This is a genomic window from Segatella copri (genome assembly GCF_024330485.1).
In the GTDB taxonomy this organism is placed as follows: Bacteria; Bacteroidota; Bacteroidia; order Bacteroidales; family Bacteroidaceae; genus Prevotella; species Prevotella copri_L.
In genome coordinates this window covers 54,130-111,800 of record NZ_JANDWX010000006.1, presented here as the reverse complement: position 1 = coordinate 111,800, position 57,671 = coordinate 54,130, and the positions used below count along the sequence as shown (strand labels likewise).

The 57,671-nt window shown below is 37.5% G+C and carries 60 protein-coding genes (2 of these 60 only partly in view); 32 read left to right on the top strand and 28 right to left on the bottom strand.

Annotated elements, in window-relative coordinates; genetic code table 11:
- From NNC77_RS05785 to NNC77_RS05655, 27 genes are all read right to left on the bottom strand, one after another.
- Positions 1 to 42 carry the 5' end (the start) of a hypothetical protein gene (locus NNC77_RS05785; protein ID WP_254969986.1) on the bottom strand. 1,785 nt of this gene lie to the left of the window's left edge, so the window shows 42 of its 1,827 coding nt (coding positions 1-42); its start codon is at positions 40 to 42; its stop codon lies off the left edge, out of view.
- Positions 43 to 48: 6 nt separating this feature from the next.
- Positions 49 to 552: a hypothetical protein gene (locus tag NNC77_RS05780; protein WP_254969987.1), complete on the bottom strand. Its 504-nt coding sequence runs from the start codon at positions 550 to 552 to the stop codon at positions 49 to 51.
- Positions 553 to 559: 7 nt separating this feature from the next.
- On the bottom strand, positions 560 to 1,456 hold the full coding sequence (locus NNC77_RS05775; protein WP_254969988.1) for a hypothetical protein: 897 nt from the start codon (positions 1,454 to 1,456) through the stop codon (positions 560 to 562).
- On the bottom strand, positions 1,453 to 2,391 hold the full coding sequence (locus NNC77_RS05770; RefSeq protein ID WP_254969989.1) for a hypothetical protein: 939 nt from the start codon (positions 2,389 to 2,391) through the stop codon (positions 1,453 to 1,455). The genes NNC77_RS05775 and NNC77_RS05770 overlap by 4 nt, the downstream gene beginning before the upstream one ends.
- Complete coding sequence (locus NNC77_RS05765) at positions 2,378 to 3,055, bottom strand: hypothetical protein (RefSeq protein ID WP_254969990.1); 678 nt, start codon at positions 3,053 to 3,055, stop codon at positions 2,378 to 2,380. Before NNC77_RS05765 ends, NNC77_RS05770 begins: the two co-directional genes overlap by 14 nt.
- 13 nt (positions 3,056 to 3,068) lie before the next feature.
- Complete coding sequence (locus NNC77_RS05760) at positions 3,069 to 6,410, bottom strand: hypothetical protein (protein ID WP_254969991.1); 3,342 nt, start codon at positions 6,408 to 6,410, stop codon at positions 3,069 to 3,071.
- A gap of 48 nt (positions 6,411 to 6,458) precedes the next feature.
- Positions 6,459 to 6,830, bottom strand: coding sequence for a hypothetical protein (locus NNC77_RS05755; protein WP_254969993.1), 372 nt, complete (start codon positions 6,828 to 6,830; stop codon positions 6,459 to 6,461).
- 20 nt (positions 6,831 to 6,850) lie between these two features.
- Positions 6,851 to 8,017, bottom strand: coding sequence for an RNA-directed DNA polymerase (locus NNC77_RS05750; RefSeq protein WP_254969994.1), 1,167 nt, complete (start codon positions 8,015 to 8,017; stop codon positions 6,851 to 6,853).
- A gap of 468 nt (positions 8,018 to 8,485) precedes the next feature.
- On the bottom strand, positions 8,486 to 9,757 hold the full coding sequence (locus NNC77_RS05745) for a hypothetical protein (RefSeq protein ID WP_254969995.1): 1,272 nt from the start codon (positions 9,755 to 9,757) through the stop codon (positions 8,486 to 8,488).
- A gap of 6 nt (positions 9,758 to 9,763) precedes the next feature.
- Positions 9,764 to 10,810, bottom strand: coding sequence for a hypothetical protein (locus tag NNC77_RS05740; RefSeq protein ID WP_254969996.1), 1,047 nt, complete (start codon positions 10,808 to 10,810; stop codon positions 9,764 to 9,766).
- Between the two features lie 3 nt (positions 10,811 to 10,813).
- Positions 10,814 to 11,854, bottom strand: coding sequence for a hypothetical protein (locus NNC77_RS05735; RefSeq protein WP_254969998.1), 1,041 nt, complete (start codon positions 11,852 to 11,854; stop codon positions 10,814 to 10,816).
- Between the two features lie 7 nt (positions 11,855 to 11,861).
- On the bottom strand, positions 11,862 to 14,168 hold the full coding sequence (locus NNC77_RS05730) for a hypothetical protein (protein ID WP_254969999.1): 2,307 nt from the start codon (positions 14,166 to 14,168) through the stop codon (positions 11,862 to 11,864).
- Positions 14,168 to 15,886 (bottom strand): hypothetical protein, encoded by a 1,719-nt coding sequence (locus NNC77_RS05725; protein ID WP_254970000.1) that lies wholly within the window; start codon positions 15,884 to 15,886, stop codon positions 14,168 to 14,170. Before NNC77_RS05725 ends, NNC77_RS05730 begins: the two co-directional genes overlap by 1 nt.
- The gene (locus NNC77_RS05720; protein ID WP_254970001.1) at positions 15,886 to 16,803 is read right to left on the bottom strand and encodes a hypothetical protein; all 918 of its coding nucleotides are present in this window, start codon (positions 16,801 to 16,803) and stop codon (positions 15,886 to 15,888) included. The genes NNC77_RS05725 and NNC77_RS05720 overlap by 1 nt, the downstream gene beginning before the upstream one ends.
- A 2-nt stretch (positions 16,804 to 16,805) precedes the next feature.
- Positions 16,806 to 18,254, bottom strand: a complete 1,449-nt coding sequence (locus NNC77_RS05715; RefSeq protein WP_254970002.1) for a hypothetical protein — start codon at positions 18,252 to 18,254, stop codon at positions 16,806 to 16,808.
- A 2-nt stretch (positions 18,255 to 18,256) separates the two neighbouring features.
- The gene (locus NNC77_RS05710; RefSeq protein WP_254970004.1) at positions 18,257 to 19,288 is read right to left on the bottom strand and encodes a DUF6046 domain-containing protein; all 1,032 of its coding nucleotides are present in this window, start codon (positions 19,286 to 19,288) and stop codon (positions 18,257 to 18,259) included.
- 2 nt (positions 19,289 to 19,290) lie between these two features.
- Positions 19,291 to 23,178, bottom strand: a complete 3,888-nt coding sequence (locus NNC77_RS05705) for a phage tail tape measure protein (RefSeq protein ID WP_254970006.1) — start codon at positions 23,176 to 23,178, stop codon at positions 19,291 to 19,293.
- 279 nt (positions 23,179 to 23,457) lie between these two features.
- Positions 23,458 to 23,847, bottom strand: coding sequence for a hypothetical protein (locus NNC77_RS05700; protein WP_254970008.1), 390 nt, complete (start codon positions 23,845 to 23,847; stop codon positions 23,458 to 23,460).
- Between the two features lie 112 nt (positions 23,848 to 23,959).
- Positions 23,960 to 24,421 carry a hypothetical protein gene (locus NNC77_RS05695; protein ID WP_254970010.1) on the bottom strand — a complete coding sequence of 154 codons (462 nt, stop codon included), beginning with the start codon at positions 24,419 to 24,421 and terminating at the stop codon, positions 23,960 to 23,962.
- Between the two features lie 7 nt (positions 24,422 to 24,428).
- Complete coding sequence (locus NNC77_RS05690; RefSeq protein WP_254970012.1) at positions 24,429 to 25,745, bottom strand: DUF2586 family protein; 1,317 nt, start codon at positions 25,743 to 25,745, stop codon at positions 24,429 to 24,431.
- Between the two features lie 18 nt (positions 25,746 to 25,763).
- Complete coding sequence (locus NNC77_RS05685; protein WP_254970013.1) at positions 25,764 to 26,156, bottom strand: hypothetical protein; 393 nt, start codon at positions 26,154 to 26,156, stop codon at positions 25,764 to 25,766.
- A gap of 80 nt (positions 26,157 to 26,236) precedes the next feature.
- On the bottom strand, positions 26,237 to 27,304 hold the full coding sequence (locus NNC77_RS05680) for a hypothetical protein (protein WP_254970014.1): 1,068 nt from the start codon (positions 27,302 to 27,304) through the stop codon (positions 26,237 to 26,239).
- 19 nt (positions 27,305 to 27,323) lie between these two features.
- Positions 27,324 to 28,601: a Clp protease ClpP gene (locus NNC77_RS05675; RefSeq protein ID WP_254970015.1), complete on the bottom strand. Its 1,278-nt coding sequence runs from the start codon at positions 28,599 to 28,601 to the stop codon at positions 27,324 to 27,326.
- A 46-nt stretch (positions 28,602 to 28,647) separates the two neighbouring features.
- Positions 28,648 to 29,445, bottom strand: coding sequence for a hypothetical protein (locus tag NNC77_RS05670; protein WP_254970016.1), 798 nt, complete (start codon positions 29,443 to 29,445; stop codon positions 28,648 to 28,650).
- Positions 29,442 to 29,939: a hypothetical protein gene (locus tag NNC77_RS05665; RefSeq protein ID WP_254970017.1), complete on the bottom strand. Its 498-nt coding sequence runs from the start codon at positions 29,937 to 29,939 to the stop codon at positions 29,442 to 29,444. The genes NNC77_RS05670 and NNC77_RS05665 overlap by 4 nt, the downstream gene beginning before the upstream one ends.
- Complete coding sequence (locus tag NNC77_RS05660; protein ID WP_254970018.1) at positions 29,924 to 30,727, bottom strand: phage head morphogenesis protein; 804 nt, start codon at positions 30,725 to 30,727, stop codon at positions 29,924 to 29,926. Before NNC77_RS05660 ends, NNC77_RS05665 begins: the two co-directional genes overlap by 16 nt.
- Before the next feature lie 38 nt (positions 30,728 to 30,765).
- Entirely contained in the window at positions 30,766 to 32,100 is a 1,335-nt protein-coding gene (locus NNC77_RS05655) for a phage portal protein family protein (protein ID WP_254970019.1), read from the bottom strand.
- Positions 32,101 to 32,344: 244 nt separating this feature from the next.
- Here NNC77_RS05655 and NNC77_RS05650 point away from each other — a divergent pair, with 244 nt between their 5' ends.
- The 12 genes from NNC77_RS05650 to NNC77_RS05595 all read left to right on the top strand — a co-directional run bounded on the left by NNC77_RS05650 (position 32,345) and on the right by NNC77_RS05595 (position 42,370).
- Positions 32,345 to 32,878, top strand: coding sequence for a DUF4494 family protein (locus NNC77_RS05650; protein ID WP_254970020.1), 534 nt, complete (start codon positions 32,345 to 32,347; stop codon positions 32,876 to 32,878).
- Positions 32,878 to 33,327: a hypothetical protein gene (locus NNC77_RS05645; RefSeq protein WP_254970021.1), complete on the top strand. Its 450-nt coding sequence runs from the start codon at positions 32,878 to 32,880 to the stop codon at positions 33,325 to 33,327. Before NNC77_RS05650 ends, NNC77_RS05645 begins: the two co-directional genes overlap by 1 nt.
- A complete protein-coding gene (locus NNC77_RS05640; protein WP_254970022.1) occupies positions 33,320 to 33,691 on the top strand; it encodes a hypothetical protein in 372 nt (123 codons plus the stop codon). Before NNC77_RS05645 ends, NNC77_RS05640 begins: the two co-directional genes overlap by 8 nt.
- Positions 33,645 to 34,109: a dUTP diphosphatase gene (gene dut, locus NNC77_RS05635; protein ID WP_254970023.1), complete on the top strand. Its 465-nt coding sequence runs from the start codon at positions 33,645 to 33,647 to the stop codon at positions 34,107 to 34,109. Before NNC77_RS05640 ends, dut begins: the two co-directional genes overlap by 47 nt.
- A 48-nt stretch (positions 34,110 to 34,157) precedes the next feature.
- Entirely contained in the window at positions 34,158 to 35,330 is a 1,173-nt protein-coding gene (locus tag NNC77_RS05630) for an antA/AntB antirepressor family protein (RefSeq protein ID WP_254970024.1), read from the top strand.
- Position 35,331: 1 nt separating this feature from the next.
- A complete protein-coding gene (locus tag NNC77_RS05625; RefSeq protein WP_254970025.1) occupies positions 35,332 to 37,296 on the top strand; it encodes a BRCT domain-containing protein in 1,965 nt (654 codons plus the stop codon).
- Positions 37,297 to 37,417: 121 nt separating this feature from the next.
- Positions 37,418 to 38,005: a tyrosine-type recombinase/integrase gene (locus NNC77_RS05620; RefSeq protein ID WP_254970026.1), complete on the top strand. Its 588-nt coding sequence runs from the start codon at positions 37,418 to 37,420 to the stop codon at positions 38,003 to 38,005.
- 85 nt (positions 38,006 to 38,090) lie between these two features.
- Positions 38,091 to 38,693, top strand: coding sequence for a hypothetical protein (locus NNC77_RS05615; RefSeq protein ID WP_254970028.1), 603 nt, complete (start codon positions 38,091 to 38,093; stop codon positions 38,691 to 38,693).
- Positions 38,687 to 39,016 (top strand): hypothetical protein, encoded by a 330-nt coding sequence (locus NNC77_RS05610; RefSeq protein WP_254970029.1) that lies wholly within the window; start codon positions 38,687 to 38,689, stop codon positions 39,014 to 39,016. Before NNC77_RS05615 ends, NNC77_RS05610 begins: the two co-directional genes overlap by 7 nt.
- Before the next feature lie 2 nt (positions 39,017 to 39,018).
- On the top strand, positions 39,019 to 39,792 hold the full coding sequence (locus NNC77_RS05605) for a DUF2400 family protein (RefSeq protein WP_254970030.1): 774 nt from the start codon (positions 39,019 to 39,021) through the stop codon (positions 39,790 to 39,792).
- Positions 39,793 to 39,951: 159 nt separating this feature from the next.
- Complete coding sequence (locus tag NNC77_RS05600) at positions 39,952 to 40,197, top strand: hypothetical protein (protein ID WP_254970031.1); 246 nt, start codon at positions 39,952 to 39,954, stop codon at positions 40,195 to 40,197.
- 178 nt (positions 40,198 to 40,375) lie between these two features.
- On the top strand, positions 40,376 to 42,370 hold the full coding sequence (locus tag NNC77_RS05595) for a hypothetical protein (protein WP_254970033.1): 1,995 nt from the start codon (positions 40,376 to 40,378) through the stop codon (positions 42,368 to 42,370).
- A 39-nt stretch (positions 42,371 to 42,409) separates the two neighbouring features.
- Here NNC77_RS05595 and NNC77_RS05590 read toward each other — a convergent pair whose 3' ends face one another.
- The gene (locus NNC77_RS05590) at positions 42,410 to 43,315 is read right to left on the bottom strand and encodes a hypothetical protein (protein ID WP_254970034.1); all 906 of its coding nucleotides are present in this window, start codon (positions 43,313 to 43,315) and stop codon (positions 42,410 to 42,412) included.
- Positions 43,316 to 45,581: 2,266 nt separating this feature from the next.
- On the opposite strand from NNC77_RS05590, the gene NNC77_RS05585 reads away from it, so the two are divergent.
- The 20 genes from NNC77_RS05585 to NNC77_RS05490 all read left to right on the top strand — a co-directional run.
- Positions 45,582 to 46,364, top strand: a complete 783-nt coding sequence (locus tag NNC77_RS05585; RefSeq protein ID WP_254970036.1) for a J domain-containing protein — start codon at positions 45,582 to 45,584, stop codon at positions 46,362 to 46,364.
- Positions 46,365 to 46,567: 203 nt separating this feature from the next.
- Positions 46,568 to 46,987, top strand: coding sequence for a hypothetical protein (locus tag NNC77_RS05580; RefSeq protein WP_254970037.1), 420 nt, complete (start codon positions 46,568 to 46,570; stop codon positions 46,985 to 46,987).
- A 2-nt stretch (positions 46,988 to 46,989) separates the two neighbouring features.
- A complete protein-coding gene (locus NNC77_RS05575; protein ID WP_254970039.1) occupies positions 46,990 to 47,532 on the top strand; it encodes a hypothetical protein in 543 nt (180 codons plus the stop codon).
- A gap of 222 nt (positions 47,533 to 47,754) precedes the next feature.
- Positions 47,755 to 48,027 carry a hypothetical protein gene (locus NNC77_RS05570; RefSeq protein ID WP_254970040.1) on the top strand — a complete coding sequence of 91 codons (273 nt, stop codon included), beginning with the start codon at positions 47,755 to 47,757 and terminating at the stop codon, positions 48,025 to 48,027.
- Positions 48,028 to 48,192: 165 nt separating this feature from the next.
- The gene (locus tag NNC77_RS05565; RefSeq protein ID WP_254970041.1) at positions 48,193 to 48,519 is read left to right on the top strand and encodes a hypothetical protein; all 327 of its coding nucleotides are present in this window, start codon (positions 48,193 to 48,195) and stop codon (positions 48,517 to 48,519) included.
- 23 nt (positions 48,520 to 48,542) lie between these two features.
- The gene (locus tag NNC77_RS05560; protein WP_254970042.1) at positions 48,543 to 48,842 is read left to right on the top strand and encodes a DUF4120 family protein; all 300 of its coding nucleotides are present in this window, start codon (positions 48,543 to 48,545) and stop codon (positions 48,840 to 48,842) included.
- Positions 48,843 to 48,853: 11 nt separating this feature from the next.
- Positions 48,854 to 49,099 (top strand): hypothetical protein, encoded by a 246-nt coding sequence (locus NNC77_RS05555; protein ID WP_254970043.1) that lies wholly within the window; start codon positions 48,854 to 48,856, stop codon positions 49,097 to 49,099.
- A 238-nt stretch (positions 49,100 to 49,337) separates the two neighbouring features.
- Positions 49,338 to 49,874 carry a hypothetical protein gene (locus NNC77_RS05550; protein WP_254970044.1) on the top strand — a complete coding sequence of 179 codons (537 nt, stop codon included), beginning with the start codon at positions 49,338 to 49,340 and terminating at the stop codon, positions 49,872 to 49,874.
- 179 nt (positions 49,875 to 50,053) lie between these two features.
- Positions 50,054 to 50,287 (top strand): hypothetical protein, encoded by a 234-nt coding sequence (locus NNC77_RS05545; protein ID WP_254970045.1) that lies wholly within the window; start codon positions 50,054 to 50,056, stop codon positions 50,285 to 50,287.
- 26 nt (positions 50,288 to 50,313) lie between these two features.
- The gene (locus NNC77_RS05540) at positions 50,314 to 51,999 is read left to right on the top strand and encodes a hypothetical protein (protein ID WP_254970046.1); all 1,686 of its coding nucleotides are present in this window, start codon (positions 50,314 to 50,316) and stop codon (positions 51,997 to 51,999) included.
- A 180-nt stretch (positions 52,000 to 52,179) separates the two neighbouring features.
- Positions 52,180 to 53,226 carry a hypothetical protein gene (locus NNC77_RS05535; RefSeq protein WP_254970047.1) on the top strand — a complete coding sequence of 349 codons (1,047 nt, stop codon included), beginning with the start codon at positions 52,180 to 52,182 and terminating at the stop codon, positions 53,224 to 53,226.
- Between the two features lie 27 nt (positions 53,227 to 53,253).
- On the top strand, positions 53,254 to 53,745 hold the full coding sequence (locus tag NNC77_RS05530; RefSeq protein WP_254970048.1) for a hypothetical protein: 492 nt from the start codon (positions 53,254 to 53,256) through the stop codon (positions 53,743 to 53,745).
- Positions 53,746 to 53,790: 45 nt separating this feature from the next.
- On the top strand, positions 53,791 to 54,027 hold the full coding sequence (locus tag NNC77_RS05525) for a hypothetical protein (protein ID WP_254970049.1): 237 nt from the start codon (positions 53,791 to 53,793) through the stop codon (positions 54,025 to 54,027).
- A gap of 3 nt (positions 54,028 to 54,030) precedes the next feature.
- Positions 54,031 to 54,807, top strand: a complete 777-nt coding sequence (locus tag NNC77_RS05520; protein WP_254970050.1) for a hypothetical protein — start codon at positions 54,031 to 54,033, stop codon at positions 54,805 to 54,807.
- 23 nt (positions 54,808 to 54,830) lie between these two features.
- A complete protein-coding gene (locus tag NNC77_RS05515) occupies positions 54,831 to 55,526 on the top strand; it encodes a hypothetical protein (protein WP_254970051.1) in 696 nt (231 codons plus the stop codon).
- Positions 55,523 to 55,843 carry a hypothetical protein gene (locus NNC77_RS05510; protein ID WP_254970052.1) on the top strand — a complete coding sequence of 107 codons (321 nt, stop codon included), beginning with the start codon at positions 55,523 to 55,525 and terminating at the stop codon, positions 55,841 to 55,843. The genes NNC77_RS05515 and NNC77_RS05510 overlap by 4 nt, the downstream gene beginning before the upstream one ends.
- A 2-nt stretch (positions 55,844 to 55,845) precedes the next feature.
- A complete protein-coding gene (locus tag NNC77_RS05505; RefSeq protein WP_254970053.1) occupies positions 55,846 to 56,754 on the top strand; it encodes a hypothetical protein in 909 nt (302 codons plus the stop codon).
- Between the two features lies 1 nt (position 56,755).
- On the top strand, positions 56,756 to 57,001 hold the full coding sequence (locus NNC77_RS05500) for a hypothetical protein (RefSeq protein WP_254970054.1): 246 nt from the start codon (positions 56,756 to 56,758) through the stop codon (positions 56,999 to 57,001).
- A 19-nt stretch (positions 57,002 to 57,020) separates the two neighbouring features.
- Positions 57,021 to 57,359 carry a hypothetical protein gene (locus NNC77_RS05495; RefSeq protein ID WP_254970055.1) on the top strand — a complete coding sequence of 113 codons (339 nt, stop codon included), beginning with the start codon at positions 57,021 to 57,023 and terminating at the stop codon, positions 57,357 to 57,359.
- Positions 57,360 to 57,367: 8 nt separating this feature from the next.
- A protein-coding gene (locus NNC77_RS05490; protein ID WP_254970056.1) for a hypothetical protein crosses the window boundary here: on the top strand, positions 57,368 to 57,671 show its 5' end (the start). It continues 326 nt past the right edge of the window; 304 of the gene's 630 nt are visible here — the first part of the coding sequence; its start codon is at positions 57,368 to 57,370; the stop codon falls past the right edge of the window.

Here is a 57,671-nt window from a genome sequence, read left to right as displayed (position 1 = left end):
ATAGGTATGTCTTCCACCTTTTTGACTAGTAAATTCTTTCATGTATTATTAATTAAATTCTATTCTATATGATTTACCTGCAACCTTATATTTATCAATTACATACGAGATCATTCCAGTCAATTCTTTTTCTGTGATGATGTTAGTGTTTACATAAGGACAAAAGACAATAAAGCTAACGTCATTGCTGCTAGACTTTTCATTCTGCCATTGGAAAGGCTGCTTTTTGCCGTTTTCATTCTCATTATACAACACAAATTTAGATATATTTTCCCCAGCACTTTGAAAATATATTGGAACTCCTGGAACCGTACCGTCTGATATGATGATACATTTGTCTTGGTCTTTGAAATACTTCTTGAATTTCTTGTTCAAATAGTACTCCATCAATATAACCTGGGAAGTAAGACTAGCTTCTACTTTCTTCTCTTGAACCCATTCAACCCATCTGTCATTTGCTGTTTGAAGGGGTTTTAAACATGATTGAAGAAAAAGGATCAGCCTACGCCCACCTAAATAGTGAGGCACAAGCTGATTAACCAATCTATCCACATTTATTTTATGACTCCTCATCAGATTCCAACTTTAAATTAATAGCCTCTCTGAAGGTAGGAATATCTTTTTCTTCGCCCTTCTTTGTGCTTTGTTTTGTATATCCGCTTGTTGTATATATCTTTCGATCTATTTTCTTCAGTTCGCCAAGCTTGTTATTATCGTCATATTGGGCGATAAATATGCCCTGCTCTACCGTTGCACCAGAATTTACATGAACATCTACAACATGGTCAACAGACATGATGACATCAATTACCCTATGTGCATATACCGCTGAATCGAAATCCATATTTGACATAAAGTTAATCAGTGCGGAATCTATGTTCTTATAAAGTTCTTCCTTACTGATTGCTCCATCATAATAAACATCGACACGAGGAACCAATATGTCTCCGTTTCTGGAAACAACATTACACTTCACACCAGCAAACTTGATTTTACTTAAATATGACCTAGCAGAAATCAATTCATCATCAGAAAGTCTGGAAAGAGAGTCTTTTGCTCCCTTTGCAACCTTTAAGATAAGAATATCATCTCTATAATCAGAGCTATACGCTATTTGATAGGAAACTTTTGTAATCAGCCGTTTGGCTTCATCTACTGAAGGGTATGAAAACTGTGTTCCATCTTCATTTAGAATTAAATCGTCTCCATATTGCCATTTAAGCATTGCATTTGCATAATATGCTGGAGTGCCATTAATTCTTGCGCTGAATATCTTGGCAATATCAGTTGTAAACACGTCCATAAGTGTTTCAAAAGAATATATTGCTGTAGCTACAACCCATGTAAAGGAATTGATTATAGACATCTTTGAATCATTTGTCAATTCGGTCAATTCCAAATACTTGTTTCTTGTATTTACGGCTTCATTGTATATTTCTGTTAATGTACGACTCATGCTATATCTTGATTCTCATATTTATATGTTTTACCATTTATATCAAACACCCAAGCTCCAGCTTCATTCCAAGCAACCTCGTGTGTTATCACATATATAGCCTCCATTCCTGTCTCTATAACATAGTTACCGTTGGAATTTCTTTTCGGCTCCTTATATTCACCAGATGGCATCTTGTCCAGAACAACATGACAATTTCTTCTTTGGTTGTTGTTCTGTGCAATATATATCAAATAATCATCAATACATTTTTCATCTCCATATTCATTGTCTTTCAAAACCAACGACTGGAGACTCATATCACGAATGCTGTTTAAATTCTTGATATACATCTGTGACAATGACGCCATGTATGTTCCTTTGAATAGGAATAGACCTGTTAAATTCATATTGTTCTTATTGCAAACAAATTCATCAACAGTTATCGGTGCTACAGGAAGCAAACTTCCATTTATCTTAGAAGCATCAAATCTTTTAACATTAAAGTTACCATATAGCTTGACAGTTCTTTTATCTGATTCATTGTCAAAGAAATGAAAGTATTCTGTTTCATTTTTATTCAAATGAATTGTCTCCAGGTCCGTATTATCACCCCAATCAACTATCATGTCGTTGTCTCCAGACATAGTAAATAAGATTTGTGATTCATCTGCTGGAACTTTTATAACAATACGTATAGGCAAAGAGCACTCTTTATAATAAACATGACGTTCACCATTTGCTGGAACTATATTGTTTTCTTTCAGATGATTGACAATACTATCGTGTACTATAAAGTCTTCATCCCAAAGCAATTCGTCACCAACACTTACTCCATTTTCAAATGACAGTTCTGGGTTGTTGACAAATAAGTCAAATATCCCCTCTACAGATCCATGAAGCATTACAGCAATATCAAATATATTCTGTCCTGTTTGAACTTTATACGTCTGCATCTACTTTCGAAAAATCTAAATCTAAATCAAGATTACCTGTATCTGAATCAAACGATGCGTTTAACACCTTTACATTCTCAGCTTCAAATTCGGACTGAAGAACATCTGCCAAATCAGTGTTCGAAATATTCGCATGAAGGTATCTTATCAAACCAACACCAGATATAGGGTATCTATATGAGTTTGATGGCAAACACTTCAAAAGCAAATTACGATTCTGGATATTGGCATTTATATTTTTTGCATCTGATGTCTTGCTAGACCATAACAGCAGTTTGTTTCCTACTAACTGTAAAATGTAATTTTCTTCATCTATCAATATCAATTCAGAAGCTTTCAGTGCTTTCTCGTCCAAATTATACAATTTTGAATGAACATCAAAGTATTCAGAATTATCACTTGTATTTATGAACGTTCTTGTATTACCATCGCCATAATCCTGGACGAATTTTAGCTTAATGGTCTTATACATTGGAATATATGGAATATTTATTTTTACTCCATATTCCAAATTACTTCTTTCAAAATAGGCAGGAAGCGTTACACATCCATAAATGTTGCTGTCACGCTCATACAGCCATTCAAATGGGTAGGTGCTTACAGAATTACTATCCGTAAGCACCATATCTCCTATTTGTGTATTTACTTGTATATCTCTACGCATTTATATATAATATTTACGAATCTCGACTACATTCAGAATACCATGAAGTTCCATCAAATATGAAATGTACATGTTCATATTGTGAAGTACATGCCCATTCTCCACTGCTGCCATTTGCAGCATGATATGAACCGCCAGCAGCACATTTAAATGTCACTTTTCGTGGTCCTTTCTTTATAGCTGTAAATATGTCTCCTTGTTTCGCACCATTTGATGCTGTAGGAAGAATTATTGTCATATCGCTATAGCTGTTACACATTAAAACCATTCCAGAACAATAATATTGTGGCGCATCATTTAAATTTAAAGAAACACCTAAAGTATAGACTGGGCGACGAAATCCAATAAAGCATCCTTTTTCCACAGTAATTGCTGGATATTGATTGTTGTCCGAGTCACTGCCCACATCAATATACATTCCGGCAATTGGTGGAGCATTTCTGGAAAGTGTGCCATGATGTTCTAAGGAAAAGGCATAATTGTATTGGTCCCAAGATACATTTTGCGCATCTAAAATAACCTTTCTTGTCATTGTATCAGTAGATTGACCAATGACAAGGCGTGCCTTTTCACAAATCAAATTATTATTATTAATAACAAAACCACCAACACTTCCGCTCGTAGCATTTATTTCACCTGTTACAGAAATACTACCTGTATTTGTCCAGCTAATATTGCCCTTAGCTAAAAAGCCAGAGCCATCTTTCTTTAATGTCCAATAATCACCATTTGATATAGAACCATCACTATCCAAAGAAACGGTTCCTTTTGAAATAGAATTTTTGTTAATACTCCATCCACCAATTGTACCTTTATCAAATGTTAATTCGAGACCATTAATATAAGAAGTGTTAATGATATTTGTCTTAATACTATTAACATCTAACTCTTTCGATGTAATGCTACCAGCTTTTATTTTGTCAGCAGTAATACTACCAGCAGCTATTTTATCTGCCGTAACGCTTCCAGCAGCCAACTTTCCAGCAGTAATGCTACCAGCCCCAATACGGTCCGCATCAATTGTTCCAGCAACAATTTGATTGGCATTAATTGTTGATGTATATATACCATCAGCATCAATGGTTGTCGTGTATCGCTCTGAAGATGTTATATCAAACACCGTAGCATACGCCAAATACCATTTAACAGGACTGGAAGATGTACCAGCATTGCCAGTGATATTAAAGAAGTTTGTCGTACTAAAGTTACTACTTGACCCTGTACCACATTTAACCTTTCCAACATATTCTGCCCAATTTCCAGTTCCAGCAGTACTTGTCAGCCAAGTCATTGTGCCACCGTTTCCAATAGCGTTAGTTTGAAACTCTATATATCTACCAACAGGAATCCAGGCAATGATTCTAATAACAAATATCTTTCTATAGCCAGCTTGATCTTGAAAACTAAAACCACCGAGGCCTGGTGATGCAGTTCCTTTATTGACTATTTCAATATAAGTTTTATTATCATTTGGAATAGTAATGTCATTTTTATTTACAACACGATTTATAGTAACTGTTCCGTTGCCAGAATTGTTATATAACTTTATATCATTTATACCATTAACAAATGTTGGATCTCTATGCAGCATTTTACCAAAAGCCATAGCCGAAGCAAATTCCTTTGCAGCAGCTCCTTGTGCATTGGCATTATCATTCGCTGCATTTGCAGCTTTCTGAGCCTTATCAGCAGATGACTGTGCATTGTCAGCCTTCCCTATCGCTGTATCAGCTGCGCTCTGAGCTGACCCAGCAGCATTGTTTGCACTATTTGCACTTTGTTGGGCAGTCTGGGCATTCGTCAATGCGGTATTTGCAGTGCCTTGTGCGGTATTTGCAGCATCTTTAGCTTCTTTTATTCCACTGCTCCAATTCAATACCACATTTGCACCAAATGTAATATTTCCCTTATCGTCCCACTTTATATTTCCACCTGCAATGGCACCACTTCCAGCAGTATCAAATCGCCATTTATAACCACGAATACCATTTGGTCCAATTGTGATACTTTTATTAGTTGAAGTAAATCCACCACTTGTATCATTCTTTGTTCCTATATATAAAGAATCTGAATCAAAGTTCCATGATCCAATAGATCCGCTTTTTTCATTAAATTGGATATATCCACTGGAAAACTTAGCTGTACCATTCGTGTTGATGTACCATGCCTTACTTCTCAATCCATTGGTTCCAATAGTAAGGCTTTTATCATCGTTTGTATATTGGTCTGCATTGTTATTCTTTGTGCCAATATACAAAGAGTTTTCATCAAAATTCCAACCAGCTATATAATTAGTTGTACCAGCCTGGAACACTAATTTATTTTCTTTGTATGCAAATATACCGTAGTCAGCAGAAGTTGAGTAAAACATTGCAACACCGCCAACATTCTTAACCTTTGCCAATTGACCATCACCAGACTTTAAATCATCTGTAGTATTAGCTATTGCAATAAACCGTTTATCTGCATTAAGAGATATTCCAAGATTATACAGACTATTGGCATCTATAGTCCAGTTTCCAATTTTTCCAGAAGTAGCTGTAATTTTTCCTTCAAACGAAGCATTTCCAACTGCATCCATAGAAACCTTTCCATTCGCAAAAGACGCACTACCGTCCTTGTTTAATGCCCAGTGTGTTTTACCATCCGACTGAGAGCTAATAGAGCCTTCAGACTTAATAGTAAGCGTTCCATCCTCACATTGAATGGAATCTGGAGTAATATCCCAGCCTCCAATTTTGGCACCATAGTTATTGATATAAAATACAACCTTACTATCACGATAACCATATATACCTTCTTCTGGATCTGAAAGCGTAAATGGGAACACTTCACCTATAAAGCCCTTTAATTTTCCCAAATAAACTCCAGTAATCTTTCCTTCATTCGTCTTATGTCCAGCAAACAACTTAGGTGTAATTACATAATTCTCACCAATTTGGCTGTGAGTTCCATCCCATTCTTCAATCCAATCTACACCTACAGTATTCTTGACAACAGAAAAACTGAACCTTATTGACGATTCGTATTTGCCATCTTTTGTACGTATATGTATCTCCAAATATCCAGAAGTTATGCTGGAATCTAACCCTATGATAGCTACATTCCAAGCACATTCTCCAGCATTTTTATATGTATATTTAATACCATCAGAACTTGGCATAACATTTACAACATCAAAAGCAACAGCATCGTTTCCATGAGACAATGTAACCGTTGTTTCAGCATGCTCCAAATCTGGGTTTGAACCATCGTGATTGGCAGGTATAGACACAGAAGCAGCTGTAAGTGACAATGAATAACCATCACTTACAGCTGCTATCGTAATATATCCTCTTGCTAATAACTCTGTCATAATTATAATTTTTAGTTAAGAATAGACAGAGCTTGTTAATGTCGTTTCTTATTTAACAACTTTTGCAAGTTCTTCCATAACATTTGTGGCCACTTTTCGGGCCTCCTCACGCCATGCTACAAAAGCATTGTATTCATCTGCATCGCCACGTCCCTCCGTGTGGTTACAGATAATAGCTTCCACGTCATCCTGGCTATACTTGCTACGAACAATGCCAGAGATAATCTTACGGTATTCTGGCTCTACATCAACATGCCATGCTGTATGCTCAGTAACAGTCTTTGTATCGCCACTGTCATCCATCAAGGGAACAGTAACCTTTGCCGACTCTCTGTTGAAATATACCTTAATCAAGTTATCTCCAAGTTTAGAATAAACTGGGGCTGGAGTTTCACCCTTGTAAAGTTCTACTGGATTCATAATATATATTTAAATACGTATTAAACTGCGTCTGTATAATATTTTCTCCTAGCTTCATTGTAGTTATCAATCATAATCTGCTCACATTCATCAAGCCTTCTAAAATACCGCCTACGATTTCTGATAGTCCTCATAGATTCGCCTGCCTTTGGTTTATTGTCAGTTTTCTTTTTAGGCTCCTTTGGTTTCTGGCTCGGCAAGATATAAGTATTCAAACCTGTTTGTAGTTTCCATAGTCTTCTACAATTTCCATGCTCACACCAGCCTTTGTATGAAGCTAGAATATCTTGTAATCTCTGTTCTGTTTTCACATTCTTCATAGATTTACAGAAATTCTTCTTTATAGACTTTCTCAATAATCTGTGTTCGTGAAAGAATCTATAGCCTAAGAAATCAATTCCTATCTTCTCAACTTCAAATATCTGTTCAGTATTCTTTATCTCCAAACCTAAATGCTCTGACACAAATTTCTTAATCTCACGTAAAATCCACTTAAGATAGCCTTTATGCGAAGACAGTACAACTATATCATCGCAATATCTAAAGTAAAATTTTACACCAAGTTTATCTTTGATATAATGATCAAGTGGAGACATGTACACATTACTCATTAATTGGCTTGTCAAAGATCCAATAGGCAATCCACTATCAACACTAAATATAATATCATCCATAATTGTTAGGAATTTTTCATCCTTATACAATCTATGAAATTCTCTACTCATAATTTCTGGATGCACAGATGGGAAGAATTTACGTATATCTATTTTCAAGCAATACTTTGTTTCTTCCTGGTTATGTCTCAATGCAGCTTGTAGTCTATTGGTTCCATCCATAAGACCTCTACCCTTGATACAACAAAACGTGTCTCGAATAAAGCTACGGACACGTTTATATTCAATTACATTAACGATTGCGTGATGAGCAATACGATCTGGATAATAAGGCAATTTGAAAATTTCTCTTATCTTTCCTTGATCTGCTTTAATTGTAAATCTCTGATACTCACTTGTTCGATATGTAAGATTATCAAACATGTCACGCAATTCAAGCATATTCTGTCTTCTACTCTTATTGAATTTTACAACACCGTACTTGCGTTTCTTACCAAGTTGAGACTTATGTGTGGCCTTTTTAATATTCTTCCAAGACCTAACTCTATCCATCACATATCCTTCTCGTTTCAAATTAACACTTTCATTATTTAAGAGTTTGTAATTTAGATATTTTGAATCAACTTTTGCTTGTTGCCTTCAAGCCTGTGCGTGGCTACTCTCGAATGTTACTCTGAACCTCGGTGTACTATTTACAACGAAAATCCAGCACCTACTATACCCACATTTGCACTCTACGACATCTTCTCCGAGTAAGTATTTCGTTACTAAGAAATGGCCTGGGGTTCCTTCAAACTATAAATATCTTTGTTTTACCAATTTGAAAGGTTAGCTGAGGCACGATGTTCCAATTCGAATTACCGAAACCGTTATTCGCATTAACGTAACCAGGCGCACAATTAGAGCCGTTGTTAGCGTTACCACCACCGTGCAGAGGGTTTGGAGGAACCCCACCGCCACGTGAACTGAATCACATTTAAATATAGATTATTTGGTTTATGTCAAGTTTTACCAAAACCGTTATTTTAACACTTATTTAGATTACTTTGACATCGCAACCAAATCTTTTCCGTTAATAAACTTCAACTTACCATAGAAGGCAAGCCGAGGCACGACGAGCCAAATCGAATTACCGAAACCGCTATCCGCAAGAACGAAACCAGGCGCACAACCAGAGCCGAGGCTAGCGAGACCACCACCGCGCAGAATTTCACCAGCACCGTTTAAGTACCAAGAAGCACCGTAATTCAAGGTATCATTTCTGGAATTTTGCCAATCAATAGGAAGCATATCGCACTTTTCACCAAATGCAACCTTCTTGATTCCAGCCCAATTATCAAGCTTCTTGTTATTGAAGTAAGCAACACGATAATCTACACCAGCAGGTGGATTTCCATTCACTACCTTATTGTCATCCCAGATATAGATTGTATTACCATTGTGGATATTGCCAGCTATAAACTGCCATTTAAATCCCCATGCTGCTTCTTTTCCAAACAAAGAAATCTGGGAGAAGACTTCAGATGTGTTAGGAGCAGTAACGTTAAGTTTGCCAGTTGTATTACCAAGAGAAAGTGTTGTACCTGTACGTATTGTATAAGCAACACCATTAGCACTTCCAGCATTTGTACCGCCAATAACTCCAGAACCAAGAGTTCCACGTACATTTCTGTTCTTGCAAAAATCATTAGCAAGCAACCAGTCAGCATTCCACATGGTCCAGTTCGTCAATCCCCAGTCTGTACCATAATTCTGGGCAAGATCCCATGCAGCCTTCATTGTAATACTATCCTTTGGAGTAGCATTGGCAATACTCATAAGGCAATTCTTGCCACCAACTGTAGCCTGGGAGCCTAAGAATGCACCTTCAGCAAACTCATCGTACAAAAGAACAAAACCTTGCATAGGAACAGGGCTTTTATATACACGTCTTACTGTAGAAGATACGTTTACAACCTTACCCCAAAGAGGTGGTCGATAAGCCATTGTCTGGCCGTATGTTCCATCGTGCAATGCAGCCGTACCGTCCGCAAAATAAGCACTATTTTTATCTGAGAGGCGAGCAGCATATCCTTGCTTGTTTACGATAATTCGTCCACACAAATCGAAATATGTCTGACGAACTTCCATATTACCACCTACAGCAAGAACAGTATTATTGTTACCTTCATCGTAATCAACATACCAATACATCATATTACCTCTAAGCTCTGCTATATCATTTGTATTCTGGTCGATTGCTGCGCCAAGAGCATTAAGCTCAGACGCAGAAAAAGTATCACCAGTCTTCTTATTTAATTTTAACAAACCCATAATCTTTTATAATAACTTTAGTGGGAGTTTGTATGTAAAGGTATTATTCTTCTCCTTTACCTCACACATAAATGTAGATAACTTATCTATATCAGTTTTTGTCAACTCAATTGCACGAGCAGCTGGATTTCTCCAGGTTGTAACCTCTTGTCCTGTCAACTTACTGTATTTCTTCCACTGAAATATAAATTTCTTCTCAGCTTCCTCATCTGGAATTTGTACATCGCTTCTATACAAATGCGCTTCACATGGAATAACGCCAGCACCATTCTTCATCTTATCTCCATTTTTCATTTCAATTTTAATGATATATTGGTCAACTTGCTTGAAGAATGTGACAAACTCTGTATATGTTGCCTTATTGTACTCTATCTCGCATTTAAATGAAGTCTGGTCTGTGATATAGTCTGAACAAACTGTCAATGTATTGGTTCCTTGACCTTGTACATAGCTGTTGTCAACTAATTCAACATAATTCCCATTCTCCATGCAAAACCACTTTCTTTTTGTACTTAATGTTAATTCCTCAGAACCAAGCATTAACTTACAAGTGGCAGTCAATTTATCAAATATCTCATTCTTAAAGAAATTACCATCTGGTGTCTCCAATATCATGGTTGGTGTCAAGGTGTCTGTCTCTTGCTTTGTAAAACATGTCAAACCAGAAATTTTGACATTCAACCCTGTATCTGGGTCCTTCACCATTCCGCTGAATTCAATCTTTAATTGAGCGGTATCTATCAAGTTCTTGTTAATAGTTAAAGTATATGGCAAGGAACTTGAAACGACTCCAGAATACTCTATTGGTTTTTTGCCATTAATTGTCCATTCTGGAGATGATATATTGGATATTTGATTATCAGTTGCTCCAGAAAACAACAACTCTGGAGTTACGACTATTGGGTCAACAACATAGTTAGGTGAAAAGCTGTGATCTAATCTAGAGAAATACTGTACATGATGATGGTTACACAAAAGGTTAAGTTGCATCGACTTTCCATCGTGCAACTTAACAATTGTATATTGACCTCTACCTATCGGTTTCTCTGCCATAAATTACTTACTAAAAAGTTCACAAACAAACGTAGCCTTTTGCGAAATTTCAGATGCGTTAACTGTAATTGATGAACCAGTTTTAGCAAATGCAGTGTCTTGAACGCCAGAAGAAGAGAATTTCTTCCACTTAAACGTAAATTTACTGTTTGCGTCACTGTCCTCAAAACATTCACCTGCTTGCCATACCTTTGCTGAAAGTGTCGTTGAACCTTGACCATTCATCAACTTATCGCCAGTTGTAGAATAAATCTCAACATAATAAGGGTCTGACTGGTCGAAGAAGGTAATGACATCAGAAACCTTAGTATTATATGTACCAGAAGAAGCGTCTGTATCTGTAATTTCACACTTAAACGCATCAAAATTCAATACTGCCGATGCTGGGATTGTAAGCTCATTGGTGTTGTAACCAGTACAGCCATACGCCCTCTTTTCCGTCAGTGCTTCCCAGGCACCATCGGTATTCATCTTATACCACTGATATGATACGTCTGTGTTATCAATACTTGAACCACGCCACATATCACAATGTGCTGTCAAAGTTGAAGTCTGATCATTCTTGAACACATTACCCTTTGGCGTATAACCAATGGCACAAATGGTTGCTCCAGCATTTGTAGTTTTAGTAAACTGAATCTCAGCCTTAACAGGAGTCTCAAAAGAAGCAATGTTAGGGTCTGTATAAACAGCTGAAATTTGTACACGTAACTGAGAGCAATTAACCATATTTTTGTTAATGGTCAATGCGTATGGTGCTCTATCTGCAACCGTTGCACCATAATCAGCAAGATTCGTGCTACCATTGATTGTATAAACAGGCTTTGTCTTTACCTGTCCCATTTGATCAGCTGTTGTGCCAGAAACAAACAACTCTGGTGTAATCACAAGGAATGGACTTGCTGACCAGTCTGGCACAAAGCTGTTATTATCACTATTGAATATCTGAGTCGTAGGTTGGCTACTTCTCAAATACATATTAAGGGATTTCGCATCATTTAAGTCAATAATGGAAATTTGACCTCTTGCAATAATTTCTGCCATCTAAAATCTATATATTGTTAATTCTTACCTTACAATCAAACTGCGCCATATTCCAAACATCTTTTGTTGATATTTCAAGAACATGACCATAACCTACATGAGCCAAATTAAACAGCTCATCCGTATCTGGATTATCACTTGTCTTTATCCAATCAAAATCTTTATTTTGCAATTGTTCCGTTATCTCTGTACCGCCTCTATATACATGTGCGGTTAAAGTCGTTTGGCCAACGCCATTCTTAAAGGTGTTTCCATTTGATGTACGAATTATTACGTTGTACGCATCTTCGCCATTTCTACGCTTTTGTATAGTAATAGTGTCAAAATAATCAACGTAGTTTGCTGTAACGACACATTTAATTGTTAAAGTTTGTCTATCTTTCCAATATATAGCGTCTGGGAATACAGTAAAGGTTCTTCCGTTCTCACCATCAAACAGAACATACTCTCCATTTGTGTCAAGATAATACCATTTTCTACCGCTTGAATATGATAAAAAATTAGTTTCCACCATCTGTATCATAAGACTATCTGGAGAGCAAAAACCTCTGTCAATGATAAATACGTTCTCTCCTATCAGCTTGATTGATTTTGGCTTCAATTCTTCTTGTGCGGTATCGTCAAGATCTTCCCATTTAATGGTAACTCCCTGTAGAATTATCTGGTCCTTTGTCCATTTAAAGCGTCCATTTGCAAAATATCCAGTTCCATCATTCTTAATTACAAAAGAATCATTCTTGCTCGAAATAGAGCCATCTTCATTCAATTTAAGAAGTGGGTTCTGAATTGTTCCACCAATACCACCCTTGTTAAACCATGCTCCATAATCTTCTACATAGGAAAGTACATCGTCTGTTGGCTGGTATTGAGTTGCATATTTACCGCTCTCAAATTGTGGTGCTGTCATGTATAAATCTCCAGATGACATAAGTAAAGCAATTTGAAGTGGATCTTCGCCCTTAAGTGGGTCTTGTATATCCCAATTTGCAGAATACCGCATCCACGTATCATCGCCAGGCACAGAAACCGTTTTGACGGTGTGTCCATTTTGAGAAATAAGAACATCACAATCTTCCGTTGATTTTGCCCAAAAAGAAAAGCAATATCGTTTCCCTAGTTTGCCAAGCATCCAAGAATTGGTCTGGGCATTAAGAATCATTTCTTTATTGGACTTATATATCTCGCCTATACCAACTGGGGAATCTGTTGCTACAATTTCTGTAGATGATTCAAAATCACAAGCAATACTGTTTATAACAACATTCTTATGAATTTTACCTGCATAAAATGTACAGCCAAAACCATTTTCATCTCCAGCCGTTAAGGTACCAGAAATATTTACCTGCTGAGTTGCATATAACCTCTGCAAATAGGCTCCATAGTTTTCAAGTGTTCCAAAAACAGGATCATTAACTCCACTCAGTTTACCAATACGCAACTTCATGCCACCAGCAAAGTTTGCAACAGAAGAAAGAAGGATAATATTCAAATCTGCTATTTCAATATTATCTCCTTCTTGCAAAGAGTCATTTACATTTAATCGAAATGTTCTCTTATATCTTCCAGAATTATCTATCGTTATAGCATGAAATTGATATTTCCATTCTGTAGTAGCTTCAACATTTAATGTTCCGTCAACACGTGTTTCATCTTCATATTCAATGGAAGCTACAATATTATTCATGTTCCTTGATGCCTTTATTTTATATGACACCAATACACGCTCTGGATTCTCAATATTACGCTCAAATGTCTGGGAAAGTCCAATAAAAGTATTTGGACTTGATGCTATAGAATTTTTAGTTATAGAACATACACGATAATTGTCCAGCACGCTTCTTTTATATTCTACAGAAGCGTATGCTTTTCCAACAACGTTATATTGAGAAAAATTATCTTCCCAGGAAACATTGTTTACACTTGATGGATAACAAAGACTTTGTTCTACAGCAATTCCATCTATAACATCTATATATGGTGATTGCTCATCACTGGATGTCATATAAATCGCACCAAGTCTATTTGCATTCCACAAGTTTGTAACTCTAACAAAATCAAGTATTTCATTGGTAGAAGGAACATCACCTTCAAGCAATGCTCCTATAAACCAATCTCTCTTTTTTTGCTTAGTTGCTCCGTTCTCAATAACGGTCACAGTATCTTGACCTGTTTCAAGAACGCACATAAGAGAATATATCAAATTAGGGTTATCAAAATATTGCCTACGAACAATATCTCCCACGTGAAGCCCCTGTGTCTTTTTAGAGTCCTCACTAACACTAATCTTAAATTTTCTATATTGATATACTGCCATTATGTTATTTCTTCTACTAAGTCTCCACTGCAAGCATCTGAAACCCAAAGTGATCCATTTGTTGCCGATATTTTTTGAACTTCAAGCTCATATACACGCATCTTCTTACGTATTGTTAACTCATCGAATGTTGCACATATATTGCCTGTAAGCTTATTTTTATAAATTTTCCATCCACTTCCAGCAAAGCCACTGGAGAATGTAACGGAGCCTATATCGTTGACCATGTAAGCATTTCCATAATGCTTAACGCCATCTTGCAACGAGATCCAATATACTCCATCGTTGAAGAATAGCTCGTTCTTCAAAAGCCTGGTTTTGCATCCAGATATGCCTATTGAAGTGTCGCATTCTATTGGTTTGTCGAATACATAGAAATCTGAATCTGTAGTAAACTTTAAGCTAGATGACTTTCTGTCAAGTGGTGCGTATAAACTGGTTGAATCTATATAGCCAATTTTTGTTGTCTTTTGAACTGTATTTCCTACAACATCATCGCCAACATTGGTATTATAATGATATGGTGCCTCAAAAAACAATGAATCACCATCACTGTAAAAACCTGGGCCAGCATCACTTGTAAACTTCAAGTATTTTCCAAGAATAACTCCAGAATTTTTATCTGTATTTTTATAAGTCTCTATCAAGGTATTGCCAAAACCATGACCAGCCTTAAAAGACTCTGGAAAATGAGCAGAACCAAATTTTGTAATTAACTCATACTCATAATCATCGTCATATATACTTGACTGTAAACTAATTGCCCTAGTATTATCATCTCCAAGATTCAATATTTTATTTGATGCAGAAAATGATATAACATTCTTATTCTTTACATGGATAATATAGTCACCGTCAAACTTGATACCGCCAGACAAGATATTTAAATCTCCAGTCAGTGTTGCTGTTTTATCAGCAGATATTGAAAATATTTCATTTCCACCATACCCTAAAGAAGCCCCATATAATGCAGATACATTACCACTAAATACACTTGACCCACCAACTGTTAAATCCTGGGAAATAACGCCATTTCTCATTGTCCAGTCAACATCTTCCTTATTGGAATTTCCAGAATGATAGAAATCGTAACCACGAAATCTAATACCATCCTTAGACATTGACAAGTCTCCTATTACAATTTCTCCTGTACACGTAACCTTATCAGCATTCAATGCTATATTTCCAGCATTCAATGCCAAAACATCGTTATTGTATGATAATACATTCGATTCGTTAATGTACAGTCCATTTGACCCAAGGTGAAGTTCTCCATCTATCTTAACAATGCTCTTCCGATCATCTAGGTTCTCAGCTACTGTTTGATAAACGGTCAATATTTCAACACCATTGTCACCAGCAGAAAAGCCGTACAGTGTGTTAAGCTTTCCTGTCATTGAATCTCCAGTTATCTTAACAGCACCCTTAACTCCTTCTCCAGACTCTCCTCCATCACCTATACTTGAAACAACAGCATCGGCAAGTAAAAAAGCAGTATTCTGACGAGTTATGCTTTGATATTCTTTTACCTCAGAATTGATCTTTGCTTCATCTACAGAATACTGCCCATCCTCACCAATGGTAACATAATCGCTACTGGTCCAGTCTGGAAGCTTCTCATTTGCTGAAGCTTCCATTCCTACCTTTAAGCGATTATAAAGCGATTCAAGCGTACTGCCTTTTTTTATTTTGGCAATTCCTTCGTTTAACTTTACCATTATTCTGAAACTTTTACTGTCTTTGATAAGAAACCAGATGTAGCTGCCTTATAAGAATTAATCTTTGATTGCAAGGCTACAAATTTTGCCACATTTGCAGGTGGTTGTGGCCCCATCATTGTTGGAGTCAACATAGAAGATAGGGCACCAAGCCAGTCTATCAATATCGTAGCCAATTGATTTCCAAGAACCGCTGGCTCAGTGGCCTTTCCACTTCCAAGATAAACACCTTGGTCATTGATTACAATTTCCTTGGCATCATACTTAGCAAGTATTTCTTTTGCGTCAAGAACAATTTGCGCCTTATCATGTAGTGCCTTAATCTGATCAGCTGTAACTTCAAAAATACTTTTTTCTTCATTTTTGTCGCTTTTTGCAACCTCAGTCTTTGCATGTTCTTTGGTGTACTCTGTATGAGCATGAAGTCCAGTTTTTTCAAGCTGGTCAACATCTGGAGAGTCTTCAGATTCCTCAAACTCTTTTGTTTCAGTTACGCCAATTATTGTTTTAGTATGAGTATCTATCTGAACTGTGTCTGCATGAGAATAAGCTACAACATACTCTTTCAATGTATCTGGATCGGTAGCAATAACAACATCTGAATTTAGATAAGGTATTGTTATGAGTCCATTGTCATTGTTCTGAATGGCAGACAAAAACACACCTTCATGTAATCCTACTGGTAATCCTTCATCCTTTGCCTGATTATTAGCAAGACTGTCATTGTACTCCTGGACATCAACCGTTCCGTACAGCTCATCATTCTCATCTGTATGTATTTTTGTAACATATCCAGAAATTCTGGATGTGTTTTTAATCACATTGTTCTTAGGATTTACAAGTTTATGAAGTGCAATTTGTCTAATTGCCTCATAAATTGCTTCATTTGCACTAAGATCATTAAACTGTTGGTTCATAATTATTTATTCTTTGGTCTGGCAATACAGTATGGAAGTTTGATTGTCTGTCTATATCCATCAACTCCAAATTTTGTATTTACCTCTTCAACAAGATAATATCCATTTTTTTCTGGTTGTCGAACATCAAGAACTTCAACCTTCTCACCAGATTCCAGATCATTATAATCGCCAAACAACGTTATTGTACCTTCTATACCATTCATATTGTAACCTTCAAAATAAGCTTCTGCTTCTTTAATAAGGCCTTCTTCAGATATGCCAATCTTGCTTGATGTGAATGGAATAACCGTATATTGGCTCAAATCAACATGGTCTCTTGTTTGCGACTTCAACGTTGCTCCAAGCTTCATTGCTTTCTTTGACAGTTTTGTCTCATTAAGCAACTGGAACTTCTTATGCTTTGTATCGCTGGCACCAGTCCATTCTGGATTCAGTCGAATTGTTATGCTATACTTAACTTCCTTCTGATTTTTTCCTGTACCTTCAAACTTAAACCCTTCGGCTGACACTGCCAAATACTTTGGGTCAGTGTGCATCAACTTCAAATTATCAGAAGCTACATGGTAATCAAACTGGATAACCTTCGGCTGCAACGATTTGTCGTTATTCACAATAGATTCAGCAGTCTTTGTAGAAAAATATGACCGTCCAACCTTTATACATGGATTACCGTCTTTGTCTGGCCGTATAAAGCAATACAACTTATATTTAGACCATTCAGTCAACAAGTCAGCAATTGTCAAATCATTACTTAACTGAATCTTTCCAATATTTATACTTATATTGGCTGTATCTGGATGAAGTTTCAATCCTGTTCCTTTAAGTAAGTTGTACTTTCCACCTTCTTTGAGGAAATCATTGACAGTAGCGTTGTTGCCTGTAGTTATTTTTCTGCAATTCTTTCTTTTTAAGTTGCTTGCCAGGTTCTCGCATTTCAACTCAATAGGAGTAGATACGCTACACTTGACAATATAGCCATCAAACTGAGGAGACATATTCCCGAATATCTCATCAATGTTATTCTGTCTGTCTTCTTCGCTTTCATAAGCACCAGTTTTGTTTCTGTAATACGTAAGATATATTCGAATACGCTGGCCAACCTTGAAATCTTTTGGCGTTGCAGTAGAAGATCCAGAACGTTTCTCAGTTATGGTTCCATCTTGCAATCTTTCAGTATAAACGTTTGTCGTACCATCGTCTTCCAAATCATTCTTTGTCATAGTTCGTTTTATGATGGTTCCACGAGGGAATCTTACAGACGCTGTTCCAATAAGCTTCTTGTAAGATTCCTCTATCTCAATACTCTCGCATTCACGAATAGTAAGACATCTGTCTGGAGACGGATCGTCTTTATCTATAATGTTCTTGTCCGCTGGTTCCCAAACCAATATTTTACATGCTAGAATATCAAGCCCATCTTGATAATGAACAGGTGTTGAACTTTCCATATCTAAATAGTATCTGCAATTAATGACTCAACTAATTGGGCAGCTTGATTTGCAGCAGCGGCCTTAACTTGATTCAACATCAATGTGGTCCATCCCTTCTTTTTTTGATGTGCTATTGTAATGTTTTGAGCATTAATTGTATCTGTAACAACATCAGCAACCTCATCTGGTTCAACAGCAACACAGGTAAATTGATAAGGCTGTACATTCTTGAAACCGTCATCTTGCCCCATCTGAAAGTCCTTGATAAGTATCTGTGTTACATTATATTGCTGAAACAATATATTGTACACTTTCAAAATACCCTTGTATTGCATCAACTTTACAAACTTCGACACATCCTCATAAGGATATATATCTGGATAATTGCTTACAATTTTGCCAGTAACGGTAAAATTTATATCGCCTCCAGAAACCAATTCCTTTCTTGAACAATCACGCCCCTGCACCTTTGTAAGAATCAAGTTATTTGAACTTTGAGAACTAACATTGGCACCAAGATCACAAAATGCAATACTTCCAGGAACTTCTATTTTGGTATTGTCAAATACACTTTCAGTATTGCCCGATTCATTTGTACTTAAATTCTTAATCTTATCCCAATATGTCTGGATCTCTAAAGTCTGCGTTTTGCCATCTTCTGTAGGAATCCAAATCAGAAGACCTTCATTTGCTGCCTTACCACGATATTTAAGGACCACGCCCATCTTATTGCGTGTCTCCTCATCCATCTTCTTGCCATTTTCGATTATTTTCTTAACCTCTTGACCTTGGTTCTGGAGATAAGCAGCCTTTGCTGATTTTCTGTCCATATTTCTTAGATAGCTTGGGTACAAATCATTTATTTTAGCAAATGCAGTCTGCATAAGTGTTCTCTTTGCTGCATATACATACATGCTCTCATACCCACGAGGAGAATAGAACTTTAATTGCCCATCTCTCTTCTTATAACGTGAGAGCGAAAATGCGCTGTTGAAGCCTAACTGTGAAACTCCAACAGCAACATTATATTGTAAATTTGAAAACAAACTCATTTTTATCCGATTACATTTTCGTTAAAATCTTGAACGACATCAAGCAATGCTGCCGCTAAATCTTGTTTAAGAGTAGCTACAGCAGCAGCCTTATGTTCGTTTGTCAAGTCAATTTTATCTACATTCATCAAATTGCCAATACGTACAATCACCTGCTTTGGAGCAGCCGCATTATTACTGTAATGGTTCTTGTATTTTGATTCATCTGCACCAGTATGAATACGGTTCAAAGCCTTATTTGTTCTTGGTGTCCAACGCTTTGTAGTTGTTGGAGTAACGGTTTCAGTAGGTTTCTTTGGTGTATAGACATTACCGCTAGCATCATACCATTGCGGAACCTTAAAAGGAGCACGTATTTCATATACATACTGTTTACCATTAAACACCTTCTTGTCACCAACCTTGTCACCGCCACCAAAACCTCCTGGAGATAAGGAGAAAGATGAACCTGCTGGGAAGAATCCTTCCCAATAATTTCTATCCAAGAATCGTGCGAACAACGGTCTATATCTCTCTGGAACCTCACCAATAAACGTTGCCATATTTGAGAATGCTGAATTAACCACACCAAGGAAATCTGATATTGTCATATCAGCATTGCTCTGTCTTACACGCTTCATCCACTCTGGTGTACCAAAAACACCTGTAGGTGATCCGATGATATTCATCGTTCCTGTGATACGAGCGAATACATCTTGAATTTTCATAGGGTCTATCTGCTTTCCCTTATCGAACTCATCAAGAATCTGTGTATACGCAAGAAAGGCATCTTTCATGCTTGACATTACATAATTTGTAATATCAGCCGTAGCCTTTGAGAAATAAATCTGATGCTCAGTAGGATTCTCAAAATAATCTGGAGCAGCACCATAATGCAGAGTATTGTCTATCTGACTATTAGGGATATGGAATTGTTGCCATCCTTGATTGATGACCTTGTAACGCTCAGACTGGTTAGGAGCAACGGCTATTTGTTTCAGCATCCATTCACGATAGCCCTGCACTCTTTCGTTATTCGGGTCGGCACCTATCTTCATTAATTCAAGCTGACGTGCCGTATTGTCATCAATCATACCTCCAGGAGAAAGCAACAACTTATGACCTAGCAAATTCAAATACTGTTGATTAAATTGCTTTGTTATAAGATTTTTATATCCACTTCCAGCCTTCAATCCAGCCATTTGCTCAATAACTGGAGTATATTGCTCAGTTAAACTCTTTCCAAATATTTGTCCCCAAGCGTTCTTAAGACCTCCAATATTACTAAATGCTTCCTTGTAAATTTCACCATTGGTTGTTTCAAAGAAGTTCTTTCCCTTGTCAGAACCAGCCTTTGATCCATTTTTCTCTGCCCAATAACGCTTCCAATTATCAGCAGCAGCCTTTACCATTTCGTTCTCAGTAGCGATACGGCTACTGGCAGCAATCATATTTGCAGCAAACACATCACTCTCATTGTTCAGTCTCATTGACAAAGCCCCAAGAGTACGGAAGCTATTCGCCCATTCCACATTTGCATTGTATGCGTCTATTGTTGCATTGCGAGCATTAATAGTATAAATTGTCAAAGCAGCCAATGCACCTGCACCAGCAGTTATTAAGCCTGCTTTAGTAAACAACATCCACTTTCCTATATTACCTATAGTTGACAAAATACTAGCTCCACCAACTTTTGCCAATACACCTGTTCCTGTTGCGCCAATGGTTCCAGCTGTTTGTGCTGCAACATTTGCTCCACCAACAAGTCCCATCTGCATTGCGGCATTTCTAAAAGAAGCAAATTTACCCATGCCATACATACGTGACAATATATAAAACTCCTTAAATGCAGCCACACCAGATATAATCTTTGATGTAAAATTAGCAATTCCATACAATAATTGTCCCTGCAAAAGTCCACGGATCATCATAAATCCACTCCATATACTCTTAATGGTGCTTGCTCCCAAACTAAGCCACATGTGCCACTTAATCCAATCAGCAATAAAACTTTTACTCCAATTTGGCAAAGCATTCCAAACGCCCATAATAGCTTTAAACATGCTAACCATTGAATCAATAGTCTTCAAGAACAAATCCATCATGTCCTTAAGACCTTGTGCAAACTCTGGTGACTTCATAAGGGCTATCATTCGTTGCAAGAAATCTCGTATAGCATCTTGCATTTGCTCAAACCCCTGCATACCGCTCTCTGTAAATGCAGAAGTCATCTGATACCAAAGACCTTGTATAGTGTTCTTCTTCTCATCTGCCAGATTTTCAGACAAACCAATAGACTTATCTCTATTCAAATCTGTTACCTGTTTTACCTTATCTGCATTTTGAATCAATGCAAGCGCACCTGGTGCCGCTGTTACACGGAACATATTGTTAATAAGACTCTGGAAGTCACCAGCGGACAATGACTTGCGCTTCTCATTCAATTCTGAGAGAATTGTATTGAAATCACGCATATTTCCATTCTCATCCTTCACATTTATTCCAAGAGCCTTCCAAGCAGTCTTGCCCTTCTTAGTTGGGTTCATCATATTAAGGAGCATCATACGCAATGTTGTACCTGCATGTGAGCCTTGAATACCAGCATCTCCCAATACACCAAGAGCAGCAGAAGCATTCTCAAATGACATTCCAGATTGATGTGCAACTGTACCAGCATATTTAAATGACTCTGCCAAATCCCAAAGAGTTGTATTTGTCTTTGTAAATGTCATAGTCAATACATCGGCCGCATTACTCATACGCTTTGCTGGTATTTCATAACTGGTCATAATGTTAGTGGTCATATCAGCAGTAGAGCCAAGATCAGTATCGCCAACAATAGCCAAATTTGCAATTGGACTAATTGCTTGCTGAATATCTTCAACCTTCATACCTGCCATAGCCAAGAACTTACCAGCAGAAGCTACTTGTGGTGCTGTAAACTTAGTCTCAACACCAACTTGGCGCATAATATCATTCGCCTTTGCAAACTTTTCATCAAAGTTGGCTGAAGTATCATGAGTTCCAAGAATATTCTTTGTTGTTTGCGAAATATTATCATAAGTTGTCGCATCGTGAAATACCTTTGTAACTCCAGACATCAATGAACTCAGTCCGTATGCAACACCCATACCCTTAACCATCTCAGCAGCTACATTTGTACCTGTTGTTGCGTATGTTGGACCCAATACTTGTCGAACAGATGGGAACAAACTTCTATTTACTGGGGTTCCAGAAGATGTTCGTCTGGATGTGGTTCTTGAAGCTGATTGACCTGTTGCACTTGCGGCTCCAGCGGCACCAGCTGCCGCAGCAGAAGCACCTGTAGAAGTTTGTGATTTTCCTTGACGTGGACCAGATGCAGTTATTGTAATATTACTCATTGACTTAACCTGCTCGATTTTAGCAATGAGCTTATCAAGAGATTCCATCGCAGTCTTTGTACGTGCCTTTGGATTGATATATCTCTTGTTAATATTATTGATACTCTGCTGTGTATCAGAGATCTTCTTCATAAGGTTAGTCAAATCAGACTGCGCAGCTCGTGTATTGACCTTATTGCCAGTAAATGATGTAGAAGCATTTTTACCATTGTACACACCAGCCATAGGAGCAGACATCACCTTCTGAATTTTTCCTTGACTGATAGCATTTCCAGCAACCTTTACTTCATTAAGAAGGGCAAGTACACGAGTTAATTTTTGCTCAACTCTAGTTGTATCAACATCCATTTTGACATGGTTTCTGTTCAAAGATGCAAAAGCAGAGTTTACCTTACCTATGCTCTTTGAAACGACATCAAACCTCTTGGTCAAAGCTTCCATTTGCTGAGTAGCTTCCTGGAACTTACGAATTGATTCAAGAGCTGGTGTTGAATTGACGTTTATTTGATAATTAACTGTATAATCCATTGTTATTCTAATTTTAAAAGAATAGCTGAAGGTTGAAGTATCAAGATTAAAAAAGCCTCTTACCAAACTAGGCAAGAGGCTTCAAAATACAAAATAAATTATTTATTTACGCAAGCATTCCAAGTGCGTTAGCAGACTGTTTTATAACCATTTGCTCATGCAACCATAAAGCATCCTCTGAAAATTGAGCAAACAACTCATCGTCCAACTCGTCCACGTTTATTGCTGGAAAATAATGACGTATATATATCAGTCTTTGTCTAAAGTACTGACTGTCTTTTACTTTCCAGCGGTCGATAAATTTACCAGCTTGCTCTGGCGCAACTCAATGATTCTGCCCAACTGAGGCATGGTGCCATAAATAAATAATGAATCGTCCTTAACCAACTCCTTGTCACCATCAACAAAGCAGTCCTTAGCAAGTTGGCGCATAGCACCTGCCTGGTCCTTCTGTGAGAGTGAAAGGTATGTACTGAATGCGGTAAAAGGAGGCTGCTTGAAATAAGCTACATAATAAGGCTTCTCGCCAAACTCCTCATCACCAATAACCATGATTGGGAACACACGCTTCAGCTTAGGGTCAGCCTCACGAAGTTCCTTTACTTTTGCCACAATCTCTTTCTGGAGCTTCTCGTCCTCCATGTAATTTACATTTGCTGTATCAGTCATAACTTAAATATAATATTGTTTTTTATTTATGAATAGTGAGTTTAAAAGTTAACAGGTTTGAAAAAAGGGAAGAAATCTTTCGACTCTTCCCTTAAAACACATTATATTGAAGTTACAGCCATGAACTGGTACCTTCTCCTGTTATAATATCAAAAGGATTCAAGTCGTACTCCTTTGTGATATTAGTATCATCTTGCTTACTCTCAAAGCCATCCTCGTTGAAAAGACAACCCTTCAGAGTTACTGTCTCAGCTTGCCAATCCTCACCAGCGTATGCGTTTGTAAATGAAATAATCAAGTCAAACTCGCCCAAGTCCATAAGAGAACCAGCCAGTGCTCGAAGCTGTGAGACGGTGTTGTAGTCCATTGTGATTGATGCTGTACATGTCTTGTTACCAAAACCACGGTTTACAGGATCACCACCTCGTCCATAATTAGTCTCCACCTTACGCTTCTTATTCCACTTGATTTCAGAGATACCCTGCATGATAGTAGAATCCTCAGAAATATCAAGAGCTGGAATTGAGACACGAATCATTGACCAGCTGTAGGCCACATTATTAATTACTGCCATGTGTCAATTACTTATTTGTTAAAGCAAGGCCCTCAACAACGTCAATCTCGTTAGCCTCACCTACAGGAACGATTGAAAATTTGATAATCAGTGTATCGCTCTTTAATACATTCTGAGTCTTATCAATTGTAACTGCGTAACCACTAATCTCCTCGTTAGTCTGCATGGTCTTAAGAATATCTCCAACGATATTCTGGAACATGGTAATCTTTGCAGAAGACAAATATCCAGTGCTAGGGTCAACCTTCAATGGAGAATGTACATAAGGCAAAAGAGCGTTGCGAACAGCACGTCTTGCCTTGTTTATGGTACGGTTGCGTGCAATAGTACGGTAATCACCGTTAGAACAAGTTTGATTACCACTAAGGTAAACACCATTTTCCTTTCCTTGATACTTGCACAAGAAAATATAGCCCTTATCAACAAGGCCATCTACCTGCACCTTATTCAAAGAAGAATACTTCAGAGAACTTGTAAGCTTACCATCTGTACCGAGTACAGAATTGCCAAAACCAAGCTCTATGTCTGGGAAGTAACCGATAAGGTTGAACTTGTTGACCCAAGCAATAGACTCTTCTACAGAAGCATCTGCAAGGCATCCAAGAGCAGCACCAATTACACCTACTGGAGTAAGATTCTCTGTATTCTTGATCTGCATATTTGTTACATCTGTGTCGAGACCTTGGCTGATAAGAACACTTACATAACGTTCACTATTGATACAAGAAGGAATCTTGTTCAAATCAATGGTCTTTACGTTATCTGCGGTGCCAGATACATAAGAAGTGTTTGCACTCAGCAAAATAGACAAAGGAGAATTTTCATCAGCAAGAGCCTTTGCTTTTGAATTCAAGTCTGTCACCAAATCCAATGTATAACTTGAAGCACCTGTGTCTGTCTGCTTCCAAAGAGGCTGGTCCGTCCAAACACCAAGCTGGTTAATCATACCGTGAGCAGCACGCTGCATTTGTGTGATTGCGTCCCAGTTGTTTGAGCAATCAGCAAACATGATAAACAAACGACCATTCTCACCCTGTATCTTGAAGAAATGGTCAATATGATAATAAGGAATGCCATAAAACAAATCCTTTGAACTGTCACCAGAATACTTTGTAATACCGAGTTCGGCCAAATCGTCCATAGAGTTAATCTCTATAACATTGCCCTGCAATTTATTTTTAACAGCAAGACCAGCACCAGCAGTAAAGAACTTAGGCTGCTTGGAAATATCAAACAGCAAACCAGTGACTTTCTCAGTTGAGGTTGTTGAGCTGGTTCCAATGTTACCATCGGTATCGCTCATAAAAACACCACCTAAAGGCATATCTTTGATTGATTAATATTAATTGTAGTATGGATTTTTGTAAAGAATAGCACCACCAATAATAGATGGTTGGGTGTCCTTTGTATAAACACAGCCAGTACTATCTACATACAATTCATCGTATTGACTAAACTTCTTCAAGACTGCATCAACTGACGCTGGAACTTCTGGAGTTGCCTGGCTTTCTGATTTAGAACCACGCTTTGAAGTCTTCTTCTCCTTCTTTTCCTCTGGAGCAGGATCTTGTGGAAGTTTGTCATCATTTGTATTCGTGTCCACATTCTCAGTTACAACATCTTCTGGATTTGCATCAACTGACGCTGGAACTTCTGGAGTTGTTTCTGAGGCTGTGTCAACATTTTTAATTTCATCGGCACTCTCTGGCACCTCTTTATTCTTTAATCTAGCCATAACTTGTGTAAAATCTAAAAAAGGGAATGGAGTCAAGCCCCACTCCCTTTAAAATATATTTTGAAGTATCTAAGTTGGTATTACTCAGTAGCCTTGTAAGCTGTCCAAACAGTAATCTCCTTTGGACGAACAATGTTTACGTCCATCTTCATACGCATCTGGAAGAAGTAAAGCTCACTGTTGGCCTGCAAACGCTCAACCTTAACAACCTCTGAGTCATTAGCGTAATCAACACCCATCCAAAGGTTAGAGTCCATACCAGTAGAGAATACACCCAAAACGATAGTGTGCTCTGGAACTCCTACGATAGGGATGATTCGCTTACCCTTGAAACGATACTCATTAATCTTGGTGTTGTCTGAGTACTTAACCTGCTTGTCGTTGAGATATTGATCGTACAAATCCCAAACATCCCAACCAGTTACAAAAACGAGGTTAGAATTCTTACGTACAGCCTTTGGACACTTACGCCACATGGCACGAAGAGCAGCCTCTACTTGCTCACCAGTGGTAAGCTCTGTATTACCAGCGATAATACACTGGCCACCAGCCTTATCCACTTCTGTTGCATCGGTCTTGGTATTGTCAATAATACGCTTAATTGCACCATCGAAATACTTCATCGGGCCACCAGCATTGTCGCCACCAATATCTGTACCGTCAGTAGGAGTTGTAATCTTAGCAGCCGCCTTGCCACCCTTTGCAGAGCACCAGATAGACTCACCGATATACTCGTTCTTCTTCTCAATCAAAAGGCGAAGCATAGTGGCTTGCAGCTTTGGATCAAGGTCACGGAACACAAGATTACCATTTGGCTGTGCGAATTTCCAATACTTCTCGTAATCACGAGGATTAAACTCAAGGTAAACCATGAAATCCTTTGGCTCCAAATAACGCTCATTGAACGTATATTGATTCAAGCCACCCTCTGTACCAGCACCAGCACCCTGGGTAGTTGGTGTAGGTACATTGTCCTGGATGATTTTACCCAACTCAACAGAAGGAATCGCATACTTATACTGAATACCAGACTTAATATGGATAAGACCTTCCTTATATGTATCATTACCTTGCGCTGTATAGGTTAACAAGTCTTCAAGGACCTCACCACTATAGGTATTTTGCGCAAAATTTACTGAACTTGGCATATATTATTTATAATGTTTTTTAGTCAAGTGTATTAAATTGAAAATCTGGGGCGATTCGAGCCTCAATTTCAGCTTGCAGCTTTTTCTGTGCCTCAGTCAAGTTATCCTTGGCATTGTCAATATTAGCTGGATCAGTTGCGATTTGCTCTGAAATCTTCTCACGGCCTGTGATAGAATCCAAAGTTGCCTTTACGGTTTCAAGATTCGAGTGAGCCATCTCAACCCACTGCTCCTTTGACTCTGGCTTAATCTTTCCAGCCTTCACAGCTGCATCAATAAGCGACTCAATTTCAGCATCCTTTGCCGCACTCTCTGCGTCCTGGTATACTTTCAACTGATTTTTAACAGAAGCCAACTCTTCATTCTTGTTGTTCAGTTCTGTTTCAACACCAGCCTTCTCAATCTTTAACGCATCATAAGAAGCCTGTACTGTCTTCAACTGTTCCTTTGCATTCTTCAGTTCTGTGAGCTGATTTACAACATCAGCAACCTCAGAATCCTTTGGCAAACCAAGTTGAGCACAAACAGAACCAAAAGCGAATACATCTTGTTCTTTATTCATTTCTTGAGAATTTTGTTTTTCGTTCTGATTTTGATTAGGAATAGAACCATTATTTTCTTGTGGTTTAATTTCACCTGCTTCAGCGCAAATATCAACCATCATTTTTTGTATTGCAACTGCATCTGTCAAGTCTTTCATCTGGTTTTTTACCTTTGAACAAACTTGTTTAGAAGTTTTCAATATATTTTCTGCTGGAATGATACCTGCATCAACTGCTTGTTGAGCATCAAAATAGGTTCCATCACATCCTTCATCACCATCCATTATTGACTGTACCTTTTCTTTTGACAGGCCAAAACGCTTACGATAAATTGTTTCAATCTGCTTTCTGAAAGCATTTACCGTCTGTTGCGTGTCTGGATCCATATTGTCCTTATTTCCGCTACGCAAGAATGGATTGTGAATCATCAAGATAGAATAGTCACGCATATATGCCTTGCTTCCAGCGGCCCATAAAACAGAAGCCATTGAAGCAGCCAAACCATCAATAACGGTTTCTACAGGAATCTTACTTTCCAGAAGAATACTGAATGTGCTCATTCCATACAAAACACTTCCACCTTCACTGTTAATGCAAACAATAATCTTAGAAGGTTTAATGTAATCGTGAAGCCACAAAAACTCATCATTGAATTGTCGTGTACTACAGTCATCTATTCTGCCATAGAAGCGCATAATAGCAGGTTGGTCTTCATGCGCTTCTCCTACGACATATTTTAATTCTTCGCTATTCATTTCCGATTTTTTCAAAGAATAGAATGTATTTTTTTAGATAGTTGTATTATTCACCTGTATTATCACCAATATCTCCATCACCTTCACCCCCTGTATCAACATGTGGCTCAAATTTTGCAACATCTTCAAACTTAGGTGTTTGATGATCACCATGATTATCTTGATCGTGTTCTGGAGCATCGGAATGGTTCGTGTATGGTGGCATTACTAAATATCTATCAACCCAATTTCGATATTGGAATGAAGAACTTGTTCTAAACCATATTTCATAATCTATCCAGTATGGTTGCAAGCCATTGTCAAGAGATTCTGGCATATCAAAATACTGAAGATTGCATCTCTCATTCAGTGCAGATTCATGGTCTTTGGCATCCTGGATGGCATCATTGACACGTTGAAAAACATCAAATCCCTGCAACTCAACATCATCATCACTATTATTCAAATTATTGAGAACAAATCTTATTCTCATTGTTGCACGTCCTTCACCAATTCGTTGCTGTGCAACTAAGAACCTTACATTTACAAATCTGACAAATGCTGCTGGGAAGGCTACTGCATATTCAGTGTTTCCCTTAGAGCGAATAATACGCTCAAACTGACCGTTATCTATTTTTACCGTCTTAAACAATCTATCAGAATTGTCATCGTTTGGGTCAACACGAATAGATTCCAAGACTCTTTTAACAGCCTTATATACATTGATTATAGGGTTATCTTGAATCTCTTCTTGCGTTGTTTCATCTGGAATTTCTGGAGTTTCAACTTTTTTATCTTCATCTGGCTTCTTGTGCTTATCAACCAAACGAGTTGGAACAATTAGTGGGTTCTTTATATCGTTCATTTAGGAAATCCATCAAAAATACGAATACTATAAGATTGTAATTTATCATTTAACACTGTAGAATATCCAATAAACTGTCTTTGAATACTTCTTACCCCTGTGTTTCCATAAGTGTGCGAGCCACTTGGGTCATTGTGAACAGCAGCATAACAAAAGTTTCTTCCATATTGCCTTTTACTATGTTTAAAAGCAAATGGATCAGTATAAATGGAAACACCACGCTTATTACCAGTCCCCTTAAAATGCTTCCATACTATTGAATTTTTCAGATTTCCAGTTTCTTCAAGTAATGGGTGTCGTTTTTTATCTCGTCTAGGTTGCCAAGCAAAAGAACTTGCAGAATTAAAACGTCTTAAATAAAAAGACTGCTTGAAAATATGCTTGGCTGCATCACCCATTATAGTTTCAAAGTTAAACACATTAACCTCAAACTTATTAGGTAATACAGCCCACTGCATCATTAATTGCTTTGGAGTTATTACTTGTCCAGCCATTTTTCCTTTATTGATTTTGAAATAGATTTCAACTTTCTTTTATAACCTTTTGGTATCTGGAAATACGGATGCTGTGCTCCAAATATTTTTCCTCCCTTGCATACACTATCAGAGAAAATAGGGTTTATGAAATCTGGCTTATCTACAATTTTAGACTCTATATTTGCCAAGTCTTTATGATTCAGAACATCATCGCCTTCTTCTATCAAGAAGCATCTACATCCATAGTCTATAGGTGGAATAAGCCATGCAGGGAAGGATGACTTCGGATAGCTTGTTCCCTCCAATGCAAGATGCCAAGGCCTAACACGTTCATCTCCCTGTGTCATGTATGTTAAAATTGCAGACTCGTTGTACTTAACCCATCCAGCAGCTATGCCCATAGCATAATTAACATCGTCATTTTCAACATTAGCATAAATATGATTGTATAAATAACAAATGTCTTCACAATTCTCCTCGTTCTCTTCATCTTCAGAATCATAAACTTTAGACACCTTATAGGCCATCTGGAATTCTTCTGCTACAGCAAAGTCTATAATATTATCTAACGCTGCAAGCAATATTTTTCGACTTTCCTTGTCCTGTGAAGTCAAACCATTGTTTTTGCTGCGAACCAAATCCATTGCATCTTCAAGGCTTAAATTAAAACCCTGCAACGCATGATTTACCATAAATTCAATACGCATATCAATGATTGCTTGAAGCAATTCCCATCTATCAGTTTCATTCTGATACTTTTCTAAGAACTTTTTGAAAATTGATAAGATAGCATTATATTCTGCCATATCATCGGCATTATCTTTGGAAGAGGAAACGCTACCAACTATTCCTCTTCCTCGAAAAAATTTTCAACGTTCTTTTTCTCCCCCCGTTTATGGCCATAGCGTCTAAAATATTCCTCGTCAGACATGATTCTTCTATCATGTGGAGATTCACCACCAGTTGGTGCCGCTGGACCACCGTTAATGCCATTCGTATTATTAAACTGCTCACCAACAACTATACCAAACTCTTTTTCGATTTCGTCTGGTGACACTACATATTTATTCGTTAAAAAGTCATACAAAGAAATCTTATCTTTGTTATTCATCTCTACACGATTTGAATACTTAAATTCAAGACCTGGTGAAATATAACCCATTGCAACAAGTCTAGGAATAATCTCTTCATTCATCATGTTTTCAATGAAATCACGATAAGCCTCAATGCGCTCTCTAAAAATATCCTGGTGGGCAGACGTAGAACCTACGTATGATTGTGTTTCACCAGACATGGTTTCAGAACCAACAATAAGGTTAGAGACTTCCTTGTTAACAAAATCAATAAGACTTGTGTAAATATGCTCAGAATTTGACATCGTAAATGTCTTAACATCAACAGAATCATTGAGTCCTGTTACTATAATTTTATTCTGAGCTGCATTCGCTATATTTTGCGCAAGTCTTTGTCTATCTTGTACACTCTCAGAGTCAGTCTTTCCATGAATGATTGGTTGACCATAAGTATGAGAGAAGTTTACATAATTTGCAACAGTAAATTTCTTTGCAAGAATCAATGGTGTAGTTGCAGAAAACAAGCCCAAGTCTCCAGTGTTAATTAACACATAATTGGTTGAATACGCTTGTGTATTCAAATCCCATCCTGGAGACCACTGCCCTTGTCGTTTGACAACACGGCATTGGTTTGCAAGTACATTTCTACGTTCTATAATATTAACCTCTTTAAGCTTTCCTGTTCTAGGGTTAATATCTGGCATTATTTCTAGCAAGGTATATCCATACCATTTAGCTTCAACAATACCTTGAATGATTTTTGTGAACTGAGAACCTTGTATTTTTCTTGTCTCTTCCACATCTTTTATATACTTACCACGATCATTTTGTCGAGCAAGCATATAACGCTCACCTATAATTTGTGACTTAACGGTTTCAAGCACACCATGAAGATGAGCATCTTGTTGAACACATGCCTCATAAAGATCCATCAGCGGGCCTCTATCATCCAAAACAACACCTCTAGAAACGTCAGATTGAACAGTTTTATATCTGCAATGTCTGTCTATTTCTCGAACATATTCTTGAATGGTCTTCTTGCTTGTTCTAAAAATACTCTCCAGGTATGTGCCATGAAACGTTGCCGCAGTACCGATATTATCCATATATTTAGAGTTTTTCAAAGAATAGTTTTATCGACTTTTTAATGTTGGGCTATATTTTACCTATATAATATTATAACAACTTATATATAAATAATCAAAATTATAGGAATATCAACACAACACCCTTGTTTACAAGCGTTTTTTGTATTATTATATGTTAAAATGATATTTTTATTTTGCCATTTCAAATATTATATATATCTTTGCACCGATAATTTCATTGTTTAATCAAAATTCAAGTAAAATGAGTAAGGAAACAGAATTTTACAGAATCAAAATGATCTACCAGGGAGAGAAAGAAGACGGTGGTATCGACACCATTAAGTCTGAGGATCTGGTAATGGCATCTAATTACACAGATGCAGAAAAAACTGCATTCAAGTTGATGGAAGACAAGGCTATTGACGATATGTCAACGGTTAAGTACGAAATCCTCAAGACAAAGATTGCAGATGTGATTTACAACAACACATTCGTTACTGACACAGAATTGGTTGGTGGTTTGTTTGTTTATTACTTTGAAGAAAGTGATAAAACAGAGGTTGGACTCTATTCTGTTCAAGTAAACTACATTGAACTGAAAGAAAATGGAAAGGAGAAGCGTAGCACAGAAACGCTTTATATTCCTGCAACAACACCACAAGAGGCAGCATCGCTCATTTCAAAGCATTTGAAGCATGTTGGCGAGACACGTGATTGGGTCATCAGAAATGTCAAATACGACAAGGCTCAGTCTGTTCTTGTAACCAAGAGCAAACACGAAAAGGACGTTGCATAATGACATCTCCAATGGGGACTGGAAGAACTGTACAAACAATATGTACTGAAGTATCTATTCCAGAATTCCCAAAACTCCTTTTTGGAACACACAGTGATGGTAGCAGATTCTTTGATGCTACTGAATATTTTACATCTAAAGACCCATCAAAGGAATTAACTGTTGAGGACTTCTTTGTAAAGTTCAATTTTCAGATTCAAGCAATTGCTAAAACTTACGATTTGAAATCTGGAGATTTTGTTCTCATTAATAAAAGTGGGCACCAATTGATTAACGGAGCTTTTTGCTATCCGTTCCTATCTTATGTCGATCCGCAATTCTGCGCTTACATGAATGAAGTCATGGATGAATTATTTACAAGAGGATTCGTGATGTCAGATACACAAATTATATCTCTTGCAAAAGAACGAATCACGCCAGAATTAGCAAAACAAATATGGAATGGCTAATGTTCAATGGCATAAGGCAAAATCTATTTTAATTTTCAATAATCGAAAGGTTCTGGTGGCTATTACAGCTTCATTGAATGAAACTGCAAGAATATCAGACATAAAGCCAAGCAACATCTCAAACGCATGTCTTGGGAAAATCATGTCGTGCGGCAAATATTACTTTCGATATTTCCATGATAATGTTGAAATAGACTTGTCAGATGTCGGCACACTTAAATTAGAAGAATATGACAAATTATGTGGTGTAAAAAGAAGAGTATACACCAACATCGCAATGAATCGAAAGAATTGGAAATATAATAAAAACAAAGAAAATGACAACAGAAGTAAAAAACAATCAGTTGAAGGTAAAGGTGATTAACAAGTCTAAGCACGAGCTTCCAGCATACTACTCAACACCTCAAAGTGCTGGTATGGATCTGCGTGCTAATATAGACGAGTCGCTTACACTTCACCCAATGGAGCGAAAGCTCATTTCTACAGGTATTTACATGGCACTGCCAATTGGCTATGAGGCACAGATTCGTCCTCGCAGCGGTCTCGCCTTGAAGCATGGCATCACCGTGCTTAACACTCCAGGAACAGTTGATGCAGACTATCGTGGAGAAGTTATGGTTCTTCTTGTAAACCTCTCGCAAGAAGACTTTATCGTTAACGATGGTGAGAGAATTGCTCAAATGGTCATTGCCAAACACGAGCAAGCTGATTTCGTAGAAGTTACAGAACTTGACGAAACAGATCGTGGTGATGGTGGATATGGCCATACTGGAGTTAAATAATTGAGTCGTGTGCGTCTTATTAGGCGCACACATATTTATAACACTATTATGGCAAAACCTGTTAGAGCCGACCATCCAGAAGTTATCAAATTAGAATACAACGCAAGATTCATCAGATTTCGACTTATCGAAAGAACAGTGTATATCAATGTATATGATGTTAAAAAACTGTTCAGATGTAGCTATATTCCGTATGAAGAATTAAACGTTAGATGTAATTCATACGTAAGAATTGTATTCTTCAAAGATGGTGGCACACTTCAAGCAATTGAAAGCTTTGATTTACCAACATTATGCAGACTTGGAAATCATGGCATTATATCTAAAGAAAATCAGAAAGCAATCGACTGGATTGTCGAAACTTGCAAAAAGATACAATCAAACAATATGAACCATAAAAATACAACACAAGTTGTAGCAACTGGCACATCTGAGCTAATTCATATCTCAGAAGAGAATGGCAAACGTGCTGTTAGCGCACGTGAGTTACACAATTTTCTTGGCGTTGGAAAGGACTTCTCTAACTGGATTAAAGACAGAATCAAGAAGTACGGATTCGTTGAAAATCAAGACTTTGAGGTTTTCGCCAAATTTGGCGAAAACCCTAATGGAGGAAGACCTTCAACAGAATATGCCTTGTCAATTGATATGGCAAAAGAGCTTTCAATGGTTGAGAACAACGAGCGTGGTAAACAAGCTCGTAGATACTTCATCGAATGCGAAAAGCGTTTGTGTGAGGGTAATGTTCCTTCTTACCAAATCGAAGATCCTGTAAAGCGTGCAGAGAAATGGATAGAGGAACACAAGCAACTCCAGTTAGCGCAACAGGAAAATGTAGCACTTCAGCAAGACAACACCCACAAGACCAAAGTTATAGAAACATTGGTTAAGGATATTAGCCTTGCAGATATGCGTCAACGCATCAACGAAATTATCAGAAAGAATGGTGTAGCAAAAATAAAGGATTCTTTTCACCGTCTTTACACAGAGTTCAATGCCAAATATCACATTAATGTATTTACTCGCATGAATAATGTCACATACAAAGGCAATGCGATGGACTACATTGAAAAGGAGCTTGATATGATGCCACAGCTTTACGACATTGCTTGTAAGCTATTCGAGAACTCTTACAACGACATTATGGATTCCTGGGGCAAATCAGCTAAACGTGCTGACAGAAACAGAAATATTTCCACCAGACAACAACTTTTGAATTAATATGGGAACAGAATATAATATACAAAATATTACAGTAGATTGTCTTCTTGAAATGATCAAGAAGCAGAATACTGCTTATCGTGCTGGCACCCCTATAGTTACGGATGCAGTGTACGATGCTGAGATCGAGAAACTGAAAGAACTCGACCCAGAGAATGAGTGGTTCAAACATGTAGAACCATCTCCAGTGTCAACTTCAAGAAAGAGAAAGCTTCCTCTTCCTATGAAATCATTGAATAAGGTCAAAGACATCAATGAACTGAAAAAGTGGTTTTCTTCTCTTGGATTACATGCCGACACAGAACTGATACTTATGCCAAAATTTGATGGCCTATCTCTTCTCCACAATGAACAAACTGGTGAAGCATGGTCTCGTGGTGGCGCAGAAAACGAAGGTCAAGACTGTACTGCACACTGTATTGCTGCCAACATTGTTTCTGATACCAGATATTTATTCACTTATGGTGAATTTGTCATTACTCGTGAAAACTGGAGACAGAACTTTGAAGGTAAACGTTCAGAATACACTGGAGACATTTATAAATCTCCTCGCAATACAGCTGCTGGCTTCCTAAACAGAGATGAGCCTTGTAAGGAAATCGCTCACGCATCATTCTTCCGATACGGAATGGATAACAGCACACTCAACTCGTTTGAGACTTTTGGAGAGGCTATTACAGCAATCTGTATGGATTATCAACAGCCACATTTGCACAAGAAAGTAAAAACTAAAGACGTTACAGAAGAAATGCTTCTGTCTCTCTTTAAGGAATGGTCTGTTATGTACCCTATTGATGGAATTGTTGTATATATCAACAAACTTTCTATATGGAATTCCATCGGAAGACATCAGACAACTGGCAATCCTTTGTACGCAATAGCATACAAGCACCCAGACTTTACAGAATCATTTGAAACTACCGTAAAAGGAATCACATGGAAGGCAAGTAAATCTGGTGCGTTAAAGCCTGTTGTGAACATCGAAATGGTAAACACAGGTGATTGCAACATGGAAAATCCTACTGGGTACAATGCTGGATGGATTAACGATCACGAAATTGCCAAAGGAGCAAAAATTCTTGTAACCAGATCTGGAGGAGTAATACCCAAAATCATCGAAACTCTTCAGCCAGCAACAACAGAAGAGCAAGAAAGATTATGGGATGAACTTGCAGAATGTCCTCACTGCGGATTTCCAACTTCATGGAACAGCAATGGAATAGAGCTGTGTTGTACAAGTCCATTGTGCCAGGGAATGCAGCTTGCAAAAATTGTATTCTTCTACACACAATGTGGTGCCGAAAATATGGGTGAAGAAACAATTGCAAAAATCCAGAACATAGGCAAAACTACCGTACATGATTTCTTAACCGTGACAGCAAAAGAACTGTTAGGAATTGATGGATTTGGTGATGGCATTGCAAGTATTGTTTTGGAGAACAACAAGAAGCTCCTTGAAGGAATAGAACTTCCAACACTCATGCAAGCAAGTGATTGCTTTACAGGAATTGGAAAAGTGAAGGCACAAAAGATTCTTGACAAGTTGTCAGAAAGCGGTGACTACGACAAATTCTTCAGAATGGAATATACTCCACCTCAGAAAGGTGATAAAGTATATACAAATGCGTCCAAGACCTTCCAGTCCTTCTACGATGGAGTAATACCATTCTATCATTTCGTCAAGGCTTCTGGTCTCACATTCTTGACACCAAAAGAAGATGAAGTTAACAAAGACGGAACTTGTGCTAGCATGAAAGTATGCGTATCTGGATTCCGTGATGCAGAACTGGAAGCATTCATCAAGCACGAAGGTGGGGAAACATGCAGTTCTGTATCAAAGAAGACAACACATCTTGTTGTAAAAGACAAAACCGCTACGTCATCCAAAATAATAAAAGCAGAGTCTTTGGGTGTGGCAATATTAGATATTGATGAATTTAAAGAATTGGTAAAATACAGCTCGTAACTCACACGTTTACATTAATTTGTGTTAAAATATCGTGTCGAATTGATATTAATCGTGTCGAATCGTGTCGAATTAAAAAATATTTTGTATCTTTGCATCGTAATTATTAAAAGATACGATTATGGCAAAAAAGAATCAATTGACAAAGAGCGATTATTTACCAATGTCTGAGTTCAAGAAGTTATTAAAAGAACTTCATAAGGATAAGAAATACATCTGGGAACTTTACGCTCGTTTATCTTTCTGTACAGCGTTAAGGTGCTCAGATGTATTGTCATTAACATGGCATGACATCTGGAACCGTTGCTCGCTTACAGTAACGGAAAAGAAGACTGGTAAAACCAGAAAGATTCCGTTCAACTTACAGACACAAGAAAGAATTGATGAAGCTTACTTGTTGATGAAAAGACCAAACCCGAACGAGTTGATCTTCTACAATAAGAAAACAAGAAAACCATTTACAATACAATACATCAACCAAATGGCTAAAAGATGGAAAGAAAAGTATGATTTAAACATTGATCACTTCTCCACCCATACTTTCAGAAAAACATTCGGAAGATATGTATATGACACAAGCAAGGACAAGTCTGAAGCTTTGATTCTTGTCAATAGCATATTGAACCATTCAACAATTGACGTAACAAAGGTATACATCGGCTTGCGTCAAGATGAAGTAAATTCTGTCTTCAATTCTATAAACCTGTAGGTTTATTCAAACAATATACAACTGATTAGCACTCGTATCTAATATAAGTGCTCCCATCTATTTTCTATTTTTAATACAATTGATTATGTGTAAAGAAAATAAGGGGGCACTGGGCCTTAACAAATACCCCCTTCCTTACAACTGCAAACTGTGTGGGAATCAAGAAAATCCAGATGATTTCTGCGACAAAAACAATCATGTTGTTGAAACGATGATAAAACAACATGTATGTTTCAACTGCGCATTCTGGATGAACATCGTTAATTCCCAGGCACCGCCAGGACAAATAATTATTGGCCACACGTATTACATAGCGCACCCTTATGTTAAACGACCGATGAACCGTATAAAAGGAAATAACGGAAAGGAAATGTACATAAGAATGTTCAATGGTGAACTTATCAAATCAAACAACGTGTGGTGCAAGGGTGAAATTCCAGAACAGTTTAGGGAACAGCTTCCAGATACAGCAAATTTCCTATCTTTAATGACATTCCAGAAGCTTACAAACAATAATCACAAATGTTATGCAAGAGGATGCTGGAACCGATACCATTGTGTAAGGTACAATATGGACTGCGAAAAAGACGGACCATTCAATACGGTACCACAATCATACATTATCGGAAGTGATGAATGTCCATCTTTTATTAACAAAACAGAATTAAAAGACACCGTACAATGGTAATATATTGTATTATTTCTGTATTTATAATTCTCATATTTGCAATAGTCATATACAAGATTCATGCACTAAATAAGTTTTACAAAGAGCAATCAACACTCATGCAAGAAGAGATTGAATACTTATCAAAGTTTATTCTCTTCCAAACAAATGCACATGAATTTGAACTTTGGGGACTTCGCAACGAATTCGTTGATAAAATGAACGAACTTGCAAAAGAAGAAAAATACGAACAGGCTGCTTCTTACAAAGAAGCAGCTATAGGAATACAAGAAACTCTAAAGTATTGCAGAGAGAATTTGACAAAACCTCAAAAGAAAGGATAATTATGCAACAAGAACAATTTACAAAAATAATAAATGAACGATACAAAACTTTAGATGTAGAAAAACTAAAGAACAGTACACCTGTAAGTGTCGTTCACAAAATGGCCAACAAGCCTGGTGCCACAACAGCAGATATAGAAATCTGTGCAATGATAACAGCCATGTTTTGCTGGGATCACGATCCAAAAAAGACAATTGAGACTGCAACAGGATTTATGGATATGGCAAACTGGGATATTGCAGAATACGTTAAGTACGGTGACTTCTACGACATCCCAGACAACAAAGTGTTTTCAAGAATGTTAAAGGCTGAAAGCATAAAATCAGTCCTACATAATCTCAGACAAATATACTCTACAAGAAAGAGCATGAAAGAGACAATTGACAACACACTCACAAGTAGTATGTATGGAGATGGAAAAGCCTTCAAGGTTCTTTTGTACGACTTGACAAAGATTTACGAACCTGCCAGAATGGGTAGTCCAGAAAGAAATTCTGCATGCAGTAGAATAAACAATCTATTGCGCTGGATGGTCCGAAGCAACGACATTGACCTCGGAGTATGGCAGACAAGCACAATACAGCCATCAATGCTGAAGGCCATATTGGATTGCAAGATAGCTACAATGATAGCAACAAGCAACTTCATAGATAATTCTCAATGTTCGTGGAAGGCGGTTGAAGAGCTTACATATAAAATGAAAATGGTGGATCAAGAAGACCCACTAAAATGTGACGTAGTTTTAAGATCAATGAATTCATTATGGATAAAGTAATAGTTATTATAGCGTTTACGTTCCTACTGGCATGTATTGTAGGACTACTGAAAGTGATGATACAAAAAGAGGCATGTAACAAATGCCCCTTTAAGAACAAATGTCGTTATATGGAAGGAACGACTGGATATAATGTGTGTGACAATTACAACATGATATATGGTAATCACAGATTGTAATAAATGCCCATCTCGTAACTCATGCAATGTCATCAAGACTGGAGAATGGGATAAGTGTACGATGGTCCAGCACCATTGGGACGAAAGAGGATTCGAACTGTTCAAGATGGTACTTCCAGCCATCATACAAACAGAAAAAGGAATGCCTATTTCCGAACAGGTCAGTCTCGCACAAGAAGCTACATCTATAGCAATTGATCAACTTAAGAATAATCCTAAATGGTAGATATAACAACAGTAAACAGAGTCACCAAGCAAGAGATGAAGGAATATCTGGAGGCACACATGCCTTATGAGATCAACAATCAAATGCTTGGCAGACTCGCCAAATGTTTTGGATTTACATTGAAGAGACAAATGGTTAACGGAAAGATTATTAGTTTTTACGCTAAAATTCAAACAATATGATTACGACATTAAATATACCTGGAGGTATTTCTCCAATTCCAAATGCGTATGTGGGTTTTCTCTCAGATACCGCAATCACCGTACTCTCAAAAATTTTTGAGGTATGGTACGAAAATCCGAACAACGACTGGATGATTATCTCAAATTCTTCCATCGCTGACGGATTAGCAAAAAGTAGAAACTCAGTTACAACAAAGATAGACGAATTGAGTGCGCTTAATATTATAAAGGTAGAACAACTTAACAAACGTGACAGAAAATACAAAATTAACTGGAGTGAGGTGAATTTCGATTGCGAGGTTATATCTAAGCTAACGCAAACAGGTAAGAACAAGCTCTGGAATGCGTGCTATGTTAATTCTGAAAACAGCATTGTTCCAATCTCAAAAATAGAAAAGAATGTGGTGCTTACTATAATTCAGAACAATACTGTCACTGCTCAAAAATTTAGCAGTCAACAAGAACGACTGCTCAAAATTTTAGCACTCAACAACTCCACTGCTCAAAAATTTAGCAGTCAGTGTTCAAATTTTGAGCAATTGCCAGAATCCAGTGTTCAAATTTTGAGCAGTCAAGATATAGATGTATCTGATGAGTTTGCTCAAATTTTGAGCAATGAGGTATTGCAGTGTTCAAAATTTGAGCAGTCAAACAACTCCACTGCTCAAAAATTTAGCAGTCAACCTATCAACTGCACAAAATTTGAGCAGTCAGCTGGAAAAACCAACGCAATTTTTGGTTCGGTTCCAGAAAACTATGCACACGAGAGCTGCACGCCAACGGTAGAATGGTCAAAAAATGACACAACTATCGAGATTCACGTGTCTGAAGCACTCCAAGATGCCCTGTTCGACATCGGTTTGGACAACGTGCGCATAAAGCTTCGCTCTGATGCTGGGTGTATTGCCGTGTTCCAACAAAAGAAAGAAAAACAAGAAGAACAAGACGGAAAAGAAACAAAGAAAGAAAAGAATCTTCCCCCATACCCCTATCTTATAAAAGAAATAAATAAAGAAAAGGGAGAACAAGAAGAAAAAAAAGAAAAAAAACTCATGGCGAGCGCAGCTCGCCCTAATAAAGGGGGAAAAGACGAAAACGTTTTGGATAACGATTCGTTTTTGGATTCGGGTTTGGATTCGTTTTTGGAAGGCCGCTCTAGCGAGCAACCTTCACGTGTTTTTTCTGTTTTACGTTCTTGGGCCGAAGATCGTTCTTGTGAGGAGTTCGAATATCTTCCAGGTTATGAATTAAACAATATCTTGAACGATCCAGAACTTTATGATTCGGATTACGATATAGTTCTCAGAAATACTTGGAACGATATTCAAGGTCTGTACAGGGATTCGGTTGAGGATTCTCCAGGTTCTGAAAAAATATTGGTTCCAGTTCAAATCTTCAAGACCATGCTTTACCGTGTCTTGGAAGAACAGTACGAAATCAATTCCCAGTTCAAGGTTACAGAACAGGATACCAAGAACATTTTTGGATTCGAGCTGACAGAACAGGATGGGGAGCCATATTACATAATCGACCCAGATGAGATTCGAGACATCAACAAACCGATTGTCATCAAACCTCAGTTAAAGTCTAGAAACGTTTTTGACCATGCTAGCGAGCGTGTCAAGAAGTTGGTTTACTCAGAGTGTATGGCAGAAGTTCCAGAACAGAATTTCACACGTGCCGAGAAAGCTATACGCTACATGACGAATTACGTTGAGGAGCGTGCAAGAAACAAGACTCCAAGAGCAGAGGAAATGACACCTATGCAATTTCCGTCATTCTTGGAATCTGTTTCGAAATACAGCAACCTTCCAGTTGATGATTTGAAGATTCTATTCTCCAGATTGCAGAAGAAAAAACGAGTTGGGTTGTTTTATCTGAAATTTAACCTTCTCGTCATAGAAGAAATCATCCAGTTTAACCATGACAGGAACGAGTACGGAAAGGTTGAAGAACTTTATTGCAAAAAGATGGCTGAACGAGAAGGATAACTCATCCAGCCTTTCTTGAAGTTTTTGGTTGGGCCAGATCTATTTTTCTGGTCTGGCCAAAATTCTTCTTACCACCTCATTCTGTTCTGCCAAAACTTCCATCGCCTCTTCTTTGGTTCTGAAATAATTCCCAGACAGGTATCTTTTATGGCTTACTACGGTCTTCTTCTCCTCAGCTTGCATAACGGTTCTCTTGTCTGATATGAACCAGTAATTCTCGCCCTTTTCTCTTTCCATGTTCAACGGTTCGATTCTCTTAAGCGAATGGTTCCATGTTTTACCGACTTTGTTGAGGGCTGTTTCCAGATATTTTCGAGAATAGTCTGCTGGACTAAATGGGGTAAATCGGAAATCATTCACATAGCCCAGGTATTCTTCCATGCTGTATTTAGGGTCCATACCTTTGAGGACATAACAGAACATGGTTATCTTTCCGTCCGTGTATCTCATTCTAACAACACCTACACCTTCATTTCCAGTCTTCTTGTTAACGAATGAAACCAGATCACCACTTGTAGGCTTATATTGGTCCGTTATGCAAAAATAAGGGTTCTCAAATTCCAGGCCCATATTATCAAGAGCATTAAAGATTCGTTTTGCATCTTCTTCATTTGCGTGGACAAGAGAATCATCTGGTAGAACGTCTGAACAACGTGAAGGAATCCCATTCTCAATCTTAAAACACATTTTGGTATCGCCAGGAGAAGATGACTGAACGAGATAGAGAATATCTCCATGCTTAACTACATCTCCACCACCAAAGCCATCTTCCAGCCATTTTTGGAAAATAGCCGAAGTCATACCAGAGTCATTCTCAAAATAAGATGGCTCATGTAGTTTCAAACCAAACTTGGTACGGCAATAACTGCTGACCAAATCAAAATCAATGCGAGTACGGTATCTGCGATTCTTCAGAAAGTACTCTATTTGCTTCTTTCTTTTCATTTGAGATAAATTTATAATCAGCTGCAAAATAATCGCCCAAAACGCAAATAAATGACCCCTGGGACGATTCTGGGTGCAAATATACGATTTTTTTTTAAGGTTTTGTCAATACCTCCCATAAATTAACTTAAATTGCCAGAAAACGAGACTGAAATACTGGGGTCGACCAAAAAATCGGGATTTTATTATAAGAAAACCTTAAAAACGCCCAAAAATTCGATATAACGGCTTAAAATCACATCAGATGATAAGTTACAAGGATAAGACAAGAAAACGTCTTAGAACGCAAATAAACGCTATTTCTGGGCATTTTGCGATATAAGTGTGGGTATAGATGTGAGGAATTGCAAAATACTGGGAATCTTCCAGGTTCTTTTGTTGTTACGATTACTAAACACAATTTAACACGATTTGCACCAATTACAACCATTTCGACACGATTCAACACGATATTGGAAGGATGAGAAATCTGGAGGTGAAGAACAATTCCAGAAAACGAGACTGAAAAAATGGGTCGGATTATATACGTGGTATTCGCACATGACCTGCACCACTCACCTTTCTTTTTTTCGTCTTTTTGTTGGCTAACTAGCTGATTTTCAGTACTTTTTATTGTTTCACTTATTATAAAAGTGAAACTAACTTTTAATTTGTTACTTTTTATCTGTTTTTCGTTTCAAATCGAAAGTGTTAAATTGTTTTACTTTTCTCCTTTCTTTATGCTTACTTTGTCCCGATACCTTTTGAGTGTTATTTGTACACTCTTATTTGCATTTGTTCACTCTTTTATTATCTGTTTAGTTAACAAAGATTAATCACCGATTTAGTTAAAATATGTAAACTTGATTTAAGGTGGTTTATTTGCGTTTTAAGGCGTTTTACCCCTATTTTGGTACAATTATACGTTTTTCTAATTTTAAAGCAAATCACTGAGAATCAAGCACTTATGAGATACCTATATTTTTAACTCTTTTTCACCAATTAATCTTTGTTAAATCCTTTGTTATTTGGATTTATTTTTGTATGTAGCTTATTTGGATTTTATCTTTCTTTGTATTGTTTACAAATTACTTTGCAGTTGGTTTTTATCTTTCTGTTTATCCTTTGTTAGTTACTTTCTTTTTCCCGATATAATGTACACGCATGTATATATAATAACACACGCACGTATATAATAATGTAATTTTGTAGCTAAAAAATTGCATTTTATAACTATCTGATTTTCAATGATTTATAGACTTTTTTTTCATTTTTCTCATAAAAAAGTTACTAAATTATTTGGTAGTTACCAATAAATTCACTACCTTTGCAACGCAATTCAGAAATAAGGTTGCAATAAAGAAATTAAAACTTTCTTTTGACACAATTATATTCTGTTTGCAAATATATTAGTAAGGTTGCAAAGATACCTAACTTTGCCACATATACCGCCGTAAATTGTAAAAAGCGGAATTAAGGTTAAATGTGTGTGTTCTTTGATTTATTGAAAATAGTGTTTTTCTTTGTATGGGTTATTCCGTTTATAGGTATGCACCTAAAAGATAATTAGAAAGTTTGGTTTTCTAGTTGTCGCAAAGTAACAAAGTAACTTTGTCGGATATTTCGTGTAAATAACTGAAAATGAGTGGTAAAATACACTAACTAACTAGATATAAACAATTAAAAGTTAGTATGGAAAGCAATAAAAACTACCTTTGTTTGGTAGTAAGCGAGTACAAAAAGCGAGTAAAAAGCGAGTATAAAAGTAGTTAGTAACAAAGATATAAATCCTTTGTTTGCAAAGTGTTTAGATGTAATTTAGTGAAAAATTATTTTGATGTGGTGCAAAGAAAAAATAACTATCCGTGGTTTACCAATTTAGGCTAATTAGTTATTAGTTAGTTTATTACAAACTAGATAGTGAAAAAGTAGTTAGATTTTTCTAAAATGCTTTTGATAATAACGTAAAACAAAGAAAGTAACAAAAACACAAAAAGCAAAAGTAGCTTATCTTACTAAATAAGCTATAAGTAGCTATTATCTACTAGGTTTTAGTAGGTATGTAGTAAGTATTGTTAAGCACTATATACAAAGCACTGAATGATAATTTTACAACAAGTTTGTAGATTTCAGTGGGTGGTGTGTGGTCATGTGCGATTCAAAGTGCATGGAGCACACCCTGGAGCGTGGGCATTCTGTATTTGCAGAATGTGCCAAGTGATTGAGCGTGGCGAACACGTTACCCACTACGAATTTATAAACATTATTAATTTTTAAAAGTAGAATTATGGAAAATTTCGTTAAAACTTCGTTTGAGATTGTGAATGGTAATGTAGTCGTAGCTGCTAAGTTGATGGCTCGTAGTCTTGTCCTTGCAAATGATAAGGGCGTGATTTATAACATTACCGCTAAGGTACGTAATACTGACAAGTACTCTGTTATCCGTGCCTTAGCTAAGGCTGTGTTGGTTTCAATGCGTGAGGCTAATAAGTTGAACACAACTGAGGCTGCACAGGAAAGTAAGAAGCGTGTAGCAAACAAGATTACACCTGCATTGTCTTGTAACGTGATTATGGTTACAGACAAGAATGGAGATGTAATCTCTGATTCTGTACTCTCTGTTAAAGAGAATGGTGGTAAGCTCCGTGATATTATCCGTATCACTAAGGGCATGCCGTTGTACAAGCTTGTTGTAGAAAGTGGGTTGGACTGGTCAGATGATAGAGTTGTTGAAGCGTTGAACGCTTGGACTACTGCTACCATTGAGCAGATGGACTATGTGAAGAACCTGGATGAGGCTCTTGGTCATGCTGCTGATTCTACAGAGCGTGAGTGGGAGAAAGCAGAAAAGGAGCGCAAAGCAGCCGAGAAAAAGGCTGCTGCTGCTAAATTGAAGAAGTATTACACCATTCTTGGTGTGGCTGAGGGTGCAACCGAAGAAGAGATTAAGGCTGCATTCCGTGAAGCTGCTAAGGTAAATCATCCTGACAAGGGTGGTGACGAGAAGAAGTTCAAGGCTATCAATGAGGCGTATCAGTACATCAAAGATGCCATGAAGTTTGCTGCATAGTTGGTTAGTTGTTCGGTGCGGATGTTCTGAGGAATGTCCGCACTTTCTATATGGTGTTTATGGTAGCTCCTGGAGTTTGGGTTCGATTCCCATTTCACCACAATTTTAAGTCAAATCATTAAATTTTTACAGACATGGGAAAGTATTTGTTAATCGTGTTCTACACAGCGTTATCTGTTGTGTTAATTGGGTTGGTTGCGTATATGGTGATAGATGGTATCGTAAATGCGCCAGACCGCTTGTTGAGTCATAGAATTGAGTGGGGAGCGTTATCTATGTTCGCTGTCCTAGCGTTCTGTTGCTTCCCATTGATGATTGTGCTCGAAGTGTGGAGCGACATCAAGGAGCAAAAAGCGCAACAATCTGAAAAGAGTGCCGAATCTGAAGAGATTGTGAATGAACCTGTTGAGCCAGCACTCCAAACACTCTACAGAACGAATGAGCCTAATTTGCTGGGTGGCTATATGACATACGATTCTTTGGATAAGGCGTGGAGCATGATAGAGTATGGACGTGCAACAGAAATCTATGCTGAAACATATTGTGCCGAGGCGTGGCTTGGCACCAGTAAAGTGAATAGTCTTGTGACATTGTTAAGTAGTGGTTTAATCTATAGAAAATAATCATGGTAAAACTTGGAGATTTATTGCAGAAGAGCGTGAAGCAAAGTAGCGGTCTTGATGCAGAATGGCTTATGAAGTTTGCAAGCGTCATCAAGTTGAATTTGGATGAAGCTGCAAGTGTGTATGAGAAGCATGGAAATGGTATGATTTATGCCAAGGGTGGCTTTGCCCTACCCGATTCGCCAAGAACAAAGCGTACAATGATTAATCACTTTGAAAGAGTTGTTCTTGTGGATTCGTTAGGGAATGCCATCGTACTTGATAAGCGTGACTTGCGAGAGATGAACGAAATCAGCAACAAAGCTAGAAAGAACAAACAAGAATGCAGAGAGCGTAAACATAAGCAAGAAATTGCCGAATATCGTGAACGTAGAAAAACCGAGCGCATGTTCAAGTCATGCCAGGAGAATCCAAATCCTAAGCGTGCTGGTAAGGCGAATGGTCAAGGAGATATTGGCAGATATGTAAATTTCCGTGGTGTTCGCATGGAGATGACGGAGCGTAAGTGTAAGACTAGATTTGCCACAATTGTGGTTAACATTTAAAAAATGGAGGAGAATATTATGGTAGACTTAGTTCTTTTTGCCTTCTTCTTAGGGGGCGCAATTGGCTTCTATCAAGGTAAGCACTTTGATGAGCTGGAAGATGAATAATGACCCATATTTGATTTGATTTTATAGATGGTTGGGAAAGTACGGTCGAAGCCGTGACAGCCAGGTGCAAGTCCTGCCATCCCACAAATTAGAAACATTTAAATTAGTAGAATCATGGACAAAACAAAAGAATTTAAGAATGATGTTACGTCATTCTTCTTCTACATGTGGAACATGTGGAGCGTGGAAGAGTGCGAGAAGGTTTTTGAGCACTCAAATTGTAACTGGCAGCACTTCTGGGACAAGTGGAATGGCTTCTGTAATCGTGAGGGATGTCGTGGCGGTGCCATTGAGCCATTCTTTGCAGAGCTGTCAGATGATAATCGTGACTTGCTCGTTAAGCGTGCTATTGAAATGTATGACGGACGTTCAAAAAGAAAGGAGTAATTATGTCAGACCATCAGTACAAAGTTGCTCTTAAGGGCATTATGTTACAGTTGGAGACCGCAAAGCATTTAGGTTGTAAGCGTGTTATTGCAGACTGTCAGAAGAGAATTGAGAAATTGCAGCTGAAATTGTTGCAGCCATCTTTTTAATCATAAACCAAGAAGTATGAAAACAATTGCAGAGTTGGTAAAGCTATTCGTCAGCAACAAGAACAAAATTGACGAATTGAAGCGTGAGAATCAGCATGCCGTTTATGAGTACGTTTCCCAATACGTATCAGACGGAGAAGTTGTAATATCGTTGCGTAAGGGTGACGATTATGGGAAGAAGTATGCTGTCCATCTGAAGCGTGAAAGCGATGCTGGGTTGTTTGAGTGCGGAGAAGATTCCGTTGCCTATGTTTGTGCATATCCATTGAAGAAGAACGGAGAAGTTGCAAAGATAGGTATAACTCATCTTGACTTGAATAAAATCGAGAAATTAACAAAGTAATTAATTTATAAAATATTTTAGATATGGAAATACATTGCCAAGAAAAGTTCGATGAGGTTAAGAAATATGCAGAGTCGATAGGAGACCAGACGTTGAACAATTGCATAGAGCGTCTGAAGGGATATGAGAAGGATGGTAAGCATACCGTGCATTTGTACAACGACTTTGCAAAGCACAGCTTCTACTTCCAGGAGTTTGACGTTAATGGTCGTTGTGTGCTCAATGGTGGAGTCATCTATCACGAGCCTGGAAATGACCACTCGTTCAGCGTATGTATTGACGCTGACGAGATGACAAAGCCAGAGTGGAGAATCCATACATAAGAGTTAGTGTTATGGCAGGTATAAAAACCAATGAGGACATGATAAATGCCCTGTTCACACTTGGACCTACAACCAGTGTGTACGTTATTGAAGCTTTGAGAGCTGGTCTTGAAGCGTACCTCAATAAAGATATTGTATCTGATGAAGATATTAAGAAGACATGGTGTCCGCTTGATTCTCCAGCAGGTGTGAGATCCAAGATGAAAATTTTGAGAGACAATTTACAGAACTTACAGCAAAACAAAAAATTGCTGTAAGTTTTAGGCATTAAGGTAGTAATCCTGGGTTCGATTCCTGGGATGCCACACATTTGAGATATAATGTTTTCCATGATGTACGTCTAGTACGTTTCTACTTGACGAGCGGAATCGGGGTGTTTATCACTTTGGTTCCGCTTTTATTATAAAGTTAAATCAAGTTAAACGTGCCAAAAGTGGACAACATTGTACACCATCTTTTTTCTATTCGATAACAAAAACAATAAAAATAAACGATATGGACGTAACGATAAAAAGACTGTTTTGCACGCCCTGGTACCAGGATGAGGGTGTGTATGGATGCAACAATGTTTGCACGGAGCCAATATCTCTGGACTCTCAGACGCTTGCCGAGATTGAGTTTTATCGTCACAAGAAATTTGTTGATGATGAAGTTGAAACAGACTGGATTGTGAAGTATTTGCACGACAAGTCTGTTGGTAAGATTTCTGACATTGGAGACAACAAATATATCAAGTGTATGAGATTAGGAGAGCTTGAACTTTCCATCCAGTTGTCTTATTACTTGTACTGTATCAGAAATGATGCAGACCACGGAAAGTTAATGACTGAAGATGAGTTCCAGTATATCCTTCATCATAATCATATTGATGGTACAGATATACTGGACCCAGCGAATAGATATGTTGATATTTACATTTCCAACAACGTTACAGATGAAACGTATGTTGCAGCAACTCAATGGACCTTGCGAGAAATAGACCAATGGCTTGGATGTATTGTTCTCAAAAGGAGCATGAACTGTATACAATAAATATAAAATTCAAACAATATGAGAACATCATTAAAACAGCGTGCTGCACAGGCTAGCTTAAATAGCAGAATGTGCAGAGATTGTAAAATTGGTAGTAAGGCATGTACAAAAGAAATTTTGGATATTTGCCACAAGGCTTTTGTAGCTGGATATATCAAGGGAAGTAAGGAGGGTTGAGTATGACAATAGAAAAACTTTTAGAAAAGGCTAGAGAGTTCGAGAAAAAGAACGAAAGAATCACTTGGAAACCAAATGATTTTCCAGAGGATATGAGCGAGAGTAGCACTCTTGATGAACTTGTGTCAGAAGGAGATAACATGTATGATGCTTTGAAAGAAGCGGTTGAGTTAATTCACGACCTAGCGGTTGAGCTAGAATATAAAGACGCAGTGGAGAGCGCAAACAATAAATAAGTAGAAACATTTAAAACATTAAAGTCATGGATTCACATACAATGGCACATCGTTGGACGAACCAGGATTTCGGTCGCAACAACGGATTTAAGTCGAAAAATACTCATTGTGACAAGTGGAATTATTACAGCTATTCAACTGTTATTGCCCAGTGGGTTGATCACAAGAGAAAGGTTATGGTTGTTATGGACTTACATAGCGACACAACACCTACAACTAACAAGCATCGCCAGGACATTTATTCTGGTGTTAGTGATGAGATTACAGTATTTCCATACACTAATTATTCATACAGTTATTATGATGGAGGTCAATTGACTTCATCTCCAGAGTCTTTTGATTACACAGACCGTAGAAGATTGCTGGAGTACTATCTTCAGAATATGTACAACGCATACTCTGAGTTTGTTAGCAGCAAAAAGCTTACAACTCTTAATTTTACAGATTACTGGGAGTATGCTGACAAGTTGTGTAAAATGTACAAAGACACGACTTACAAGAAATGGTTGCGTAATCCATCAGCATTGATTGCTAAGAATGTGTTGACAGCAATGCGTAAGATGGTTAAGCTTCATATTGCTGGTGTAACTGCAACTGAAGAGTTTGTGAACACAATGTTTGGAGATGGTACCTGGGATGCTTATATGACTCGCACAGAGTCTATTAGAAAGAGTGCAAGAACACGTGAGTATATTGCCAAGGTTAACTATCACGTTGGTTATGAACGTTGGTATAGCAGATGTGATCTGCCTTATCATTCAATGGCAGAAATTAAGGCAGATGGTCCACGAAAGATCCTTTTGCGAAAATTCGCAAAGTTGTGGCATGATGCAAATGATAATAAAATTTGCGAGAAGAAGAAGCAATCCATCGTAAATGCTACTAAGTATCTGGGTATTTCAGATATTCAGTCTTATGAATTGCCATCTGGATGGAGTATCAATGATTTCCGTATTACCGTAAGGAGTGTAATCGTTGACGGTGAAGTGGTTTATAAGCCAATTCATTGTATGGATGAATGGCGCATCCTTGGATGGTGCAATGTTCCTGTTTTTGAATTCCGTTACAATGAATTCAAGGCTGCGAAAGATACCAAAAAGTTCAAGGAGCGTTATATTAAGAAAGCTACGATTCTTGGACGATTGGAGAAAGGAAAGAGCCTTTACATTAAGGTTCTAGCTAAAAGTCTCAAGGTTGAAGACTTGACTGAAGAACAGACTCACTTGTATAACGAGTTTGTAGCATTCCAAGAGAAAGAACTTGGACGCATAGAAAGAGGAAGGAAGATTCGTATACAAGAGGAGGCTAGAATTGCCGCAGAAAAAGCTGCAAAGCTTGAAGCATATAAGTCTCGTGGTGTTGAAGGAATGCGTGACTTGTGGCGTGAACACTTATGTTCTATTTACGAATACGACAGACTTGATGATTACTATTATGGAGGAAATGTTCTGCTCAGATGGAGTAAGAATCACGACTACATCGAGACAAGTAAGAACATCAAGTTGTCAATTGAGCAGTGCAAGAAATACTGGAAGATTATCAGTATTTGGCATGAGAACCCTAGTAAGTTCAAAAGTATTCAAATGACAACGAAAACTGGTACATACCAGGTTACAAGTTATAATGATGACATTTTAACTGCTGGATGCCACAAGATTGCGTACCAAGAAATGAAGCGCATGATGAAAGAGATTCTTGGAGATGCGGCATAATATCGAACAATGCAACGAGCTAAAATTCATTAACTCGTTGCATAACGCTTATAAAGCATACCTTAACTCTCAATTGCATAGTGGGAATATGAGCAAAGCTTTATTCTTTACAAAGCTAAATAAGAGTAAGGAAGTAAGAGATAGTATTATTCTTGAAATATCATTAAAATACAGATAAATATGGAACAGTATGAAAGTCAGCAATATCGTGGCTGTACTATCAATATAGGTTTTGACGGAGACTCTGACAGCCCACGTGAATGGGACAATGTAGCTACGTTTGTGTGTAAGCATCCTCATTACTCACTTGGCGATAAACAGAACGTAAAGGGTGTTGTAGAAGACCTGTTCTCTGATTATGTTACAGATAAAGCTGTCATAGATTTCTTTGTCAAGAATAGAAATGCAGAATATATCCCAGGTGAAGAAGACGATGACAGTGACCATTATTATAAATTTACAGAAATATACTGTAAAGAAAGCCATGATCGTTACATTGATGCGGATTCGTCAAGAACAGAGAATGAAATCGCAGAAGATATGGTTGAAGAGTTGAACTTGAACGAAAAGTTAGAACTCATTGAAGCATCTGGTGAAGTAGTGATGCTGCCAATATCAATGTATGAGCATTCTGGAATCACGTTATGGTTGGGTTCAAAAGACCACCACCCAGATGCAAGATGGGATTGTTCATCTATTGGATTTGCATATATCGAAAAGTCAACTGCCGAAAAAGAAATGCCAAACCGATTGCTTCCAGAAGGTAGTGATTTTGATTGGAAGGAATGGTCTTACAAGATCATGGAGGGTGAGATGAAGGATTACGACACCTATGTAAGAGGTGAAGTAATGGCATTTAATATCGAAGATGAGGATGGATATGTCTTCGATAGTTGTGGTGGATATTACGATGAAGAACAGTTGATCAATGATGCAAAAGCTAGTATTGATGGGTATCTGAGTGAGAAAGAAGATGCACACAATAAGAATCTTGCTATTGTAAAAGACAACATATCAAGCATCAATGATAAAATATTCGTCTATGGTCAGTCTTGCTACAGAATTGTTAAGGACATATTTGGACAGTACTGTATTGAAAGAGCGTTATCCAGCCATTCTGTGTTAGATTCATTTATCTCAATACAGTTATCTGACATTCCAGATGAGTTGTTGGAAAATATGGTTGAATATATTAAAAAGGTATCAAAACATGGCAAGAACAAGTAACAAATTTAAAGAATAGGAGATAAGATTATGAAAGGTATTGCAGTTAGATTGGATGATAATTTGGTAGGTGTTGAGGTTACTACCATTCAAGACGTAGTTAAGGCGCAAGCCGCAGGACTTTATTTGCTGAACAAAGACGGACTAAGTTACGAATGTGAGGTAGTAGATGAAGATAGCGGAGAAGAGCGAGAACCAACAGAGCAGGAAGTCTTCAACCGCATCACCAAAGACCTCTCAGAAGGCAATGAGGTTTACGCTTGTATGTACATCGAAGACGGCTGGTGTGTGCAGGAGAAGGCTACAACCACAATGCGAACCAACTTTTATGTAGGTCAGAAGGTTTATCTTTTGCGTGACAACAAGATAGTTGAGGATGACATTGTTTATATCTCATTATTGAAGAGCAAGAACGGAGAAGAATGCAAGCTTGTGCTAGGACACGACCAAGGACACTACACCAAGTCACGTTTCGTTTTCGCCACCAAGCAGGAACTTGCAGAAAGTCTGATGGCAGAGTAAGTTTAATTAGATGGAGAGCAATATCCATCATAAAACATAAAGAATATGAATAACGAAATAATAAGAAAATTGCTGCTGAAAAATGATTGGAGCAGAATCATCTTCCGTTTTTCAGCAGCAAGTAGCTACACTTTGTTCAGTAGTGATAAATTCATTATGGATAGTTTTTGTATATACATCTATCCAGATGGTAGCCGTATGATGAATGTACTAGACATAGAGAGTCTGATTTCTATGGATATTAAAAAGAAGGAACTGCAAGATATAGTAGAGGAGGATTAGGATATGACGATAGAATCAATAAAGAAGAAGCTGAAAGATTGTAAAAATCATCTTTACAGCGCACAATTCAACAATGAAATCAAAGAAATTGTTAACGAGATTTTGAATCCAGGTGAGCATATTGATTTTAATGGTTTTAATGTTGATGGCGAGTTTTATGAAGTCGTGTTCAATGGCATGGGTAGAGAAGAAGATGGAAACATTACATTCAATGCTTATTTCAACTGTGGATATGTGGAAAAGGATTTTTTCATGTCAAATATGCCAAAGACTGTGGTTTATAGCTGTGTAAGACGCTTGGTGGAGAAGATTCCAGATATTATCGAAAAGCGTGACCGTGATAAATGGTGGAACATATACAAATGGAGTCTTAAACAGAATTTTAAATTCTGGAAAAATCAAGGTAAGAATATCTACGAAGCATTGAAGATAGCGGTTGACGAAGTTGGCAATCTCAAACATGACCCTCGTGTTCCACATGGCGAGGAAATCAACAAGAAAGTTCTTGATTCTTTTCTTGTTACATGGAGAGACATAGTTGACAAGCTTGAAGACAAAATAACAAATGGGACTTACGATGAAGATGACATTCGTACTTGTAATATTTGCGGCTTACCTATGGACGAAGGATATTATCTCGGAGGTGAATTTGCTTGCGATGATGTATGCTGTTTGGCAAGCTATGATGGAGATGAGGAACAAATGAATGAAGATTTATCTCATGCAAACGAAGACTGTTCTGATGTATATTACACAGAATGGGAGAATGTTTTCTATTAAACAATTAAACAACGAGCAAAACTATGGCAGAAAACTTAATTGATAACGTATTGTTAGACAAGGAGTTACTAGAAAAGAAAGTAAGATTTCTTGAAGGTATGCTGAATGATGATGACAAAAAGAAGTATGATGCGTATTGCAAAACAATTTGCAAGTATCGTAATTATTTTGTCATAGCACATGATAGAACTGGTGATGGTGGAATGTCGATGTTATACCTTGGGGCATTTACAAATGTTGAACATGCAGAAAAGGCCGCTATTTCTGGAGCCAGCCCATTCATACCAATTGGTAGAGTTAGAAAAGTTGACTATCCTACTGAAGAGATTGGGTCTGATATTGATGTACAGAAAGGTACATTTCTTGAGTCTGTTTACGTTGACAACGGTGTGGTCTCAACTGAATATTGGGCTATCATGTCACGAGAATACAAGGAAGATGAACTCTATGGAGTTCTTATATGGAGCAGGGATGGTTTGTCTAAAAATGTCCGCAACACCTTCTTTGTATATGATAACAAGGATGATATGCTTAATTTTGTAAAACAAGCAAAATGCTCTGAATTACAAGATGATCTTGAATCTCTTAATGACTCTTGGTTCATAGATGATTTATCTGGAAATTTCGGATTGTCACCTATAGATGGTTTTCCTGGAAACCTGCGTGTTTGGGGATATGAAGGTTATGAGGTATACATTATTAACGGAACTTTTAAATGACAGACAATGTTTTAGACATATTAAAAGACAAGGCCAAGAAAATATCTTCTGAGCCATCCCGCAAGGAAGAAAACTATAACCTGCTTCTACAAGAAATTCTAGACGCAGGTGTAGAATTGGCTGGTTATATAGCAGACAACGTAAATATTGGAGAAATAGACATTGATATTGAGACAGTTTGGATTGATTGCAACGGAGACTTTATGATACATGGTGGAACAAAAGACTTCGAAGCAGACATCAAATTCTCCAGTCTTTCTGTAGAAGCTATGGGTAATGTTATTAACGCAATATTAAAATTCATAGGAGGTAAATAATTATGAAATGGATTGTAGAAGATAGTCTTAGCAACTTCCCATTCTGGGGCGGTGCAAAAGATACAGTTGAAGACTTGACTGAAGAGCAGATTAATGCTTTTGGAGATTTTTTGGAACAAAATGGTTCTGAAGACACCGTTTACACTGACACGGAAATTAATGATATGTTTTGGCATGATCGTGATTATGTTTATGCCATTGTTGGTTGGCCTGGGTACCCAAAGGTATTCAAGGTCACACATCCAGATGGAAGAAGTGTAGATGTGCTTGTCCGTAGCGAAAATGAAGAGCAAGGTTTAAAAGGCTCCTTAAATGTATCTAGCATGGCAGAAATTGAGGGAGCTGGTGACGGAGACGAAGATGTGGAACTTGAAGACTTCGAAGCAGAAGAATTTGAGAGTATCAAGTTCTGGAAAATCACAGGACCTTTTGGTAATACAGCTATTGTCAAGACTGAAGATGATATTGATTCAGATGACTTGCATAATGATGAATTCATGCAGTGTTGTAAAATCGAACAGCTTAACAGTAATCAAGAGGACTACATAGACTGGCTTGATTTTTATACAGATGACTTTACATGGAATCCAGAAGGAAAGTTGTTGGATGAATGTTACATTCCTGTATATGCAATTCCTAGAATTTGTGAGAAGATTCTTAATCCAGATGGCTCTCTTGATTATTATGATGTTCCAGAATCACATGCTATCAATATGATGAATTTGAATCTGGAACTTAATGATGAAGATATTAAGAATATTGACGGATTCGTTAATAATCTGAACAAGAAATATCCAGATGGATTTGATATTAAATGGGACGAGCCTTCTATTGGTTCTCCATATTTCGACACAAAACCTGAATTTGGCCTTGCATGTGATTGTGTAACACTTAGAATTTACAAGAAATAATATGGACAAATATAGAATCGTTGTATTAGCGTTCGGAAGCGGTGAAGTGGACGTTATTGATGTTGATAAGGAAATTATAGATAACACTTGGCACAGAGATGTTGAGAGTTACCTCCAGGAGCATTGCCAATACGACCTTGACAACATACAATGGATGCAAGGTGACGCTAACAAAATTCGCATTAACACGTTGGATAACGATAGTTTTGAAGGTGGCTATGACACACCAGAAGAGGCTGGCCTTTAACAATTAAATAAATATCTATATGGATCATTTAGAAGGTTTAGACAAGCTTTATTGCTCAAAATGTGGAAATGATGATGTTACAGTTGGTGTTAATATTAACCCTAACGAAAAAATTGACATCAATTTTCACGATAGCAGTTTGTTGGAGAAAGATAACTGCTGGTGCTATCATTGCTGTGATTCAACAAGTCTCAAAACATTGCAAGAACTTTGGGATATGTTCTCAAACGTTCCTATCAATGATGAAGACGAGATTGAGCAAGACTTTATGTGTTTCAAGGCTGGAACCAGCAGGTTTGATGTTTGGCATTGGTTCGATGAACGATGCCCAAATAGTTTGCATGATGATTTAATGTAAGGTTAATTATGAAACGTACAAACGAAAATCTTAAGAAGTACCATTTAAAGAAGGGACTTAAGAAGTTCCAAAACGCTGACATTGAGCACATTACATTTAACATGGAGTTAGACAAAGTGTGGCATGACAATATTAAATGTAACTGTGATGATGTTCAGTTGGGTGAAATTCTTAGTGATGATGGTCCGTGGATTTTGGGCAATGTTGAGTCAATGTACAACAAATTGTTCGACTTCCAGTTCTTTATGGATGAGTCTGGAGAGGTTTGCATGCAAGCTTCTCCTATGACAGAAGAAGGACATGGAGACATTC

Coding starts and splice junctions, on each gene's coding strand:
- NNC77_RS05775 (WP_254969988.1), bottom strand. CDS start 1,456: ATGAGTCGTACATTAACAGAAATATACAATGAAGCCGTAAATACAAGA.
- NNC77_RS05770 (WP_254969989.1), bottom strand. CDS start 2,391: ATGCAGACGTATAAAGTTCAAACAGGACAGAATATATTTGATATTGCT.
- NNC77_RS05765 (WP_254969990.1), bottom strand. CDS start 3,055: ATGCGTAGAGATATACAAGTAAATACACAAATAGGAGATATGGTGCTT.
- NNC77_RS05760 (WP_254969991.1), bottom strand. CDS start 6,410: ATGACAGAGTTATTAGCAAGAGGATATATTACGATAGCAGCTGTAAGT.
- NNC77_RS05755 (WP_254969993.1), bottom strand. CDS start 6,830: ATGAATCCAGTAGAACTTTACAAGGGTGAAACTCCAGCCCCAGTTTAT.
- NNC77_RS05745 (WP_254969995.1), bottom strand. CDS start 9,757: ATGGGTTTGTTAAAATTAAATAAGAAGACTGGTGATACTTTTTCTGCG.
- NNC77_RS05740 (WP_254969996.1), bottom strand. CDS start 10,810: ATGGCAGAGAAACCGATAGGTAGAGGTCAATATACAATTGTTAAGTTG.
- NNC77_RS05735 (WP_254969998.1), bottom strand. CDS start 11,854: ATGGCAGAAATTATTGCAAGAGGTCAAATTTCCATTATTGACTTAAAT.
- NNC77_RS05730 (WP_254969999.1), bottom strand. CDS start 14,168: ATGGCAGTATATCAATATAGAAAATTTAAGATTAGTGTTAGTGAGGAC.
- NNC77_RS05725 (WP_254970000.1), bottom strand. CDS start 15,886: ATGGTAAAGTTAAACGAAGGAATTGCCAAAATAAAAAAAGGCAGTACG.
- NNC77_RS05720 (WP_254970001.1), bottom strand. CDS start 16,803: ATGAACCAACAGTTTAATGATCTTAGTGCAAATGAAGCAATTTATGAG.
- NNC77_RS05715 (WP_254970002.1), bottom strand. CDS start 18,254: ATGGAAAGTTCAACACCTGTTCATTATCAAGATGGGCTTGATATTCTA.
- NNC77_RS05710 (WP_254970004.1), bottom strand. CDS start 19,288: ATGAGTTTGTTTTCAAATTTACAATATAATGTTGCTGTTGGAGTTTCA.
- NNC77_RS05705 (WP_254970006.1), bottom strand. CDS start 23,178: ATGGATTATACAGTTAATTATCAAATAAACGTCAATTCAACACCAGCT.
- NNC77_RS05700 (WP_254970008.1), bottom strand. CDS start 23,847: ATGACTGATACAGCAAATGTAAATTACATGGAGGACGAGAAGCTCCAG.
- NNC77_RS05695 (WP_254970010.1), bottom strand. CDS start 24,421: ATGGCAGTAATTAATAATGTGGCCTACAGCTGGTCAATGATTCGTGTC.
- NNC77_RS05690 (WP_254970012.1), bottom strand. CDS start 25,745: ATGCCTTTAGGTGGTGTTTTTATGAGCGATACCGATGGTAACATTGGA.
- NNC77_RS05685 (WP_254970013.1), bottom strand. CDS start 26,156: ATGGCTAGATTAAAGAATAAAGAGGTGCCAGAGAGTGCCGATGAAATT.
- NNC77_RS05680 (WP_254970014.1), bottom strand. CDS start 27,304: ATGCCAAGTTCAGTAAATTTTGCGCAAAATACCTATAGTGGTGAGGTC.
- NNC77_RS05675 (WP_254970015.1), bottom strand. CDS start 28,601: ATGAATAGCGAAGAATTAAAATATGTCGTAGGAGAAGCGCATGAAGAC.
- NNC77_RS05670 (WP_254970016.1), bottom strand. CDS start 29,445: ATGAACGATATAAAGAACCCACTAATTGTTCCAACTCGTTTGGTTGAT.
- NNC77_RS05665 (WP_254970017.1), bottom strand. CDS start 29,939: ATGGCTGGACAAGTAATAACTCCAAAGCAATTAATGATGCAGTGGGCT.
- NNC77_RS05660 (WP_254970018.1), bottom strand. CDS start 30,727: ATGGCAGAATATAATGCTATCTTATCAATTTTCAAAAAGTTCTTAGAA.
- NNC77_RS05655 (WP_254970019.1), bottom strand. CDS start 32,100: ATGGATAATATCGGTACTGCGGCAACGTTTCATGGCACATACCTGGAG.
- NNC77_RS05650 (WP_254970020.1), top strand. CDS start 32,345: ATGAGTAAGGAAACAGAATTTTACAGAATCAAAATGATCTACCAGGGA.
- NNC77_RS05645 (WP_254970021.1), top strand. CDS start 32,878: ATGACATCTCCAATGGGGACTGGAAGAACTGTACAAACAATATGTACT.
- NNC77_RS05640 (WP_254970022.1), top strand. CDS start 33,320: ATGGCTAATGTTCAATGGCATAAGGCAAAATCTATTTTAATTTTCAAT.
- dut (WP_254970023.1), top strand. CDS start 33,645: ATGACAACAGAAGTAAAAAACAATCAGTTGAAGGTAAAGGTGATTAAC.
- NNC77_RS05630 (WP_254970024.1), top strand. CDS start 34,158: ATGGCAAAACCTGTTAGAGCCGACCATCCAGAAGTTATCAAATTAGAA.
- NNC77_RS05625 (WP_254970025.1), top strand. CDS start 35,332: ATGGGAACAGAATATAATATACAAAATATTACAGTAGATTGTCTTCTT.
- NNC77_RS05620 (WP_254970026.1), top strand. CDS start 37,418: ATGGCAAAAAAGAATCAATTGACAAAGAGCGATTATTTACCAATGTCT.
- NNC77_RS05615 (WP_254970028.1), top strand. CDS start 38,091: ATGTGTAAAGAAAATAAGGGGGCACTGGGCCTTAACAAATACCCCCTT.
- NNC77_RS05610 (WP_254970029.1), top strand. CDS start 38,687: ATGGTAATATATTGTATTATTTCTGTATTTATAATTCTCATATTTGCA.
- NNC77_RS05605 (WP_254970030.1), top strand. CDS start 39,019: ATGCAACAAGAACAATTTACAAAAATAATAAATGAACGATACAAAACT.
- NNC77_RS05600 (WP_254970031.1), top strand. CDS start 39,952: ATGGTAATCACAGATTGTAATAAATGCCCATCTCGTAACTCATGCAAT.
- NNC77_RS05595 (WP_254970033.1), top strand. CDS start 40,376: ATGATTACGACATTAAATATACCTGGAGGTATTTCTCCAATTCCAAAT.
- NNC77_RS05590 (WP_254970034.1), bottom strand. CDS start 43,315: ATGAAAAGAAAGAAGCAAATAGAGTACTTTCTGAAGAATCGCAGATAC.
- NNC77_RS05585 (WP_254970036.1), top strand. CDS start 45,582: ATGGAAAATTTCGTTAAAACTTCGTTTGAGATTGTGAATGGTAATGTA.
- NNC77_RS05580 (WP_254970037.1), top strand. CDS start 46,568: ATGGTGATAGATGGTATCGTAAATGCGCCAGACCGCTTGTTGAGTCAT.
- NNC77_RS05575 (WP_254970039.1), top strand. CDS start 46,990: ATGGTAAAACTTGGAGATTTATTGCAGAAGAGCGTGAAGCAAAGTAGC.
- NNC77_RS05570 (WP_254970040.1), top strand. CDS start 47,755: ATGGACAAAACAAAAGAATTTAAGAATGATGTTACGTCATTCTTCTTC.
- NNC77_RS05565 (WP_254970041.1), top strand. CDS start 48,193: ATGAAAACAATTGCAGAGTTGGTAAAGCTATTCGTCAGCAACAAGAAC.
- NNC77_RS05560 (WP_254970042.1), top strand. CDS start 48,543: ATGGAAATACATTGCCAAGAAAAGTTCGATGAGGTTAAGAAATATGCA.
- NNC77_RS05555 (WP_254970043.1), top strand. CDS start 48,854: ATGGCAGGTATAAAAACCAATGAGGACATGATAAATGCCCTGTTCACA.
- NNC77_RS05550 (WP_254970044.1), top strand. CDS start 49,338: ATGGACGTAACGATAAAAAGACTGTTTTGCACGCCCTGGTACCAGGAT.
- NNC77_RS05545 (WP_254970045.1), top strand. CDS start 50,054: ATGACAATAGAAAAACTTTTAGAAAAGGCTAGAGAGTTCGAGAAAAAG.
- NNC77_RS05540 (WP_254970046.1), top strand. CDS start 50,314: ATGGATTCACATACAATGGCACATCGTTGGACGAACCAGGATTTCGGT.
- NNC77_RS05535 (WP_254970047.1), top strand. CDS start 52,180: ATGGAACAGTATGAAAGTCAGCAATATCGTGGCTGTACTATCAATATA.
- NNC77_RS05530 (WP_254970048.1), top strand. CDS start 53,254: ATGAAAGGTATTGCAGTTAGATTGGATGATAATTTGGTAGGTGTTGAG.
- NNC77_RS05525 (WP_254970049.1), top strand. CDS start 53,791: ATGAATAACGAAATAATAAGAAAATTGCTGCTGAAAAATGATTGGAGC.
- NNC77_RS05520 (WP_254970050.1), top strand. CDS start 54,031: ATGACGATAGAATCAATAAAGAAGAAGCTGAAAGATTGTAAAAATCAT.
- NNC77_RS05515 (WP_254970051.1), top strand. CDS start 54,831: ATGGCAGAAAACTTAATTGATAACGTATTGTTAGACAAGGAGTTACTA.
- NNC77_RS05510 (WP_254970052.1), top strand. CDS start 55,523: ATGACAGACAATGTTTTAGACATATTAAAAGACAAGGCCAAGAAAATA.
- NNC77_RS05505 (WP_254970053.1), top strand. CDS start 55,846: ATGAAATGGATTGTAGAAGATAGTCTTAGCAACTTCCCATTCTGGGGC.
- NNC77_RS05500 (WP_254970054.1), top strand. CDS start 56,756: ATGGACAAATATAGAATCGTTGTATTAGCGTTCGGAAGCGGTGAAGTG.
- NNC77_RS05495 (WP_254970055.1), top strand. CDS start 57,021: ATGGATCATTTAGAAGGTTTAGACAAGCTTTATTGCTCAAAATGTGGA.